This window comes from Streptomyces sp. RLA123 (assembly GCF_056270165.1).
Map to the genome: position 1 here is coordinate 4,376,879 of NZ_JBWDOR010000003.1, position 57,056 is coordinate 4,433,934.

Consider the following 57,056-nt stretch of genomic DNA (forward strand, 5'->3'; position numbering starts at 1 on the left):
GGGCCGTCCGGGAGCTGCAGTACGCGAGTTGAGGGACCGTCGGAAGTCCTTTGGCCGGGGGACCTTGGTCCCGAGCACGGTCGACCGGTACCTTTGGCCTAAGGGTGACGTAAAGCACCTTTGGGGGGCTTGCCCTCATCCCTACCCCCCATGACAATATGGGACATCGGGTCCGTAAGGACCTCATTCCATCTGCTTAGGACGGAATGTCCGATATTGCATCCCTTGAGGTGGGGCTGTTGCTCGTGGGTTGGCTGTGACTGATCGTCACTCAGGTGTGACTGTCCGCTATGGCCCGGTCCATCGGCTTCCGTCGAGCTTAGACACCTCAGAGGGCAAATCCATCGGTTTGGCCGACACGGCTGGACGGATGGTGTAGTTGTAGTGCCGAGGACAAGCCGTTCGTCCTATTACCGACTCGGCCCGCGTCCGCCATTTCGGGCAACGCGGGTCAAGGTGCAGAATTTTGAGGAAAGAACCGTGTTGGTTCGGTTCTCTCGAGGAGGCCGCTCATGACCGCTCGCACCCCTGATGCCGAGCCGCTGCTGACCCCCGCTGAGGTCGCCACGATGTTCCGCGTGGACCCGAAGACGGTCACGCGCTGGGCCAAGGCTGGCAAGCTCACGTCCATCCGCACGCTCGGCGGGCATCGCCGCTACCGCGAGGCGGAGGTCCGTGCACTGCTGGCGGGCATTCCGCAGCAGCGCAGCGAGGCCTGACCTGATCCAACGGGCGTTCGTGCAGGACCCCCAACCTGCCGAAACGTCCGCTCCAACGGGTCCCTGCCCCCATCAGGGATGCCCAAGGGAACCTAGGTCGCACCGGAGTCCGCCGGCTCCGGTGCGATCTTTTTTGTGCGCCTCATGTGTCCGCCTTGTGCAGACGTGAGGCTCATGAGCACGGTGCAATTGCACATATTAAATTGACGGTCCCCCAGGACACCTCAAGTTCCCCCAGAGTCGAAACTCTTGGCGTGACTCCCGTCACATGCGCAGGTCTTGCCCTGGCTGTTCCCGGTGCGGTAGTGACGTTCGGCACTTCGCCCCACCCGCCGCCCGCCCGAAGACCGCTCCCTCGGTCGGTCCTTCGGTCGGTCCCAACGGCTGGTCCTTCGGTCGGTCCCTCGGTCGGTCCCAACGGCCGGTGGAGGCTCGGCCGGTGGCGTGTCGGTCACCGCCGGCTGCCCGTCGCCGGTGAGGCCATGAGGCAGGCGTACCACGCAAGAAGGCCCGGATCCAGGGGATCCGGGCCTTCTTTTACTGCGGTCCTGACGGGATTTGAACCCGCGGCCTCCACCTTGACAGGGTGGCGAGCACTCCAAACTGCTCCACAGGACCAGGCTTCGCCGCCCTCTTTCCTGGCGACGAGGAAGACTCTACAGCAGGTCAGAGGGTGAAAGCGAACCGGTTACCGGGCGGCCTCCGAGCGGACCGCGGGGGTCGCCGGGGGGTCAGCCCCAAGCCTCGTCCAGCGCCTTGAAGATGCGCTTGTCGGAGACGGGGAACGCGGTGCCGAGGGCGTGCGCGAAGTAGCTCACCCGCAGCTCCTCGATCATCCAGCGGATGTCGCTCACCCGCTCGGGGACTGGGCGCCCGGCCGGCCGCGCGGCGAGCAGCTCGGCGTACTCGGCCTGGATCTCCCGGACCTTCTCCATGCGCGTGGTGTCGCGCTGGGCGCCGCCGGGCATCTGCTGCAGCCGCCGGTCCACGGCGATCAGATAGCGCATCAGGTCCGGCAGCCGGCGCACACCCGTGCGAGCCACGAAGCCGGGGTGCACAAGGGCCGCCAGCTGGTCCTTGACGTCCGCGAGGTTGGCGACCAGCGCCAGGCTCTGGGTGGCCTTCAGACGGCGCTCACAGGCCTGCCAGGCGGCCAGCACCTGGCGGACCTGCCCCACCACCTTGATGGTCAGTTCGACCAGCTCCGCGCGCACGGAGTCGTAGAGCTTGCGGAAGGACTCCTCGTCCCAGACGGGTCCGCCGTTGTCGGCGATGAGCCGGTCGGCGGCGGCGGTCACGCAGTCGTCGAAGAGGACGGCCACCGAGCCGTGCGGGCTGCGCGACAGGGCGAGCTTGTCCTGGTTGGACAACCGGTCCGCGACGAACTTCGCCGGGTTGGCGGGCACGTTCAGCAGGATCAGCCGGCGGGTGCCGCGCCACATCGCCTCGGCCTGCTCGGCCTCGGTGTCGAAGAGCTGCACGCCCACGCTCTCGCCCTCGTCCACCAGCGCCGGGTACGCCTTGACCGGCTGGCCGGCCCGCCGGGTCTCGAAGGTGCGCGGCAGGGCGCCCACGGTCCACTGCTTCAGGCCCGTGCGCCGCTCGATGCCGATGGAGCCCGCCGCGTCGAAGGCCTTGGTGATGGCGGCCTTGGTCTTCGGCCGGAGGCTGACTTTCAGCGCCTCCAGATCCTTGTCCTCGGCCAGCTTGCGGCGTCGCTCGTCGATGACCCGGAAGGTGATCTTCAGATGGCCGGGCACCTTGGCGAGGTCGAAGTCCTCGGCCGTGACCGGCACGCCGACCATCCGCTGCAACTCGCGTGCCAGCGTCTCCGGGAGAGGGTCCTGCACGGGCACGACGCGGTCCAGGAACGCCTTCGCGTAGTTCGGCGCCGGTACGTAGTGGCGGCGGATCGCCTTGGGCAGCGAACGGATGAGCTCGGTGACGACCTGCTCGCGCAGGCCCGGGATCTGCCAGTCGAAGCCGTCCGGGGTGATCTGGTTGAGCACCTGGAGCGGGACGTGGACGGTGACGCCGTCCGCGTCGGCGCCGGGCTCGAACTGGTACGTCACCCGCAGCTTGAGCTTCCCCTGGCGCCAGGAGTCGGGGTAGTCGTCCTTGGTGACGGCCTCGGCGTTCTCGTTGATGAGCATGGAGTGCTCGAAGGTGAGCAGCTCCGGCCTCTCGCGGTGTTCGTCCTTCCACCACGAGTCGAAGTGCGCGCCGGAGACGACGTGTTCGGGCACCACACGGTCGTAGAAGTCGAAGAGCGTGTCGTCGTCCACCAGGATGTCGCGGCGCCGCGCCCGGTGCTCCAGCTCCTCGACCTCCGCGAGCAGTTTGCGGTTGTCGTGGAAGAACTGGTGGTGGGTCCGCCAGTCGCCCTCGACCAGCGCGTTGCGGATGAACAGCTCGCGGCTGGTCTCCGGGTCGATCTTCCCGTAGTTGACCTTGCGGTCGGCGACGATCGGCACGCCGTACAGCGTCACCTTCTCGAGGGCCACGACCGCGGCCTGGTCCTTCTCCCAGTGCGGCTCGCTGTAGGACCGTTTCACCAGGTGCTGGGCGAGCGGCTCGATCCACTCCGGCTCGATGCGGGAGTTGACCCGCGCCCACAGCCGCGAGGTCTCCACCAGCTCGGCGGACATGATCCAGCGCGGAGGCTTCTTGAAGAGCGACGAGCCGGGGAAGACCGCGAACTTGGCGCTGCGGGCGCCCAGGTACTCGTTCTTGCTGTCGGTGTCCTTCAGGCCGACGTGCGACAGCAGGCCGGCCAGCAGGGACTGGTGCACATGCTGGGCGTTGACCTCGTGGTCGCCCTCGGCGAGGTGGATGCCCATCGTCTTGGCGACCGTGCGCAGCTGGCTGTAGATGTCCTGCCACTCGCGGATGCGCAGGTAGTTGAGGAACTCCGTGCGGCACATCCGGCGGAAGGCGGAGGAGGACAGCGCCTTCTGCTGCTCGCGGACATACCGCCACAGGTTGAGCAGCGCCATGAAGTCGCTGGTCTCGTCGGCGAAGCGGCGGTGCTTCTCGTCCGCCTGCTGCTGCTTGTCCTGCGGGCGTTCGCGCGGGTCCTGGATGGACAGCGCGGCCGCGATGACCATGACCTCCCGGACCACGCCGTTGCGCTCGGCCTCCAGCACCATGCGGGCCAGTCGCGGGTCCACCGGCAGCTGGGAGAGCTTGCGGCCGGTCTGGGTGAGCTTCTGGCCGTCCAGCGCGCCCAGTTCCTGGAGCAGCTGGACGCCGTCCTTGATGTTCCGGGCGTCCGGCGGGTCGATGAAGGGGAAGCGGGCGATGTCGCCGAGTCCCGCGGCGGTCATCTGGAGGATGACGGAGGCCAGGTTGGTGCGGAGGACCTCGGCGTCGGTGAACTCCGGGCGGGACAGGAAGTCGTCCTCGGAGTACAGCCGGACGCAGATGCCGTCCGCGAGCCGACCGCAGCGGCCCTTGCGCTGGTTGGCGCTGGCCTGGCTGATCGGCTCGATGGGCAGCCGCTGCACCTTGGTGCGGTGGCTGTAGCGGGAGATGCGGGCCATGCCCGTGTCGATCACGTAGCGGATGCCGGGGACGGTGAGCGAGGTCTCCGCGACGTTGGTGGCCAGCACGATGCGGCGGCCCGTGCCGCGCTGGAAGACCCGGTGCTGCTCGGCGGAGGACAGCCGCGCGTACAGCGGCAGCACCTCGGTGAAGCGCAGCTGCCTCTTGTTGAGGGCGTCGGCGGTGTCGCGGATCTCCCGCTCGCCGGAGAGGAAGACCAGGATGTCGCCGGGGCCCTCGGCCTGGAGCTCGTCGACCGCGTCGCAGATCGCGGTGATCTGGTCGCGGTCGTCCTCCTCAGCCTCCTCGGCGAGCAACGGGCGGTACCGCACCTCGACGGGATAGGTACGCCCGCTGACCTCCACGACCGGCGCGTCGCCGAAGTGCCGGGAGAAGCGCTGCGGGTCGATCGTCGCGGAGGTGATCACGACCTTGAGGTCGGGGCGACGGGGGAGCAGCTGGGCGAGGTAGCCCAGGATGAAGTCGATGTTGAGGCTGCGCTCGTGCGCCTCGTCGATGATGATCGTGTCGTACTGGAGCAGCTCCCGGTCCGTCTGGATCTCGGCGAGCATGATGCCGTCCGTCATCAGCTTGACCAGCGTGCTGTCGCCGACCTGGTCGGTGAAGCGGACCTTCCAGCCGACCGCCTCGCCCAGGGGGGTGTGCAGCTCCTCGGCCACGCGTTCGGCGACCGTGCGGGCCGCGATCCGGCGGGGCTGGGTGTGGCCGATCAGGCCGCGGACGCCGCGGCCCAGCTCCAGGCAGATCTTCGGGATCTGGGTCGTCTTGCCGGAGCCGGTCTCGCCCGCGACGATCACGACCTGGTGGTCCCGGATCGCCGCGAGGATCTCGTCCTTCTTCTGGCTGACCGGCAGCTGCTCCGGATACGAGATCGCGGGTATGGCCGTGCGCCGTGCGTCGACCTTGAGCGAGGCCTTGTCGATCTCGGCCCCGATCTCCGCGAGCACCGCTGTACGGGCCTCCGGCTTGCGAATACGGCGTGCGCCGTCCAGGCGGCGGCCGAGGCGCTGCGCGTCGCGCAGGGTCAGCTCGGTCAGCCGGGTGCCGAGCTCGGCGAATGCGGGGGTGGGGGGCTGCGTAGACATACGCGTTCCAGCATCGCATTCGGTACGGCCCGCGGGCGAACCCATTTCGGTCACACGCCCCCTCCGCGCGATGCCTGTGCGATTTCGGAGGGGCTCACGTTGGCCGGGTGCGACGTGCGGCATGCCCGTACCGGGGAGACGATCGTCGTGCGGAGTCCTCCTGGGAAGCGGGCCGTACCCCTCGCTCCCCGCGGGCCGGGGCTCCGCACGCGTGATCCTCGATCCCGGCACGTCCGCAGGAAGGACCCCCACCATGGCCGCTCCCACCGTTGTGATCACCGGCGCGCTCACCGGCATCGGCCGTGCCACCGCGGAGGCGTACGCGCGCCAGGGCGCGAACGTCGTGGTCTCGGGCCGCCATGAGGAGGCCGGCGAGCAGCTCGCCGGGGAGCTGGCAGGGCTCGGCGGCCGGGCGGAGTTCGTCCGGACCGATGTGCGTCTCGAGGCCGAGGTGCAGCGGCTGATGGAGTACGCCGTGCAGACGTACGGGAAGATCGACGTCGCCTTCAACAACGCCGGCACCGAGGGCACCCCCGGCGGCGTCGAGGACATCACCGACAAGGAGTACGAGGAGGTCTTCGACACGAACGTGCGCGGGACGCTGCTGAGCATGAAGCACGAGTTCCGCGCCATGAAGACGAGCGGCGGCGGCAGCATCGTCAACATCAGCTCCACCTACGGCCAGATGGGTTTCCCCGGCGCCTCCCTGTACGTGGCCAGCAAGCACGCCGTCATCGGTGTGACCAAGGTCGCCGCCATCGAGGGCGCGCTCCACGGCATCCGGGTGAACGCGGTGGCTCCCGGCTTCACCCGGACCGCCATGTACGAGCGGGTCACCGCCTCCGACGCGTTCCGCCAGGCGGTGGACTCCATCCTGCCGTTGCACCGCCCGGGCACCCCGGAGGAGATCGCGGAGGCCGTGGTCTTCCTCGGCTCCGACAAGGCCTCGTACATCACCGGGCAGACCCTCACCCTGGACGGCGGGCTGATGGCCGGCTGGCCGCTCTTCCCGGTCGGCTGACCTCGCGCGCCACGGCGCCGGACACAACGCAGAACCCCCGCCGATGATCTCGGCGGGGGTTCCTGCCCTTGCGGGCCGCTGTGGCTGGGGCCGGGGTCGAACCGGCGACCTATCGCTTTTCAGGCGATCGCTCGTACCAACTGAGCTACCCAGCCAGCGCGGTCCTGACGGGATTTGAACCCGCGGCCTCCACCTTGACAGGGTGGCGAGCACTCCAAACTGCTCCACAGGACCCAGCTTTGCGCTTCTCTGTGCGAGACACAGTCTCGCACAGGTCAATGCGTACCCCCAACGGGATTCGAACCCGTGCTACCGCCTTGAAAGGGCGGCGTCCTGGGCCACTAGACGATGAGGGCTGATGGCCCGCCGCGCGGTGTTTCTACCGTCGGGGACGTGAGAAGCATATGGGATGCGGCGGGGGATCGCCAAAACGCTTTAGCCCGCGCCCGTCGGACGGACCGCGGGGGGCGGTTTCCGCCCAGGGGCCACCTCCGCCGGCAGATGGCGGGAGACCTCGGCCGTCGACTGGCCCAGACCGCCCAGCGTGATCTCGTCCCAGGCCTGCAGGGCGTGGCTGTCACGGTCCAGATAGAGCACCGAGGCCTCCACCTTCTGCGGCGTGTCGCCCTCCACGGCGCGCAGCCCGCCGCCACCCGTCGTGCCCTCCACCATCAGGCGGCTGCCGTGTTCCAGGACGCTGACGTCCCGCTGATGGGTGTGCCCGGCCAGGATCAACGGGACGGTGCCGTCCGCCTGGGCGGCCGCGATGGGGTTGTGGGCGATGGCGATGTCGACCGCCCGGCCGGCCGCGTCCTGCCGCCGGATGGAGTCGGCCAGCCGCCGGCCGGCCCGGCGTTCCGCGGCGTCGCCGGAGGCCTCGACCGAGCGGTCCGGAGTGAACTGCGGGTCGCCGATGCCCGCGATCCGCAGCCCCTTCACGACCGCCGACTCCCCGTTGTCCACCACGATGGCCCCCTTGCGCGCCGCCACCGCGCGCTGGCTGTCCATGGAGTCGTGGTTGCCGCGCACGAACACATAGGGCGCGCCCAGGTCCGGGATGGCGGAGGTGAATCGGTTCTCGGCGGCGGTGCCGTGGTCCATCAGGTCGCCGGTGTCCACGATGACGTCGATCCGGTACTCGGCGACGACGGACTGGATGATCTGCCAGGCCGCCGGGTTGAGGTGGATGTCCGAGACGTGCAGTACCCGCAGGGTCGACGGGTCGGGGCTGTACGCGGGCAGCGTGGAGGTCGCGTCGTACAGCCGGGTCATGTTGGTGACCAGGCGCGCCAGCTCCTGCTGGTAGACGTCGAAGTCGCTGACGATGCTGCGGGCGTTGCCGACCACGGACGGCGCGCTGCTCAGCAGTCCGGAGAACTTGGGCTCCAGGACGCTGCGCGGGTTCCATGTCCCGTACGCCGTGCCCGCGCAGGCCGCCAGCACCGCCAGCGACAGACCGCCGGCGGCCAGCGCCCTGCGGGGCCTGCGGTAGACGGCCAGGCCCAGGGCGGTGGCGCCGGTCAGCGCGGCCAGCGACGAGCGCAGCGCGAGCTGCGCGGTGCTGTTCCGTACGTCGGTGGCGATCTCCTCCTGGAGCCCGCTCAGCCGCTCCGGGTGCCGGACCAGGGCCTGGGCGCGCTCGGGGTCGAGGGTGTCGACGTCCACCACCAGCCGCAGCGGCCCGTCGTGGCTGTCCAGCTGGAGGGCTCCCAGCGGCGCCACGTTCACCTTGGTGTCCCCGGTCCACGACGGATGCAGGGACATCCGGGTGTTCATCGGTCCCACCGGCTCCTCGATGCTCCCCAGCACCACCAGCCCGAGCCAGCCGCCGATCAGCGTGACCGCGACCAGCGCGAGCGCCGTGAGCCAGGGGCGGCTCGGTGCGTCGATCGCGGGAACGGCACGAGAGGAGCGGGGCGAGGGGGAGGGGCGCCGAAGGGTACGGCGCAGCGCGGACCGGACGCGGTGCGGCAGATCTCGGAGCATTGCCGACCTATGCCCTTCTCCTCCCTCGCGTATGCCCCGTCAGCCCCAGCCCAGCTCGTGGAGGCGCTCCTCCTCGATGCCGAAGTGGTGCGCGACCTCGTGGACGACGGTCGTGGCGACCTCCTCCACGATCTCCTCCGTGGTGGAGCACAACCGCTGAGTCGGGCCCCGGTAGATGGTGATGCGGTCGGGCAGCACCCCGGCGTACCACTCGCCGCGCTCGGTCAGGGGAGTTCCCTCGTACAGGCCGAGCAGTTCGGGGTCGCCGGGGTCGGGTTCGTCCTCGACGAACACCGCCACGTTGTCCATGACCCGGGCCAGCTCGGGGGGGATCCGGTCCAGCGCGTCGCTGACCAGTTCCTCGAACGCTTCGCGCGACATCTCCAGCACACCGGCCATTGTCCGGGACAGCGGGCCGATCGGGCAGCGTCCGACGCGGATCGGGTCACACGAGTGCGGCGCCCGCGAAGGCGGCGGCCACCCCCGCGGCGACGCTCCCCGCCACGTTGAGGGCCGCGTAGAGCCGCGCGCCGCCCTCGGCCAGCCGCAGGGACTCGTAGGAGAAGGTCGAGTACGTGGTCAGCGCGCCGCACAGTCCGGTGCCCAGCAGGAGTTGGAGCCCGGTGGACGCGCCGGCGGCGACCGCGCCGGTGACCGCGCCCAGGATCAGCGAGCCGGCGATGTTCACGGTGAAGGTGCCCCAGGGGAAGACGCCGTCGTGCCGCGCCTGGACCGCACGGTCCGTCAGATACCGCAGGGGCGCGCCGATCGCGGCGCCGACCGCGACGAGCAGCCAGTTCATCGGCCGTCAGCCCCACCGGTGCCGTGCACGACCTTCACCTCTTCGACCGTGGCCAGGCCCGTGGTCATCAGCTCCCGCAGCTGCGGCAGGAAGGCCCTCACCCGTTCGGCGCTGTCCACGATGACGATCGCGAGCGGCAGATCCTCGCCCAGCGACAGCAGGCGGGAGGTGTGGACGACCGCGCCGGCGCCGAAGCCCTCCACGCCGCGCAAGACCGAGGCCCCGGCGAGTCCGGCGGGCGGACGCCGCGTATCCGCCGTTCGTCGGCTACCGGGCCCAGCACCTCGTCCGGGGACAGGAACATCCCGTGCCCGGCCCGGCGCAGCTGCGTGGGCGCGGAGCGCGATCCCGCTGTGCAGCGGCCCGTGGTGCCAGGTGTCGTTCTCCCCCACACGGACGGCGAGCCGGAACGCGGGGCCGGTGAGGGTCATCACGTCCTCCACAGGCGGCGGGTCAGGGTCGCCGCGGACCATACGCAGAGCAGGGCCGCCACGGGCGTGACCGCCAGATAGACCAGGGCGACGGCGATGTGCCCGGCGGCCAGCAGCCGCTGCACGTCGACCGTGTACGTCGAGAAGGTCGTGAAGCCGCCGAGCACCCCGGTACCCAGGAACGGCCGGACGAGGCGGTGCGCGGAGGGCAGGCATTCGGTGACCGTCACCATCAGCACGCCGATCGCCGTACAGCCGGCCGCGTTCACCAGGAAGGTCGTCCACGGGAACGCTCCGGCCGCGGTGGGCCACAACAGCCCCGCGCCGTAGCGGGCGAACGCCCCGGTCACCCCGCCGAGCGCGACGACGGCGACCACCGGGCCCTGGTCGCGCAGCGGCGCCGGCCACCGGGAGCGCGGCGGGCCGGCCGCTGCCCGTGCCTGCCGACGTCCCATGCCCGGACGGTATCCGAGCGGCGCGGCGGGAGGGCCGGCCGGGCGGCGTGCGGCCGCGGGCGTGTCCCCAGGGGCCGCGGCTCCGTTGGGCAGCGCGGAACCCGCTCCGTCGGGCGACTGTCTTCAGAGCCTCTCCAGACCCTCCTCAGACCCTCCCCAGACCTTCCGAGGTGCTCCTGTGACTCCTGCCACAGCCCGCGCGCGCACGGCGGCCGCACTGCTTCTCCCCGTACTCGCCCTGGGTTCTCTTACCGGCTGCATGACCGTCGGCGGCACGGGCAGCGACGCCAAGCCCGACGGGATCTCCTCGCGGATCTCCGGCGAGGACGGCGGGGCCGGCGGCACCGGCTCGGACGGCGGGCTGGGCATGCCCGGCGCCGGGCCGGGCGTCTCCGCGGGCCGGCCCGTCCGTCCGGGACACGCCCCGTCGGCCTCGGGGTCGCCGTCGGCGAGCGCACAGGAGTCGGTGCCGGGGCCGACCCAGGGTCCGGGCGGCTCGCACAGCGGCAAGCCCTCGGGGCGGCCGTCGTCCTCGCCCCGGCCCTCGACGCCGGCGTCCCCGACCGACCGGCCCTCGACCTCGTCGTCCCCCGGCGGTGGCGGCGAGTCGTCACCGCCGCCCTCCGGCGGGCCCTCGCCCGAGCCGTCGCCCTCCAGCGCCCCGTCGGCGAACGGGGCCGCCTGAGCCGCCCAGGGCCGAATTGGCCAAAGCGGCCATCCATGCGTATGCTGGCAGATCGTTTGATCCCATTGCCCGGCGCCGAACCGAGACGCGCCGCGTTGGCGCGTTCCTTTTCTCCTGTGGCTGACCGCATCGAGGCGGTTGTAAGCAACCTCCGGAGCTGGCGCGTGCCGAAATCTCCGAGAGGTTTTAGCTTCAGCATGTCTATTGACACTGCCGACCGTTCCGCCATGCCCTCCAACACCAACGACACCGACAGCAGCGACAGCGTCGAGAGCACCGACAGCACTGTCGACGCCATCGACGAGGCCGGCACCGAGGAGCGCACCGCTCCCGAGGCCTCCGAGGCCTCCGAGGTCCCCGAGGTCCCCGAGGTCCCCGAGACCACCTTCGGCGACCTGGGCCTGCCCGAGGGCATCGTCCGCAAGCTGGCGCAGAACGGTGTCACCACCCCCTTCCCGATCCAGACCGCGACCATCCCGGACGCCCTGGCCGGCAAGGACATCCTCGGCCGCGGCCGCACCGGCTCCGGCAAGACGCTCTCCTTCGGCCTGCCGCTGCTCACGCAGCTCTCCGGCGGCCACACCGAGCGCAAGCGCCCGCGCGGTGTGATCCTCACCCCGACCCGCGAGCTGGCGATGCAGGTCGCCGACGCCCTCCAGCCGTACGGCGACGTGCTCGGCCTGAAGATGAAGGTCGTCTGCGGCGGTACGTCGATGCAGAACCAGATCTACGCCCTGGAGCGCGGCGTCGACATCCTCGTCGCCACCCCGGGCCGGCTGCGTGACCTGATCGACCGCGGCGCCTGCTCGCTGGACCAGGTGCAGATCGCCGTCCTCGACGAGGCCGACCAGATGGCCGACATGGGCTTCCTGCCCGAGGTCACCGAGATCCTCGACCTGGTTCCCAAGGGCGGCCAGCGGCTGCTGTTCTCCGCCACGCTGGAGAACGAGATCGACTCGCTGGTCAAGCGCTACCTGAAGGACCCGGTCACCCACGAGGTCGACCCCTCCGCGGGCGCGGTCACCACCATGACCCACCACGTGCTGATCGTGAAGCCCAAGGACAAGGCGCCGGTCACCGCGGCCATCGCCGCCCGCAAGGGCCGCACCATCATCTTCGTCCGCACCCAGATGGGCGCCGACCGCGTCGCCGAGCAGCTGCGCGAGTCGGGCGTCAAGGCCGACGCCCTGCACGGCGGCATGACCCAGGGCGCGCGCACCCGCACCCTGGCCGACTTCAAGGACGGTTACGTCAACGTCCTGGTCGCCACGGACGTCGCGGCGCGCGGCATCCACGTCGACGGCATCGGCCTGGTGCTGAACGTGGACCCGGCCGCCGACCACAAGGACTACCTGCACCGCTCGGGCCGCACCGCCCGCGCGGGCGAGTCCGGCACGGTCGTCTCCCTGGCCCTGCCGCACCAGCGCAAGCAGATCTTCCGGCTGATGGAGGACGCGGGCGTCGACGCCTCGCGCCACATCGTCGGCGGCGCCGGCGCGTTCGACGAGGACGTCGCCAAGATCACCGGCGCCCGTTCGCTGACCGAGGTCCAGGCCGACGCGGCCGGCAACGCCGCGCAGCAGGCCGAGCGTGAGGTCGCCGACCTCACCAAGTCCCTGGAGCGCGCGCAGCGTCGGGCCGCAGAACTGCGTGACGAGGCCGACCGCCTCACCGCCCGCGCCGCCCGCGAGCGCGGTGACGACCCCGAGGCCGCCGTCGCCGCCGCCCAGGCCGAGGCCGCCGAGGCGGTCGCCGCCGCTGCAGCCGTCCCGGCGCAGGCCGAGGCCCCCGCCGAGCCGGCCGAGCAGCGCACCTTCCAGCGCCGCGACGACCGGGGCAACTTCGAGCGCCGTCGTGACGACCGCCCGTCGTACGGCAACCGCGAGCGTCGTGACGACCGCCCCGCGTACAACAGCCGTGACCGTCGTGACGACCGTCCGGCCCGTCCGTCGCACGAGCGTCGTGACGACCGCCCGTCGTACGGCAACCGCGAGCGTCGTGACGACCGCCCCGCGTTCAACAGCCGCGAGCGTCGTGACGACCGTCCGGCCCGTCCGTCCTACGAGCGTCGTGACGACCGTCCGGCCCGTCCGTCCTACGAGCGTCGTGACGACCGTCCGGCCCGTCCGTCCTACGAGCGTCGTGACGACCGTCCGGCCCGTCCGTCCTACGAGCGTCGTGACGACCGCCCCGCGTACAACCGCGACGACCGCCCGGCGGCCCGCTCCTACGACCGTCCGTTCAACCGGGACCGCCGTGACGACCGCCCGTCGTCCGTCGGCCGCGACCGCGACAACAACGACCGCCGCCCGTACGGCCGTCGTGACGACCACCGCCCCGGCACCACGGGTACCGGCACGGGCACCGGCTCGTTCGGCCGTCGTGACGACAAGCCGCGCTGGAAGCGCAACGGCTGACGCCGTCTGAACGACATGTGATCGTGAAGGGGCCCGGCAGGTGAACACCACCTGCCGGGCCCCTTCACGTTCCCCCGCGGCTTCCGGGGCCTGAGGGGCGGCTGTTAGGGTTCCTGACAATTGCGTGGGGGGTACAAGCCGGGGGGCTTGGGGGATTCCGCGGCGCCGGACGCCGCGACACCAGTGACCGCTGCCGATGGCCGTCGAGCGGCTCGCGGTGTCCAACGGCCGGCTCGTCACGCTGGAGAACGGCGACGGTTGCACCGCCTTCTACGGCCGTGATCTGAGCGGCACCGCACAGGTGCAGTACGGCGCGCGGCAGCCAGTGGCTCCCGTGGCGCGCATGCAGGGCAACTGCACCACGGATTGCCCGATGTTCGAGGCCACCGGTGACGGGCGGGTCGTGTACACGGGCCTCGCGTCCGCCGCCAACGCAGACGACGCGCAGAGTCTCTATGTCACGAACGACGCTCCGGCGAGCGCGGTGACCGAGCACGCCACGGGCTTTTCCGGTTCCGAGGACGTGGCGCTCAGCGCTGCTTCGGGCCGAACGGCTGTCGTCTGGTTCCGGTCCGGCAACGACAACTACAACTTCACGGACCTCGACACCGGCAGCGTTCTGCGCAGCCTCGACCTGGGGTCGCGGTGGGCCCTGTGGGGGCGCACCCTGTGGACGTCGACAGGGACGACGGGCGCGGCAGCCCAGGACCTCCGTACCGGCGCACGGATCAGCACTTTCGCGCTGAAGGGGTGCTCCGGCCCCGCGAGCCTGGACGCGGTGGGCCACTGGGTCAACTGGTCCTGCCTGAGCGGGGACGTGGTCAAGGCAGGTGTCTACGACACCCTGACGAAGAAGCAGTTCGCGTTCCCCCAGATCGACGGGGCGCTCCGGCTCGGTGACGGGTGCATCGTGAACCGCGTCGCGGACGGTGGCCTGGCGCTGTACGACTTCCACAGTGGCACCGTGGTGAAGCGGCAGCTGGCCGAGCACACCGGTACCGCGTGGTCGCTGGACCCGTACACCGGTTACGTCGCGTATTCCGACGCCGACCAGAACGTCCGCATCCTCAACGTTGGCGTCTCCGCCTCCGCGTTGAGCGTGGCGGACGTGCAGGTCGGGACGACCGTCGACACCGATTCCACCCCCGTGGGATGGCGCGGCAAGTGGTGGCTGTCGAAGCCTGCCGCTTCGTGGAAGCTGGTGGTCAAGCACAAGGCGACCGGCGCGGTCGTGCGCACGGTGAGCGGGGGTGCGGCCCGGGCCACGGTCGGTGCGGCCTGGGACGGTCGGGACGCCAACGGCGCCCTCCTGCCCAACGGTGCGTACACCTGGACGCTCAGCGCCACCCCGGCCGACGGCACCGGCGCGGCGCTGAAGACGTCCGGAACCGTGAAGCTGAGCGGCGGAACAGCCGTACGACGGGACTTCGCGAGCGGTGACGGCTTCGGCGACCTGCTGACGCTCACCTCCTCCGGCACCCTCGCCATCCAGAAGGGCGACGGCGCCGGGAAGTTCTCCGGCACTCTCTCAGGCACCGGATGGCCCGCCACCGTCACCGCCGTCCCCTTCGGGGACCTGAACGGCGATCGGTGCAATGACGTGCTGGTGTGTTTCAGCAGCGGGACTTTGCGGGCGTACAAGCCGGGTTGCGGGAAGGTGCTGACGCCGTCGACGCCGTACACCTCGCTGGGTACCGGTTTCCAGCAGTACAACGTGCTGACCGTGCCCGGTGATGTCAGTGGCGACGGGCGTCCCGACCTGATCGCGCGTCAGTCCTCGACCGGTGACGTCTACCTGTACAAGGCGACCAGCGCGGGCAAGTTCGCCGCCCGGGTGAAGATCGCCAAATGGAACGTCTACAAGAAGATCGTGGGCGCGGGTGATCTGAACGGCGACGGGCGGGGCGACCTGCTGGCGCAGGACAAGTCCAACGAGCTGTGGCGTTACGACGGCAACGGCAAGGGCGGTTTCAAGGCCCGGGTGCTGGTGGCCAAGAACTGGGGTGCCACGTACAACGCGGTCGTCGGCGTGGGGGACATCACCGGTGGCGGCAAGGCCGACCTGGTCGCGCGGGACACCTCGGGCGTCCTCTTCCGCCAGACCGGCCACGGCAACGGCACCTTCGCCGCGCGCGTGAAGATCGCGACCGGCCGGCAGGCCTGCAAGGGCGTTTTCTGATGCCGCGGACAAGGGCGGGGAACATGGGGAGCACGAACAGGTCCTGCTCGGCTGCGATCCCCGGCGCGCCGCTCGGCGACTGACGGAAACACGGCGGTGACACCCCCGTCGTCCACGGGGCGAATACGGTCAATTTCAGCCAGCCCATGACGCATGCCGTGCCCCCGGCGAGGGAATCGCTGGGGGCATGACAATTCCAAAAGGAACGGACGCGCCCGAAGGGGCCGCCGCCCCGGTCACCGACGAGGAACGCCTCGCACAGCTGGGCTACACGCAGGTGCTGGCCCGCCGCATGTCCGCGTTCTCCAACTTCGCGGTCTCCTTCACGATCATCTCGGTGCTGTCCGGCTGCCTGACGCTCTACGCGTTCGGCATGAACACCGGCGGTCCCGCGGTCATCACCTGGGGCTGGGTCGGCGTCGGGCTGATGACGCTGGTCGTCGGTCTGGCCATGGCCGAGATCTGCTCCACGTACCCGACCTCCGCCGGCCTCTACTACTGGGCCTACAAGCTCGCCCCGGCGCGCAGCGCCGCCGCCTGGGCGTGGTTCGCCGGCTGGTTCAACGTGCTGGGCCAGGTCGCCGTGACCGCGGGCATCGACTTCGGGGCGGCGAGCTTCCTCAACGCGTACCTGGACCTGCAGTTCGGGTTCACCACCACCCCCGGCCACACCATCCTGCTGTTCGCGGCGATCCTGCTGCTGCACGGGCTGCTCAACACCTTCGGCGTGCGGATCGTCGCGCTGCTCAACGACATCAGCGTCTGGTGGCACGTCGTCGGCGTCGCGCTGATCGTCGGCGTGCTCGCCCTCGTGCCCGACCGGCACCAGTCGACCTCGTTCGTCTTCACGCACTTCGTCAACAACACCGGCTGGGGCAGCGGTGTCTACGTCGTGCTGCTGGGCCTGCTCATGGCGCAGTACACCTTCACCGGCTACGACGCCTCCGCCCACATGACGGAGGAGACCCACGACGCGGCCACCGCCGGCCCGCGCGGCATCGTCCGTTCGATCTGGATCTCGTGGATAGCCGGTTTCGTGCTGCTGCTCGGCTTCACGTACGCCATCCAGTCCTACGACAAGACCCTCGGGACGTCCACCGGCGTGCCGCCCGCCCAGATCCTCATCGACGGCGCCGGCGCCGTCGGGGGCAAGCTGCTGCTGCTCGTCGTCATCGGCGCCCAGCTCTTCTGCGGCATGGCCTCCGTCACCGCCAACAGCCGCATGATCTACGCCTTCTCGCGCGACGGCGCCCTGCCCTTCTCCGCCACCTGGCGGCACATCAACCCCCGCACCAAGACCCCCACCAACGCGGTCTGGCTCGCCGCCCTGGGCGCCCTCGTCCTCGGGCTGCCCTACCTGATCAACCTCACCGCGTACGCCGCCGTGACGTCCATCGCCGTCATCGGGCTCTACATCGCTTACGTCATCCCCACCCTGCTGCGGCTGCACAAGGGCGACGCCTTCGACCGTGGGCCCTGGCACCTGGGCCGCTGGTCCCGCCCCATCGGCATCGTCGCCGTCGCCTGGGTCGGCTTCATCACGGTCCTGTTCATGCTTCCCCAGGTGAGTCCCGTCACGGTGGACACGTTCAACTACGCGCCCATCGCCGTCCTGGTCGTCCTCGGATTCGCCGCCACCTGGTGGCTCGCCTCCGCCCGCCACTGGTTCCTCCGCGACCACGCGCCGGCCCCCACGGACACCGCGGGCTGACGCCGCCGTCGCCCCTCCGTGACGGCGACCGCGTCCAACAGGCCCAATGCGCTCGGAGCGACGGCCACCGTCCGGCTATGCTGCGGTGTGCGGGCCGTTAGCTCAACTGGCAGAGCAGTGGACTTTTAATCCATTGGTTGTGGGTTCGAGTCCCACACGGCCTACCCGCAGGCGGTCGGTCTCGCCGCCGCTGTCCTGCGTGAATGCGGCCCCACTGGTTTTCGCCGGTGGGGCCGCAGCCCGTTCGCGGGGGCCTTGCGTGAGCGATGCGTGAGCGGATGTGCCAACGATCACGAGCGCATCGCTGGCACATGCGCCCGCTGCCAGACGTACACCGAGAACGGCATCTCCTACCTGGTGGAGACCGGGTCCGGCCCCGGCGGCATCCTCGTCGTCTGTGCCGACGCGCAGGCCTGTATTGGCCGCGCACCGGCACCACTCCACACCGGCCCCCGCTGACCTGCCGTCTGCCTCCGACGGCAAGCTTCACGGGAGGCAGACGGCAACGGGCCCCCACCGCAGACCTCAGGCGGTGGGGGCCTCGTCGTGCTCACAACGAAATACGTGACAGATTCAGCAGTGCTCGTTCGTCATCACCGCGCCAAAGACGGCGACTTGGCCGGGATCCATGACCGCGGTGCAGATCTTCCAGGTGGACGGGTCATCGATCTTGCGGTGCCGCCCACTGGCGTCGTTGATCCTCACCTGAGCATCGGGCCCGAGTTGATCGAGCGCCCCCTTGACGTTGCCACCGATGAACATGGGCATCGGCACACTCACCGCATCAGCCGCCGAGGGGCTGCGCGTGGCCAAGGTCGCGGGCGGGGACGGGGGGACGCTGTCTGTGGCCGTCGCCGACTGCGACGGGCCACTGCATGCGGTGAGGCCCGCGAGCAGTGCGGGGGCGAGGACGGACGTGAAGGCGTGCGTGCGCATGTCTCCCTCAAAGGCGTATGAGCGACGGCCGTCATCCTCGGCAAGCCACAGAGGGGGTAGCGGGCATGCGGCCCACGCCCGGTGGGGCCCTGGGCCGTGATGACGCTTGAGGATACGACGAAGGCCGACCCCGCCACAGGACCGGCCCTCTGCTCTCCACACCCGAGCTGCCAAGCGTTGGATGGGACCACCAGCATAGGGCTGGGGGCTGACAATGGGGGAGTAGTGCGGGACAATAGAAGCGCAGGTCAGCCCCCGTGCGGATCCCCCCAGTTGCGTGAACGATGCGTGAACTGAGGTCCCGGCGGGACTCAGAATTACCGGAGTCCCCCGGAGAGCGAGACTCGCCGACCTGCGGTTCCTGGAGCCTCCCGGAGTAGCCGGAGTGCGCTGGAGTGAAACCCCAGGACTTTTAATCCATTGGTTGTGGGTTCGAGTCCCACACGGCCTACCCGCAGGCGGTCGGTCTCGCCGCCGCTGTCCTGCGTGAATGCGGCCCCACTGGTTTTCGCCGGTGGGGCCGCAGCCCGTTTTCCGGGCGCGGGGGCAGGCGGCCCGTTCAGGAGGCGTAGCGCGTCACCTCGGTCACCCGGCACGTCACCTTCCCCGTGACCTCCGCCGCGCCCTGCGCCTGCTCCTCGGCGATCTGGCCCGGGCGCAGGTTGTTCGTCGCGGCGAAACCCTCGCCGATCCGCGTGCCCTTCGCGTCGACGAACTCGACCTGCACCATGTAGTTCGACGTCTTCGAGCTGCGGTTGGTGATGGTGAGCTTCGCGCTCGGCCACGTGGTGAAGGCCTCGATCTCGCACGCGGTGAGCTTCACGTCGCCCGTCGGGCCCGTCGCTTCCCGCGTGCTGTCGTCGTCGTTCCCCGCGGGTGCGTCGGTCGATGCCCTGCCGGCCCCAGGCTTGGGGTCGTCACCACCACCACCACCACCGCCGCTCGCCGCGACCGCGACGATCCCGATGAGGACGAACAGAAGCACGATGCCGAGGCATCCGAATCCGATGATCTTCCCCGCGGCGGACTTCCGGGGCGCCGGGGGCGGTGCGGCCCATCCCGGCTGCGGGGGTCCGGACGGCGGCGGGTACTGAGGCTGCGACATTGTGTCCCCCTGAGTCTTGGTGCGTGTGGGGGCAAACGTCTCAGAGCGGCGCATGCACGGGCATGTCGCCATGAACCCGGTGACAGGGCCGTGACCCAATGGGGACGGATCGCTCACCGTCGGGCGTACGGGACGGATTGCCCGTCCTGCGGCGGCAGTTCGCACGGGCGTACCGACTGGGCCCGGGTCCGGGGCGCAGGCCGGGTTCCGTAACGGACGGGGCGTGTGCGCCGGGGTGGAGCGCGCCCGTATCGTGGGGCAACCGCGAGCGCCGCCGCGCGGCTCGTCCCGCCACGCTTGCGCCGACGCCCATCGCACTTGCCAGGAACCGGACCTCATATGACCGCACCCTCCTTGCACAGCTCCGCCGACCTCGCCACCCTCAGCCCCGAACTCCGGGACGACCTGCGTGGGTACGCGGACCTCGGCGGCTTCACGCTGACCGCCGCCACCCACGCCTGGTACGCCGCCGCGGAGACCATCGGCGGCCCCGAGGAGGCGCGCGCCGCCTCCACCGTTCTCACGGAACTGCGCGTCCGTGACCTGCCCGCGGTCGTCAGGGCCGCGAGCCGCATCGGCGAGGGCACGGACTTCGACGCCCCCGCCACCGTGGAGGAGACCGAACGGATCGTCGCGCTGCTGCTGCGCGTGCGGTCCACGCTGCGGACGCTGAGCGCCGAGGCGTACGGGCTGTCCGACGACGACCTCGACGACCTGATCGCCGCCACCGCGAACGGCGCGTGGCGCCGCGAGCGCGGCCTCAAGCTGTCCTGGCTGCGCCGCCGCGCCCCCGGCAAGCGGGCGCGCGCCCTCGCCTCCGGACGGGCCCGGCGCGACGCCCTCCACGCCGCGCTGACCGCGACCTCCGCCGACCGCGCCGAGTGGGCCGCCCTCGAGGTCCCCGGCCGCCCGGCCCTCCCCGCCGACGCGGACTTCCTCGACGAGGGCGCCCGCGCGTCGCAGGCGGCCGTCGAGGGCTTGCGCGAACTCGGCCGCCTGCTGGGATCGGAGGGCGGCCTCGAGGCCCTCCCCTTCGCCGAACTGACCGGCCTCCTCGAGCGTCTTGCTGCGGACGAGGGCACCCTGTTCCGCCTCCCCACCCTCCGTGCCACCCGTGACCGCCTCACGGAGGGCGGCCTCACCGGCCTTCTTGCGGAGCTCACGGAGCACCGCACCGACCCCGCCGCCCTCACGGGCCTCCTGGGCGAGCCCGCGGCTGCCGGCACAGCGTCCGTCCCCGCGCCCCGTCCGTCGGCGGATGCGGATGCGGATGCCGGGGCTGAGGTTGAGCCGGAGGGCGTGGTCGAGCCTGAGGCCCTTGCCCCGGTGGAGCCCGAGCCGACGGCGGAAGCCCCCGAGCCGGAGGCGGCACCCGCGGACGACGTTGAGGCGGCCGAGCCGGAGACTGCTCCTGAGACGCCGCACGACGCGCCCGAGGCCGTCGCCGAGCCGGAGACTGTGGTCGCGGCGGAGGTTGAGCCGGAGGGCGTGGTCGAGCCTGAGGCCCTTGCCCCGGTGGAGCCCGAGCCGACGGCGGAAGCCCCCGAGCCGGAGGCGGCACCCGCGGACGACGTTGAGGCGGCCGAGCCGGAGACTGCTCCTGAGACGCCGCACGACGCGCCCGAGGCCGTCGCCGAGCCGGAGATTGTGGTCCCGGCGAAGGTTGAGCCGGAGGCTGCGGTTCCGGCAGAGGCTGAGGTCGAGTCTGCGGCGGAGGCTTCCGAGCCGGAGGCTGTGGCCCAGGAGGTCGAGCCCGAGGCTGTGGCCCCGGAAGCCGAGCCCGAGGCCGTGGTCCCGGCGGAGCCCGAGGTTGAGGAGGCATCCCCCTCCGAGCCGGAGACTGAGGCCGTGACCTCTGCGGAGCCCGAGCCCGAGCCCGAGCCGGAGACGGCGGCGGAGGGTGCAGAAGCGGAGGCCGAGCCCGAGGCCACGGCCCCGGTGGAGCCGGAGCCCGAGCCTGCGGCGGCGGAGGTTGCTGAGTCGGAGGCTGAGGTGGAGTCCGCGGCTGAGGTGGAGTCCGCGGCGGAGGTGGAGTCCGCGGCGGAGGCTTCCGAGCCGGAGCCCCGGATTGCTGAGTCGGAGGCTGTGGCCCCGGAAGCCGAGCCCGAGCCCGAGCCCGAGCCCGAGGCCACGGCCCCGGTGGAGCGGGAGCCTGAGCCGGAGGCAGAAGCCCCCGCCCCGGCACCCGTTGCCGAGCCCGAGGCCCCGCAGCCCGTGGCTTCGGCGGAGCCCGAGGCGGCGGCCTCGGGAGCGTCCGAGGCCGGGGTGGGCGGCCAGGTGCGGCCGGCGAAGCCGGCGATCGTCGCGGGGAAGGCCGTGACGGCCTACGCGCCGGAGGAGTTGGCCGCGCTCGTACGGTGGCTCGACACGGACGGCGTCGAGCGCACGGACGACGAGTTGCTCCGTGCGGCGATGAAGGAACTCGGGTTCGCCCGGCTCGGGCCGCGTATCAAGGAGGCGCTGGGCGCGGCGGTCGCCGCGGCGCGGGCCTGACCGCGGCGCGAGGGCGAGTCGCGGCGGCGTATGCCGCAACACCGTGGGGGCACTTTCCGGCCAGGGAAAGTGCCCCCACGGGCGTTTTCCGGACGGGACGTGCGCGAAGAGCGTGCCTTCGTCGTACACGCGTTTGTGCGATGTACGTTCGTTCCCAGGGGGCAGAGCCGAAGACCGCGGGAAGCAGCGCGCCCCGATGCGCGCGGGGGGACCCATGAACAGATACCGCGTGAAGCTGCCGAGGCGCCGGAAGGCGGCGACGGAACGGCCGTTGATCCTGGCGGACGCGAGGGGCTCGCTGCCGCAGGTGAAGGCCGCGCGCCGTGTCGCGTTCCGGGTGCGCCCGGCGTATCCGCGTCCCGGGCGGACGGGGATGCGCCGTTGGGTGCCCTCATGGCGGCAGGTCCTGGGGCTGGTGCTGTTCGGCCTGTCCGGGATCTCCACCGTGGTGGGCGTGGCCTACGCGGCCACGGACATACCGAAGCGCCTCAACGACTTCGCCACTCAGCAGGACAACATCTACTACTGGGCCGACGGATCCGAGATGGCGAGGACCGGGCCGGTCAACCGTCAGGACATGCCGCTGGACACCATCCCGGAGAAAGTCCAGTGGGCGGTGCTGTCCGCGGAGAACGCCACCTTCTACAACGACTCGGGCGTCTCGATGAGCGGCATCGGCCGCGCCGCGCTGAACATGGCGGGCGGTGGTGACACGCAGGGCGGTTCCACGATCACCCAGCAGTACGTGAAGAACGCCTATCTCAACCAGAACCAGACCTTCACCCGTAAGTTCTCCGAGGTCTTCATCGCGATCAAGCTCGACAAGAAGATGAGCAAGCGCGAGATCCTGCAGCGATATCTGAACACCAGCTGGTTCGGCCGCGGTGCCTACGGCATCGAGCGGGCCTCCTGGGCGTACTACGGCAAGGACGCCTCGGAACTGACGCCGAGCGAGGGCGCGTTCATCGCCTCCCTGCTCAAGGGGGCCGGCCTCTACGATCCGGCGGTGAGCAAGGCCAACCACAAGCGGGCCGTGGCGCGGTGGAGCTGGACACTGGACCGGATGGTGGAGACCGGCCACCTGTCGCGGAGGGAGCGCGCCTCCTACCGCACCTTCCCCGAGCCGCACGAGCCGCCCAGGTCGGTCGGTCTGGACGGGCAGACGGGCTATCTCGTGGACACGGCGCGGGCCTACGTCAGCGCCCACTCGCCCATCTCGGACCAGGAGTTCGACCTCGGCGGCTACCAGGTGCACACCACCTTCGAGAAGCCGAGGGTGACCGCGTTGGCGGCGGCGGTGAAGAAGGAGCTGAAGGCGGTCCCGGGCACGGTCCACGTGCGGGCCGGGGCGGCCTCGGTGACCACCGGCGGGCGCATCGTGGCGCTGTACGGGGGGCCGGGCTATCTGGAGCAGGGCTTCAACGACGCCAACATCGCCATCGTTCCGTCGGGCACGACCTTCATGCCCTTCGTGCTGGCCTCGGGTATGGAGAACGGTGTCCTGAAGCAGCGCGGCGAGGACCGCACACCGGTCGACGGTTCGACTCTCTACGACGGCGACGACAAGGTGACGATCCGCACCCCGGAAGGGCCGTACTGGGACCGGGGCGGACGGGTGGTGAAGGGCGCCAACGACGCGGGACGTTCCTGGGGGCAGATCTCCCTGCGGGACGCACTGGCCAATTCCGTCAACACCCCCTTCGTGCAGCTCGGCATGGACGTGGGGCTGGACCGGGTGACGGCGACCGCGATCCGCGCGGGCATGCTGGGCACCAGCATGGGTGCGCGGGTACCGGCGTTCTCGCTCGGCAACTCCACACCGAGTCCGATCCGCGTGGCGAGTGCGTACGGGACCTTCGCCGACGGGGGCGTCCACATCGAGCCGTTCTCCGTGGACCGGATCAACCGGCACGGCGCGGTGGTCTTCCGGCAGGCGGCCGAGGGCACGCGCGTGCTGGCGGAGAGGACCGCGGCGACGGTGACCGAGGGGCTGCGCGACTCGGTCGACCACGGTGCGGGGCATGCCGCCGCGGCGGCCGGCCCGGGCGCCGCCGGGAAACCGGGCGTCGCGGAGGACGAGTGGATCGGTGGCCCCGTCGCCTCCTGGTTCGCGGGCTATCGCGGCGAGGTGTCGACGGCGGTGGCGTTCTTCCGGGTGGACCCGAAGAAGCAGGAGCTGGTCGAGCTGAAGGGCCCCGGGGTCTCCCTGATCAGCCCGACGCGGGTGTGGACGCGGGTCATGTCCGGCGAGGGGTGAGCCCGCACGGGCCCGGGGCGGGCCGGCCCGGCGGCGGCCCCGCGTGTCACTTCAGGTACGTCGTCCAGTCCGGTGCCTGGGCGGGGTCGAGGAGCCGCAGTTTGTTCAGCACCTCGGGGTCCTGGGCGTCCATCCAGTCCGCGAGCTCCTTGAAGGAGACACAGCGCACGTCCCTGCGGACGCAGACGTTGCGCATGACGTCCTCCACGGCCTTCATGTACACCCCGCCGTTCCACGTCTCGAAGTGGTTGCCTATGAACAGCGGGGCGCGGCTTCCGTTGTAGACGCGCTGGAAGCCGTTGAGGTAGCCCTGGCGGGTCTTGCGCTCCCACTTCGGGTACAGGGCGGGGTCGCCCTCGGTGCTGTCGCCCGACTGGTTGGCGAGGAAGTTGAAGTCCATGGACAGCACCTGGAAGTCGCTGTCGGCGTAGGGCACGAGCTGCAGAGGGAAGTCCCAGATGCCGTTCTTCTTCGCGGGCCAGATCTGGAAGTCGCCGGGGGAACTGGCGTCGTACCGCCAGCCGAAGTCCTTCGCGGCCTTCAGCAGGTTCTTCTGGCCCTCCAGGCAGGGGGCGCGGCCGCCGACGACGTCCTTGGCGTAGTCGAAGGGGAGCGGGTCGATGTCGGTGTAACCCGTGTGGGTCTTCCAGCGCTCCACGAAGGAGTAGGCCTGCCTGATCTCGCTCTTCCACTCCGCGACACTCCAGTCGCCGCCGCCCTTGGCGCCGCAGAAGTGCCCGTTGAAGTGGGTGCCGATCTCGTCGCCGTCCTCCCAGGCGCCGCGCAGCTGCTCCAGGGTCTGCCTGATGTGCTCGTCGGTGGGGAAGGAGATGGCGGCGCTGCCGACGCCGTGCTGCGGAGGGTGGTACAGCGCCCGCTTCGACTCCGGCACCAGGTAGATACCGGTGAGGAAGAAGCTCATGTGGGCGTGCGTGTCCTGGGCCACCCTCCGGAAGTGGGAGAAGAGGTGGTCCTCGTTCTGCAGGGCGCCGTCCCAGGAGAAGACGACGAACTGCGGCGGCTTCTCTCCGGGTTCGAGCTTCTTGGGTTCGAGCTGGCCGGGCTGCGGGCCGGTGTAGGCGGTGGAGCCGTCGCCGATGACCCGGGTCTTGCCGTCCCAGGGCTTCGCGGTCTTCTCGGCGCGGTCTCTGGTCCTGTCGATCGTGGGGTGCTCCGCCGCGTCAGCGGGCGTCGTGCCCTCGGTGGTCTCCGGCGCCCGGCCCACCCCGGAGAGCCCGAGCACCAGGGCGGTGACGGCCCCCACAGCGGTGAGCACGGCTATTCCGCGTCCGGTTTTCACCATGTCAGCACGACCGCCTCACACCCCGAACCGCACGCCCGTAAGAGCCTTACGACTTACTGACTACGCATAAGGGCGGTGAGGTTGCGTCACACACGTCACATGCGTCACAGGCGTCACCTTCTTCGCGTCGAGCTCGGGGATCGCGGGCCTGGGGTCTGCTCCTCCACCGGACGCCGCGGCGCGGCTGCCGGTCCGGCTCCGTCCGAGCGGCGCTGCCGCCCACGCGTTCCGCAGGGATAGTGGCCGATCGGGGCCCCCGCGCCTGAACACCTCGCGCCGGCCGTCGGACGGCCGGGTCATGTCCGTAGGTCTGTCCGCGCGTTCGGTGTCGTGATCGAATTGGGGGGCGACTTCCAGATTTCACCGGACCTACCTTGTCTTGCCCGTTTCTACGCGCGTAACTTAAGGCGATCCGCTGCGCGTTGGCCCGAATCCGTCGGGCCGGCGGCCGTTGAAGGAGAACCCTCGTGCCGATCGCAAGACCGAGCCGGTCCCGCAGCCGCACCGCGGCCTTCGCTCTCATATCGACGGGAATCGCCACTTCCGTCGCCCTGACCGGACTCCCCGCCGCCCACGCGGCTCCGTCCTCGTCCGCGGTCGTCGCCGAGGTCTACGGCGGTGGCGGCAACTCGGGCGCGACGCTGACCAACGACTTCGTCGAGCTCGCGAACGCCGGGACCACCGCGTACAGCCTCTCCGGCTACAGCGTGCAGTACCTGCCCGGTTCGCCCTCCGCCTCCTCCAAGTGGGGCGTGACGCCGCTGACCGGGTCCATCGCCCCCGGCGGCCACTTCCTGGTCTCCGAGGCCGCGGGCACCGGCGGTACGACCGCCCTCCCGGCCGCCGACGCCGGCGGCAACATCGCGATGAGCGGGACCACCGGCACCATCGCCCTGGTCTCCGGCACCACCCCGCTGACCTGCCTCACCGCCGCGGACTGCACCGCCGACACGCGCATCGTGGACGTGGTCGGCTACGGCACCGCCACCGTCCGCGAGGGCAGCCCGGTCACCGGCGCGAGCAACACCGCTTCCGTGTCGCGCGCTTCCTCCCTGGCCGACACCGACAACAACGCGGCCGACCTGACCGCCGGCAACCCGAGCCCGGTCAACTCCGCAGGCCAGACCCCCGGCGGCCCCGGCGGCGACCCGGGCGACCCCGGTGACGGCGGTCCGGCGGAGCCCGGCGCCACTCGTGTCCACGACATCCAGGGCACCACCCGGGTCTCCCCGCTCAAGGGCCAGACCGTCACCAACGTGCCCGGCATCGTCACCGGCGTGCGCACCACCGGCTCCAAGGGCTACTGGATCCAGGATGCCGACGCCGACGCCGATCCGCGTACCAGCGAGGCCGTCTTCGTCTACACCGGCTCCGCCAACCCGACCGTCGCGGTCGGCGACAAGGTGCTGGTGACCGGCAAGGTCTCCGAGTACTACCCGGGCACCGGCACGCAGTCGCTCACCGAGATCACCGGGCCGACCGCCGCCGTGCTCTCCAGCGGCAACACCCTGCCCGCCGCGGTCCGCCTCGACCAGACCACCGTCCCGAACGCCTACGGGCCGGACGCCGCCGGTGGCAGCATCGAGAACCTGCCGCTCCAGCCGGACGTCTTCGCCCTGGACTTCTACGAGGCCCACGAGGGTGAGCTCGCCCGCTTCACCGGCGGCCGGGTCGTCGGCGGTACCAACGAGTACGGCGAGGTGTGGCTGACGCTGAAGCCGAACGAGAACCCCTCCGAGCGCGGAGGCACCGTCTACGGCTCGTACGCGCAGCCCAACACCGGCCGTATCAAGGTGATGTCGCTGAACAGCGGCGCCCCGGTCCCGGCCGCGAACGTCGGCGACACCTTCACCGGCGACACGGCAGGCCTCATCGACTACGACAGCTTCGGCGGCTACAACCTCCAGGCCACCACCGTGGGCACCCGGGTCGACTCGGGCCTGAAGCGCGAGGTCACCCGCAAGCAGAAGGACGCCGAGCTCGCGGTCGCCACGTACAACGTGGAGAACCTCGACCCGTCCGACCCGGCCGACAAGTTCGCGCGGCTCGCCGAGGGCGTCGTCACCAACCTGTCCTCGCCCGACATCGTGGCGCTGGAGGAGATCCAGGACAACAACGGCGCCGTCGACAACGGCACCGTCGCGGCCGACCAGACCGTGCGCAAGTTCATCGACGCGATCGTCGCCGCCGGCGGCCCGCGCTACGACTGGCGCTCGATCGACCCGACGAACGACACCGACGGCGGTGAGCCCGGCGGCAACATCCGCCAGGTCTTCCTGTTCAACCCCGACCGCGTGGAGTTCAAGGACCGTCCGGGTGGCGACGCTTCCACCTCGGTCGCGCCCGTGGAGACCAAGAAGGGCGTCCGGCTCTCGGTCTCGCCCGGCCGGATCGACCCCACGAGCACGGCGTGGAGCAGCAGCCGCAAGCCGCTGGTCGGCGAGTTCGAGTTCAACGACAAGCAGGTCATCGTCGTCGCGAACCACTTCAACTCCAAGGGCGGCGACGAGCCCCTGCACGGCAAGAACCAGCAGCCCAACCGCTCCTCCGAGGCTCAGCGCAAGCAGCAGGCCACCGAGGTCAACTCGTTCGTGAAGTCGCTGCTGGACGTCGACAAGAACGCGCGCGTCGTGGTCCTCGGCGACCTCAACGACTACGAGTTCTCCGACGCCCTGTCCACGCTGACCTCGGGCGGTGTGCTGAACGACCTGCTCACCACCCTCCCGGCCGAGCAGCGCTACACCTACGTGTACGAGGGCAACTCCCAGTCCCTCGACCACATCCTGCTCAGCCCCGACCTGCGGCGCTTCGACTACGACGTCGTGCACATCAACGCCGAGTTCGCCGACCAGGCCAGCGACCACGACCCGCAGATCGTCCGGATGCGCCTGAGCGGCGCCCAGGCCGACGACTGACGGTCGCGTCATCACGCGGAAGGGGGCGGTGCCGGCGGGCACCGCCCCCTTCCGCGTGTCAGCGGTGGTCGCGCTCGTGGTGCGGGACGCCGTTGCGGAGTGCCTCGTCGCCGGTCCAGGTGGCCAGCAGCTGAAGCGCGGCCTCGGAGGACGAGCCGGGCTCCGCGGTGTGGATGCACATGGCCTGGTCGGCGTCGGCGGGGAAGACGACGTTCTCGTAGGCGAGCGTCAGGTCGCCCACGACCGGGTGGTGGTAGTGCTGCACGCCATGGGTCCGCTCCCGGACCCCCTGGTCGGCCCACCAGTCGCGGAACTCGGTGCTCTTTATGGTCAGTTCGCCGACCAGCTCGGTCAGTCCCGGGTCGTCGGGGTACCGCGCGGCCTGCGCCCGCAGGGCGCCGACGAGTTCCGCGGCGTAGGCCGCCCACTGCCGGTACAGGTCCCGCGCGGCCCCGTCGAGGAACAGGAAGCGCGCCAGGTTGCGGTCCCGGTGCGGGAGCGCGTCGAAGTCGGTGATCAGCGCGCGGGCGAGCCGGTTGGAGGCCAGTACGTCACCGTGCCGTCCCAGCACCAGGGCCGGCGAGCGGCCCTCCAGCAGGTCGAGCACGCGGTGCACCTCGGGACGGACCCGCTGCGGCCGGTGCGGCGGGCGGCGGGCGGCGCGGCGCGGCCGCGCCAGCTCGAAGAGGTTCGCCCGTTCGCCCGCGTCCAGGCGCAGGGCCCGGGCCACGGCGTCCAGCACCGCGTCGGAGACATTCTGGTGCCGGCCCTGCTCCAAACGGGTGTAGTAGTCGGTGCTCACGCCGGCGAGCCGCGCCAGCTCCTCGCGCCGCAGCCCCGGCACCCTGCGCGCCGTGCCGCTGACCGCCACCCCCGCGTCCTGAGGGCTCAGCCGCGCCCTGCGGGTCCGCAGGAACTCCCTGAGCTCGGCGTTGTGCTCCATGTCCTCCAGTATGGGCGGCCGGTCATACCCGCGCCCGGCCCCGCGTCCCCGCCCAGGTCGCGGGCTCGCGGGGGCGGCGGGCAGGACGGCGCGACACCCCCGGGAGGGGTCTAGGCGCCTTCCTCCAGGTGGCGGAGGCGTTCCTGGAAGTGGTCGAGGCGGGCGCGCAGGGCCGCGGCCTCGGCGGCGAGCTCCTGGCGCAGCGGAGGAGTGCCGGCGGGCTGCGGGGCCTCGCCGGTGACGTTGACGCCGGGGCCGGCGAGGCGGCCGAAGTCCGCCGGGTGCAGTACCCGCAGGCCCGCCGTGCAGACGTGGCAGCCGGCCTGGAGCGCCCGCCAGCCCGGCAGGCCCGTACCATCGCGCACGAAGACCCGCGCCGGGCGGCCGCAGCGGCAGGCCGCCATGCGGACGGTGCGCACCCGCTGCCGGGCATAGCGCATGCCGCGTTCGTAGCGGGTGTACGCGCCCAGCACGCTGACCTGGAGGATCACCGCGTCGCCGCAGTCCGTGGCGCAGGTGAGCGCCTGCGCCTCGGCGGCCGTGTGCAGGCAGTAGAAGCCGCAGTCGCAGCCCCGGGCCGGGCTGGGGTGCCGCCTCCCGTAGCCGCACCGGGCATCGTCCAGGACGTCGTACACGATGCGCCCGCCGAGGGAGACGCCCCGGAAGCCGACGCGCGTACCGTCCGCGGAGAGCATCGGGAACGCCAGCTTCCAGCCTGTCGGCGGCACTGCCGGCCGCTCCTCCGGCAAGCGGCGTCCGTACCTCACCGGACCGCGGCCTCGGCGCTCTCGGGCTCCTGCGTCGCCGTGACGTCCGTCGCCGGGGCCGTCCGGGCCGTCACGGCCGTCGCGACGTCGATCTCCTTCGCGACACCGGGCTGCTCGTCGCCGGTCTCCTCCGCGTAGCCCTTGGCCAGTGCCTTGCCCAGCTTCATGCGAGCCTCCAAGATCGGGCGAATCCGCCGTACTCGGGCATGATGACGCACCCGCGCGGCCGTCGCACAGGGGGCGTGGAGGCCCCGGGCGCCCGGGACCCGGCTCCGGCCGAGCCTCCCGAGCCGTCCCGTGAGGGCGGGCGGCGGCTGGGGCAACGATGCGGCCGTGCCGCTGTGGATGACGGCACATCAGCGTCCGTTGAGTCCTCAGGGTCCGCCGCGGCGACCGGAATTGCCCTGCTTTCAGAGGGGTTTCCATGTCATCGTGCGGCAAGCACGCGGCGTCGGGTGGTGTCAATGGTGACGAGCGTCACGGCCCCCGTCGTGGGGCACGTGGGGCCCCGGGGGGTCGCGGTGCCGAAACCTTCACCGCCGTCGCCGGCCGCCCGGCCCCTCCATGGCGTGCGCCGCGCTCCGCCGGGAGCCCGTACGGCGGCCCCCGCCGAGCCTCTTCTGCTCGCCGCCAGTGGCGTGAAGTGCACCGCAGTCCCTCGCCGGGCGGTGGTGCGGACCTTGCCGCGCGTTGTCTCGGCGCCCGCCGGGAACGGGTGTTGGGCGGCCGGGGTCCGGGGTGACCTTCACTCCTCGTGAGCAGAGCGCTCCCTTCCGCATAACGACTGATGCACACTCACATCTCTCGTTGGTCACGGCAGTCACAGCGGAATGCGACGATCTGCCCGGTAAATCCCCATAGATTCCCGGTGTGAACTCGCCGAAGCGGCTTGGAATTGGGTGCCGCCTCTATTAACGTTCGATAACGCAGCGCGGTCACCCGTCGCCCGCCAGGGCGGCGCCGTGCGCTTGCCGAATCCCGTCCGCGGGAACCGGGGAACCACTTCCTGGGGTGAATCGGGGGCCGTCACGGCCCTCGTAGGAGACCTTCCTGCTCCGAACCCGTCAGCTAACCCGGTAGGCGAGAAGGAAGGAAAGGAGCGCGCCCGCGTGGCGTCGAACGAGCCTGCCCTGATACCCGGACAACTACGACAAGAGGCCGGGTACACCAACCCCGAGTGGGACACCGCAGAGTGGAACATGGCCGCCGGGTGGAATCCCCCGGCCGCCGAGCAGGCTCCGCCGAAGAAGAACGCGATAGACGGCTGGGACACCGCGGAGTGGAACTTCGCCGCGGGCTGGGTCGAGGAAGCACTCGCCGCGGCTCCCGCGCCGGTCACCGGACCCGTAGCGCCGTTCACGCCCGTCGCTCCCGTGCCCGAGCCGCGCAGCGCGGTCGAGTCCGCGGCCTTCGTCGACGAGGCGTTCGGCACCCATGAAGCCGACGCGGCCCACGACGCGGCCACCCCGGACGCGTACGCCGCGCAGCCCCTGTCCCCGTTCGGCGAGCCGGAGCCGGCCACCGAACCGTGGAACCCCACCGAGGAGTCCACCGCGCCCGTCCGCGGCCGGCACCGGGTGGCCAAGCAGCGCACGCTGGGCCGCGGTTCGGCGGTCTTCGGCGTCGCGGCAGTGGCCGTACTCGGCGTCGGCGGTGTCGCGACCGCCGAGGGCAAGAGCCCGCTCCCCGTCTCCCTCCCCAACCTGCCCGAGGTGTCCAAGGTCCCCGGGATCGGCACCCTGCTGGACGACGAGCCCGTTGCCAAGCCCGTTGCCGAGGCCCTGACCCCGAAGGCCGGCGAGGCGCTGCGCGCCCGGATCCTCGACCAGGCCCAGCAGCAGCGGAACGCCGCCGACACGGCCGCGCGAACCGCCGCGCAGCGGGAGGCCGCCGACAAGGCGGCCAAGGCCGCCGCCGCGCAGCAGGTACGCGTGGAGGCCGCGGCCAAGAAGCAGGCAGCCGAGGCCGCCGCGAAGAAGGCCGAGGCCGCCCGGCTGGCCGAGCTCGCCAAGAGCTACACCCTGCCGCTGACCTCGTACACGCTCACCGCGAGCTTCGGGCAGTCCAGCTCCCTGTGGGCCAACACCCACACCGGCCAGGACTTCGCCGCCCCGACCGGCACCCCGGCCAAGGCCATCCACGGCGGCACCGTCACCGAGGCCGGCTGGGCGGGTTCGTACGGCTACCGCATCATCCTGACCCTCGACGACGGCACCGAGCTCTGGTACTGCCACCTCTCCTCGATGCTGGTCACCTCGGGCAAGGTCTCCACCGGCGACACCATCGGCCGCGTCGGCGCGACCGGCAATGTCACCGGCCCGCACCTGCACATCGAGGTCCGCCCCGGCGGCGGCGACCCGATCGACCCGATGCCGTGGCTGCGCAGCATGGGCATGAAGCCCTGATCCGACGCGACGCTAGCGTCGTACGCACGGACCCCGGCGGCCTGGTGACACCCCCGACACCAGGCCGCCGGCCCGTTTGTGAGCCCGTGACCTACGGGACGAGGAAGTTGTAGAGCTCCGAGACCCGGGGCGGGCCGCTCGGTTCCGGGAACCCGGACTCCTTGGCCGCCGGCATCATGATCACGAGATAGGCCTCCAGCGCCTCGGCCGAATGCCACACGTTCACGATCCGCAGACCGTCGTTGGTGATCACTGCGGCGTGGGCCAGCAGCCCGGCGGGGGGATGTTCGGGGCCGAATCCGGCGCGGTGATTGGCCTCCTCGTACTGCAGGGCCGTCACGCCCGGGAACTCGACCTCCGCCAGGACCGTCATGGGAACCTCCCGTTTCCCTCTACGCCCAATTTCCCCCGGCTGCGGAGCGCCCGCAACGGGAGATGGCCGCGCGCCCGGGGGACGCGCGGCGCCACGGCCGGGGCCGGGAGAGGCGCTACAGCGCCTCCATCCGTACGTCCGCCGAGTCGCAGGCCACCGTCTCGTCCGCGTAGACCTCGCACACCGGCCGCCCGTCGGGCGTCATGGTGTGCTCGACCTCCCACAGGCTGAGCTCCTCGCCGCCGGCGAGGAGGAACGCGTGCTCGTACAGCGTCCAGCCCACCACGCGGCCGGTCCCGATACGGGTGTGCCGGCCGGTGACGTACGCGATGTCGTGACCGACCGCGGAGCCGAGCCGCGCCCGCAGCTCATCGCAGGGAGCGTCGCTGTTCTCGGCGCGCCGCAGCACCCGCCAGGCGTGCTCCGCGGAGTCCTCCCGCTCGTACTGCCTCGGGCCGGGCACCGGCTCCGCCCCGAACCGCGGCAGCCGGGCCAGCCACTCCGCGGCCTCCGCTTCCAGCTCCTGCGGCGCGGGCTCGCCGAAACGCAGGTCGATCACGTGCTGCGCGGCGATCAGCACCTCGGGGTCGGCGTACACCTCGTACAGCGGGTCGTCGCCGGGGCCGGTGTTGTGCTCGATCTCCCACAGCACCTGGGTGCCGCCGTCGGCGAGCAGGAACGTGTGGCGCAGCGTGCGCCGGCTCAGCCGCCGCGGCGGCCCTTTGCGCTGGCGGAAGGACGCCAGCTCCGTGCAGCCCATCAGCGCGGTCTCCAGCCGCTCGAGCACGACGTCGTCGATCTCGAACGCGTTCTGTGCCCGCGTCAGCACCACCTCGACGTCCGCCGGACCTGCCCCACCTGGTCGCGCGTTCCCCATGCGGTCCTCCTGCTTACGGCATTCCCCGCGCACCATTGCTGCGCACACAGCGTAGTGGTCCGTGAGCACTCCGCGTCGGGGGTACGGGAAAAATGGTGCACCCCCACCCGTAGGAGGCGCGTAAACGGGATGGCTCCCCTCCCGTACCCCTCGATGCCACTATGCGCCCATGCGCGCGCTCTTCGTAGGCCTCTGCACACTTGACGTCATCACGCGGGTCGACCACGTCCCCGCACCCAACGAGAAGCTGACCGCCTCGGCCCAGCTCATCGCGGCCGGCGGGCCCGCCACCAACGCCGCGGCGACCTTCGCGCACCTCGGGGGCGAGGCCGTCCTGCTCACCGCCTTCGGCGGGCATCCGCTGTCCGCGGCGATCGACGAGGACCTCGCGGCGCTCGGCGTCGCCGTCCTCAATCTGACCGCGGACTCCCCGGTGCCGCCGGCCGTCTCCACGATCCTGGTCACCGCGTCCACGGGCGACCGGGCCGTCGCCTCCATGAACGCCACCGCGCCGCCTGGAACGTCCCCGCCGTCACCCCCGGGCGATCTCCAGGCGCTCGTCGCCTCCGCCGACCTCGCCCTGGTCGACGCCCACCATCCGGCCCTGGCCCTCCCGGCGGTCCGGTACGGCCGCGCCGAGGGCATCCCCACCCTGCTCGACGCCGGCAGCTGGCGCCCGGGCACGGCGTCCCTGCTCCCCTACATCGACATCGCCGTCTGCTCCGCGGACTTCCGCCCGCCGGGCACGTCGTCCCCCGCCGACGTCCTGGCCTTCCTCCGCGGCGCCGGCGTCCGCTGGCCGATCATCACCCGCGGCCCTCTCCCCGTCCTGTGGCAGGACGGCGAAGTCCCCGTCCCCGCCCTCACCACCGTCGCCGACACCCTGGGCGCCGGCGACATCTTCCACGGCGCCCTCGCCCACGCCCTCCTCGCCCACGTCCCCACCCGCCTCACCCCCGCCCTCCTCACCACGATCCTCCGCTCCGCGGCAGAAACCGCGTCCCGCTCCTGCGCCTCTTTCGGCACACGAGCCTGGATGCAGGCATAAGACCGGGCGGCCGGGCCGTCCTGCCTACGACCTGCCGCTGCGCCGCCCCGCGAATCCCACGAAGATCGCCGCCGCCACCCCCAGGACCGCCCATCCCACGGCGGTCTCCGACAGCGACGTCTGCGTGTGCTTCGGCAGCAGCGACAGCCCGCCCAGCACGACGAACATCGCGCACACGTAGCTGCCTCCCGCCGCCAGCAGCCACCGCATCAACCGTCCCTGCCGCGTGTTCGACGACTTGTCGCTCATGGGGATTCCGCCTTGCTCCGTGACCTTGCCAGGCACCGGGACTTTCCCGTCAGTGCTTCAACGCCCGCCCACAGTCCCCGACACGGGCTCCGGGCGTCCCCAAATCACGGGTGTTGCGCATGGGGTGGAGGTGAATGCGGTATTTCCTGGACTTAGTTGCGTTCCTGAGCGCGGTCGCGGGACGAGGTCCACCACAGGACGACCGTGCTGAGCGTCACGCCGGCGATGAGGACGATCCATCCGACGGCGGCATCGGAGAGCGAATCCTGCACACCGCTCGGGAGCAATGCCAGGCACAGCGGTACGAAGATCGCTGCTACGACGAAACTTAGGGTCACGGCCAGGAGCCAGCGCACCAACCTGCTGCGTAGGGCGCTCTGAAATGCATTACTCATTGTGCTGCTCCTGGCCTGCTAGTCGATGATGTTGTGGCACTGCGTCCCGCGCCTGGTCCCTCCCGCGACGAAGTCGGCGCAGGCCTTTCCGTAGTGCTTCAACGTCCGTCGCGTCGTGTCGATGCGGCCTAGCGAGCTCACGTACGCGCACTTGGGGTGCTCAGGGCCCCGACTCGTGAGATAGGTGCGGCCATCCGTGTCGGAGTAGCGCCAGTCGATGCGCCAGTTACACCACCGGCCGCCCGCTGTGTCTCCGCCGAGGGTGTCCTGAATGGACGCCTCCTGACGTGTGATGGTGCGGCCCGAACCTTGGATGAAGTGCCCGATGGTGGTGGCCGGAACGCAAATCTGGGTTCCCTTCATGTCGAAGCAGTAGCCTGCGACCTTCCCGTAGCCAATTGCCGAGGCTGACGCAGGTGAGGCCGACGTCACGAACAGGGCGGTCGCGCTGGTGATGGTCACCGCAATCTGCCGCGCTACGGCGTTCGCTCGCTCCATGGGGACTCCTCCGATGTTCTTGAACTGCAGATGCACCGGAAACGGGAGGAGTGGATCACGGGGTACGTGATGTTGCAGGGCGGTGACACAAGGTCGCCCCGAGGAGTGGTGCAGGAACCTTCAAGCGGCAGTTCTGCAACAAGATCTCGGGCGAGGATTAGCCGCCTGGCGCTTCATCGGCCCGGCGCATATGCAGGGTTGGCGGCGCAGCCATACTGGAACCATGCCCCCGATAGCAGCATCGTCACCGGGCGTCGCGGCGCGCATGAGCCGGCAGACCTCTCGCGACACGGCTCAGGAACTGGCCGTTCGCCGGATACTGCACGGCAGTGGTCTGCGCTATCGGGTGCATGTCCCCGTTCCGGGTATGCCGCGCAGGAGCATCGACATCGCGTTCGGCAAGCTGAAGGTCGCGGTTTTTCTCGACGGGTGCTTCTGGCACGGTTGTCCGCTGCACGCTACGAGTCCGCGCTCGAACGCCGAATGGTGGCGAGCGAAGCTCGACAGGAACATGGCACGTGACCGTGAGACCACGGCCCATTTGGGCGCGGCCGGGTGGACGGTCCTGAGGTTCTGGGAGCACGAACTGCCCGAAGATGTGGCACATCGGGTCGCCGGCGCAGTGGCGGCCGGGCGGATGTCCCGAGGCGCGTCCTGATGTGACCTGTCGGGTCTCGTCGCTGAATCGTGGTCCGCAGGGCAGGGTGAATACCCTTTTCGCAGCGGGCGCGTCGCGCCACGCGGGCGCAGCATGGGCGCATGAGTGCGAGCGAGACCCCGGTCACCGATGGGTTCGAGAAGGCGCTGGACGCGTTGCGGCGGGCGCCGTACGGGGTGGGGGACGAGGCGTTGTGGGAGGTGGAGGGGAGCGCGCTGAGGGAGGCGCGCACGCATTTGGAGGCGTGGGAGCGGCTGGTCCGGGGGCTGGAGGCGGGGCGGCAGACGGAGCGGGGGGAACTGGGGTGCAGGGACGGGGTGGCCGGGCTGGTGCGGAAGCTGCCGGGGCCGGTGGCGGAGGTGTACGGGGAGGCGCTGGGGGAGGTCGACGGCCGGTACATGGAGCTGACGGCGGAGGACGACGACGCGCCGGGCGGCGGGGGCGGCTGGTGGTGGGGCCGGCGGCCGCGAGCGGGGTGGGTGTGACAGTGGGGCCGGGCACACTGGTCGTATGTGCCGAAGCATCAAGACGCTGCGTCCGCCGATGACGACCGACGTCAGTGAAGAGGACATCAGGGCGGCCGCCCTGCAGTACGTGCGGAAGATCTCCGGGTTCCGGGCGCCGGCGGCGCACAACCGGGAGGTCTTCGAGGAGGCCGTGGACGCGGTGACCGCGGCCACGCGGGAGTTGCTGGCCGGGATCGAGGTGCGGGGGCAGCAGGCCTCTGCCTAGCGGCTGCGCGGTGGCGAGGGCGTGTCATCCGGAGCGTGTGGGCGATTTCGATAGGTTGTCGCCTGCTTGCATCCGTCTGTCCGTCCAACGCTCCACTGGGGTATGCCATGTCCGTTGTCCGCAAGGCCCTCGTCGTCACCGCGCTCACCGCCCTCCTGCTGGCGAGCGCGGTCGTCTGCCAGTCAGTGGCCGGGGAGTGACACGTACTGGTGCAGCCCCGGGATCGTGAGCCGGTTCGCCTGCAGCATTTGGTTGTAGGTCACGACCTGCGTGAAGAACAGCGGGATCGGGATCGTCAGCCCCGGCGGCAGCGGGGGCGGCATGTCCGGGGTGAAGGTGACGGGCAGCAGGCCGAGGAGGTTGCCGCTCAGCACCCGGGTCAGCAGGACGACCGGACGGCCGGTGGCCGTCGTGGTGTTCCAGGGGCGGCCGTCGGTCTCCAGTTCGCCCTGGCAGGGCGCCCAGGGCGCGGGTTCGGGTGCGACGTGGCCGATGCCCGGCAGGCCGATGTCCAGCAGCGGCAGCGCGAGGCCGGGCAGCCCGTGGAAGGGCGGCGTCCAGTTCTCGCCGCGGCCGCGGGCGCAGGCCGGTGAGAGCAGGCCGGCGGTCTGGCGCAGGTTCGCGATGTCGACCCGCCAGGCGGTGAAGACCAGCACGCGTTCGGGGCCGTGCCGCGTGGGGACGCCCGTGATGCCGCGGTACGTCAGCCCGGTCAGCACCAGCAGCGGGGTCTGCACCCGGAACGGCCGCTCGGCGGCGAGACCCGTCCCGCGGTAGCGCCCGGCGCCGATGGACAGTTCCAGCGAGACCTGCGGCAGGCACCAGGGGGAGCCCGGCGCGCTGCCTCCGATGCGGATGCGTGGTGGGAGCAGCGACATCGGCGCGTCCATGCCGCGATCGGAGGGCAGCCGGGGCACGATCAGGTCCAGCAGGCTGTCCGGGGCGATCGTGTTGCCGGACAGAATGCCGGCCGGGACGTGCGGCGGCTGCGGCCTCCTCTTCCCCGGGCCGCTGCCGCGGGCCTCCCGTCCGCGCTGCGGCGCCGCGCGCCGGGGGATCTCCTCCGCGCGCGGCGCGGGCGGCGTGGAGGGCGCCGCATGGCGCAGCCCCAGCAGGTCCGACACCGCCCCGAGCAGTCCGCCGCCACCCGACGACGGGGACGACGACGGGGACGCCGGCGGCGCTGACGACGCGGACGGCGGGTACGCGGAGGGCGCGGGCCCTGTAGCCGCCCGGCGCTGCGACGGCACCGGGGCGACGGGAGCCACCGGCGCGGCCCTCGGTGACGGGCCGATGTCCGGCTTCCCGTGCACCGGCACGGGTGCCTCGATCCCGACGCCGAGGTGCAGGCCCGCCCGGACCTCCTTGGCCGTGCCGGTGCCGTGCACGGTGGGACGGCGTGCGTGGTAGAGCCCGTCCAGGACGCCGCAGATCGCCTCGTGCGCGCGCCGGGCGGCCTCCGCCCCGGACGGCGGCCCGTCGGCGGTGCGGTGGTCGTGCGCGGAGGTCGGCGCCACCGGCTGAAGCCCGCCGGCGAGCAGTGCGCCGCCCACCGGGATGACTCCCAGGGCCCGCAACCGTGTGACGGTGTGTGTGCGCGGCCGCGGCGTGCAGGCCACGGTGCCGGCCCGCAGGCTGCGGCTGGTCCCCGGCTGCGGCTCGGCGGGGGGCGCGGCGGGCGGTACGGCAGGAGGTGCGGGCGGCGGCTCCGGCACATCGCCCCCCGGTGCGCCCGATCCCCCCGGTGCGTCCGGTCCTTCCGATTCCCCCGGGGTCTCCGGATCGCCCGCCGGACCCGCTCCGCCCCCGCCGCCCCAGTCCGGCGCCGGCCGTCCCCGTCCCCAGCGGCCGTTCCCGTCGCCGTACGGCACCCAGCTGACGGCCATCGCGCCGCCCATCACCCCGAGCAGGAAGCCGATCATGAAGCCGCCGAAGTTCGACAGCACCAGGGAGGCGACGGAGAAGACCAGGGTGGCGATGCCCGCGAACGTCCGGTAGTGCGGCGCGAACCACATCGTCAGGCCGAGGACGATCAGGAAGACGCCCATGAGGAGGCCGGAGACGCCCGCGATGCCCTCGTGGATCATGAGGGAGAGCGGCGCGAGCGGGATGGAGAGGATCTCCAGGCCCGCGAGCAGGGTCCAGAAGCCGGCCCAGAAGGGCCGGGAACGGCGCCAGAAGCGGAAGCGGGACCGGACTTTCCTCGGCCGGATCAAGGCGGCGGGCCCCCTCAGAAGCAGGAGTGGTCGCCGCGCCGCACGATGAGGTGCAGGTCCGGCAGTCTGAACGTGGCCGCGCTGATGGAGCGCGTGGTCTGGCGCAGGTCGTCGATGGTGACGGACGAGGCCTGCTCGGCGAAGGTGCCGGGCGTGCCCTGCACACCGGGGACGCCGCGGACGGTGCCCGCGTCCTGGCCGATGTTGATGTCGCGGAAGACGACGTCGCCCCGCAGGTCGTGGGCGTTGGCGATGAGGCGGTCGGCGTGGGCGGGCGTCGAGGTGAGCCGGAGGGTGACGGGCCCCAGCAGCGGGACGTTCTGGACGACGGACTGGCACAGGTGATGGAGGGTGGCGGAACGGATGCCGGACAGCGCTTCGGGGTAGACCCCGTCGCGGCCGCGGTCGACGACGCCGAACTGGACGAAGCCGTCCCCTTCGAGGCGGGTGGCGGCGATCTGGAAGCTCTCGCCGGCGACCGGGAAGGAGGTGGCGGAGACCCCGAAGGACGTGGCCAGCGCGCCGGAGGCCATCGTCGCGACGAGAGCGCCCGCGGTGGCGAGCGTCGGCACCATGACGAGGGCGAGCCGCTTCCAGCTGGTGCGGCCCGAGGAGCGGGCGTCAGAGGTCTGCACGCCTGGTCAACCGTCGGACAGTCTGATCGGTGGCTCGGTGCGCGGGGGCAATCACTCCGACGGCGGTACGCGCTCGCCCATTCGGGTCAGAGCGCGTCTCAGAAGCAGGGTTGCGCGCCCTTCTTCACGGTCAGGTCCAGGTCGTTGAGCTGGAAGGTGGCGGCGCTGATCGAGTGAGTGGCCTGCCGCAGGTGGTCGATGCGGACGCTGTCGGACTGCTGCCCGAAGGCGCCGGGCGGGCCCTTGGCGCGGCCGTCGCCCGGCAGTTGGCCGGCGTCGGTGCCGATCTGGAGGGTGTGGAACGTCGCGTCACCGGCGAGGTCGTCCGTGTCGACGATCAGCTGGTCGGCATGGACGGGCCTGCTGCCGCCGCCGGCCTTGATCAGCACGGTGACCTTGCCGAGGCCGGGGACGGAGCTCACCACCGACTGGCACAGGTTGTGCAGTTCGGCGGAGCCGATCGCGGAGACGGCCACGGGGACGTCGCCGCCGGCGGAGGAGTCGGCGGAGGAGTCGGCGGCGAGGTACTGGGTGAACCCCGTGCCCTCCAGGGAGTCCGCGGCCACCTGGAAACTCCTGGCCGGACAGCGTGGCGGTCGTCGGCGATATCGCGAGTGAGACCGGTACCGCTCCGGCGCCTGTCCCGGCCGCGAGCACGGCCGATACGGCCAGGGTCGGGAGGAGGGCGATCGCCATCCGCTTCCAGCTGGTCCGGCCGGAAGGGCGGTGGCGGGGGCTGGGCGAGCTGCTGGAGCTGCTCGTGTCGGGGCTCACCTCGTCATCGCAACACCGGCCGCGGCCCCCGCAACAGCAGCCGGACGATGGCCACAGGGGCCCGGAGCCACGGGATCAGCGGTGGCGGCCGCCCTGTGAGTACGGATAGGGGCGCGGCTGCTGCCAGTACGGTGCCGGGGCCTGGGGCGGGGCCTGACCCTCCGGTGCGGCCTGCGGCGACTGCTGCGGCACCTGCTGTCCCCAGCCACCCGTCGCCCCGTAGGCGGCCGACCCCCACTGCGGAGCGCCCCACTGCTGCTGCGCCACCCACCCAGGGGCCGCCCACTGCGGGGCTCCCCACTGCGGAGCCCCGTAGGGCGCCGCTGCGTACGGGGCCGGAGGGCGCTGCCCCCAGGCGTACACGACCGGGAACGGGGGGCGGATGGTGTGGGCCGCATGGGTGAGTGCCGGCTGGGCGACGGCCTTGCGCTCCCACAGGTGGTGCAGCAGTTCCTGTTCCCGCGCGTGGAAGTCGGGACCGGTGGCGCCCCGGTTGGCGCGGGCCCGCAGGAAGGCCAGCGAGGTGGCGAAGGACACGTACTCGCGAACGGTTCGGGCGGCGGCCGCACCTTGTGCGCGGCGGGCGGCGGCACGGGCCACCGAGCGGCCCTTCATGGAGCCGATGGCAAGCGGCTCGGGCAGGGTCAGCCAGCCGGCCGTCGCGTAGAGCGGCAGTTGGGTGCGGATGGTCCTGAGCTCGTTGGAACGGGACCAGATCGCGAGCCAGATCAGCAGGCCGAACAGCGGGATCATCAGCGTCGCGTACACGGCGAGGAAGCCCAGCGGGCCGAACGAGGCGGAGCCGTTCCAGGTGCCGTGCAGCGTCATCGCGAGCAGCCAGCCGCCGATCGGGGCGAGCCGGCGGCGGGCCCGGCCCGGGCGGGCGGTCGCGGCGATGCCGAAGCCTATGCCGGTCAGCGAGGTGAAGAGCGGGTGGGCGAACGGGGTCATCACGATCCGGACCACGAACATCGCGGCGGTGGTGGGGCCGACGCCCCCGCCGCCCAGCGCCTGGTCCTCGGCGAAGCCCGAGCCGAGGTAGAGGATGTTCTCGGTGAAGGCGAAGCCGGTGGCGGTGAGCCCGGCTATGACGACTCCGTCGACGACGCCGGTGAAGTCACGGCGGCGGAAGAGGAAGAGCAGCAGGATCGCGGCGCCCTTGGCGCTCTCCTCCACGAAGGGGGCGACGAAGGTGGCGCCCCAGCTGTCGCTCTGCGCGGGGCTGGCGGTGAAGGTCGAGGCCAGCAGTTCGGTCGCGTACTCGTTGGCGAGGATGGCGACCAGCGTGGCGGCGCACGCGCCCCAGGCGAAGGCGAAGACGGCGTTCCGCAGCGGGGTGGGCTCGACCCGGTCGAGCCACAGGAAGGCGCCGCCGAGCAGCGGCACGGGCAGGATCGCGAGGACGAGACCGACAAGGAAGCCCTCGGTGCCGGTCTGCCGACGCACCAGGGCCAGGATGATCACTCCGCACAGCGCGAGCACCGAGAAGAGCACCACCAGGCGCAGTGTCCGGTTCTCCCAGAAGTGGCGGCGGGCCTTGTAGCGCCACTGGCCGGGCGCGGGCAGCGTGAAACTCGGTTCTTGCCGGCGTTCCTGGTACTCGGGGACGTCCGGGTGGGCCGCCGGGCCCTGCAGGGGCGAGTCGGGCGAATGCGAGTACGAGGACACCCATCGACCTTACGGGGGAGTGGTTGCGGCGTGCGACGGTGTTATGCACAACGTCACTGGTGAGCCACAACGATCGCCCCGTGCCCGCCGCACGTCAACAGGTGCTGTCAGCTGCTACCGGCGGGTGAAGAGCAGGTCGTTGACGACATGGCCCTTGGCGATGCCCTGCCGCTCGAACTTGGTCATCGGCCGGAATTCCGGGCGCGGCCGGGCGTAGCCCTCCCCATGGGCGTTGACGAGGTGCGGGTCGGCGGCGAGCACCTCGAGCATCTGCTCGGCGTACGGCTCCCAGTCGGTCGCGCAGTGCACGGTCGCGCCGGACCGCAGCCGTGAGACGGCCAGGGCCACGAACTCCGGCTGGATCATGCGGCGCTTGTGGTGCCGCGCCTTGGGCCAGGGATCGGGGAAGAAGACGCGCAGCCCGGCCAGTGAGCCGGGGGTGAGCATGTCGCGCAGCAGGATGACGGCGTCGCCGTTGGCGACCCGGATGTTGGACAGGCCGTTCCGCTCGGCGAGGCGGATGAGATTGCCCTGCCCGGGGGTGTGCACGTCCGCCGCGAGGATTCCGGTCCCCGGGTCGGCGGCGGCCATGGCCGCGGTGGCGTCGCCCATGCCGAAGCCGATCTCCAGGACCACCGGGCGGTCCGGGGCGAGGCGGGCCCCGGCGAAGAGTTCGCCGAGGTCCAGCGGGCTGCCGTCGATGTCGACGCCCCAGTCCGTCCAGTGCCGTTCCAGCGCCTCCTGCTGACCGTGGGTGACCCGGCCGCGACGGGGGTGGAAGGTGCGGATGCGCTGTTCGGTGTGCGCGTCCGGATGCGGGTGGGAGGCGGGGCCGCCCGGGAAGTGGGGGGTATGGGGCTTCGACATGATGCGTCGATTTTACGTATGTCCCGCGGCCTCCAGTGCCCGCCGGGCGATCTCCCGGCCGATCGGCAGGGACGCGGTCGCGGCGGGCGACGGGGCGTTGAGCACATGGACGAAAGGGCCGCTGCCGGCGAAGAGGAAGTCGTCCACGAGCTCCCCGTCGCGCAGCACCGCCTGCGCGCGCACGCCCGCGCTGGACGGCACGAGGTCGGCGGCGGTCACCTCGGGCAGCAGCCGGCGTACCTCGTCGGTGAACGCCCGCTTCGACAGAGACCGCCGCAGCTCGCCCGCCTCGTACCGCCAGTGCCGGCGGGCGATCCGCCAGGTGCCGGGGAAGAGGGCCGTCTCCAGCAGGTCGCGCGCGCTGACCGTGCGCCGCCGGTAGCCCTCGCGGGCCGAGGCGGGCACCGCGTTGGGGCCGATGTGCACGGTGCCGTCGATGCCGCGGGTCAGATGGACGCCGAGGAAGGGGAACGCGGGGTCGGGCACCGGGTAGACCAGGCCGCGCACGAGCCCGGTGCGCGCCGGGGCCAGCTCGTAGTACTCGCCGCGGAACGGCACGATGCGCACCCCGGTGGTGTCGTCGCCGGCCATTCGCGCGATCCGGTCGGACTGCAGGCCCGCGCAGTTGACCAGCGCCTTCGCGCGGATCGGGGGCCCGTCGCCGGGTTCGACGATCACGGTGCCGCCGTCGCGGTGGACCGCACGGACCTCGGTGCCGTACGCCGTGCGCACCTCGCCGGAGTCGGTGGCCAGGTGGGCCATCGCCTCCGCGACCGCGGTGAAGTCGCACACGCCGGTGGTGCCGACGTGGATCGCGGCCAGGCCCGCGACGTGCGGCTCGCGCTCGGCGATCTGGGCGGGGCCCAGTTCGCGCACCGGGATGTTGTTCGTGCGGCCGCGCTGCACCAGGGCGTGCAGCCGGGGCAGCTCCTCGCGCGCGGTGGCGACGATCAGCTTGCCGGTGACCTCGTGCGGGATGTCGTGCCGTGCGCAGAACTTCACCATCTCGGCGGCGCCCTGCGTCGCGTAGCGCGCCTTGAGCGAGCCGGGGCGGTAGTAGATGCCGCTGTGGATCACGCCGCTGTTGTGGCCGGTCTGGTGCCGCGCCGGGCCTGGTTCCTTGTCCATGACGACCACGGTCGTCCGGGGCGACGCGCGGGTGATCGCGTACGCGGTGGCCAGGCCGACGATGCCGGCGCCGATCACGACGACGTCCGCGGTGTCCATGCGCGCGGTCACCTCCCGCTTGAGGCTTGGCCCGCCGGAGCCGCCGTCAAACCTGCGAGCGGGCCGGTGTGGCGCAGTCGTCTCGCGTACGCCGTGCGGTCACCTCGCGGACGACGGCGGCCGCCGCACCCGGACGGGTACGGCGGCCGTCGTGACCTGCTGCGAAGCGTCAGGCAGCCGACTTGCGGCGTACGAGGACGGCGATCGCGGTGCCCAGGCCGAGGGTGAGGAGCGCGGCACCCCCGATGGTCAGCGCGCCGGCGGCGCCGGTGAACGCGAGGCCGCCACCGGAGTCGCCCCCGGAGGAGGGTCATCCGTCGTTGCGCCGGCTCCCGCGATGGCGCGGCGGCCCGGTTACGCCGGCGCCGCCAGCAGCGGCCTCGCCCGCTCCCGCAACTCCGCCACCCGCGGCTCGTTCCCGTACGGCTCCAGCCGGTGCAGCAGATCCCGCACGTACTCGGTGGTGCGGGCGGAGGAGATCCGCCCGGCGACCTCGACCGCCTTGACGCCGGCCGCGCAGGCCGCGTCCAGGTTGCCGGACTCCAGTTCCGCGACCGCCGAGACGACCAGCCGCAGCCCGTGCGAGCGCACGAACTCCTCCGTGGGCCGTGCGAGCGCCGTCTCGGTGAACCGCCGCACCTGGCCCGGCACCTTGAGGTCGCGGTAGCACTCGGCGGCGTCCGCGGCGAGCCGGTCGTAGGAGTAGAAGCCGAGCCAGGCCGGGTCCGCGTCGCCGTCGCGGGCGCGGTCGAGCCAGGACTCGGCGGCGGCCAGCGCGGCCTCGCAGGCGTGGATCGCCCCCGCCTTGGCGTGGGCGCGGGCCTCGACGAGGTGGAAGAACGACATCGTGCGGGCCGTGGCCAGCCCGCGGTTGCGCTCCAGGGCCGCCTGCGCGAGGTCGACGCCCTCGTCGGCGAAACCGCGGTAGGTGGCCTGGAGCGACATGGACGCCAGGATGTAGCCGCCGAGGGGGACGTCGGCCGCGGCGCGGGCGAGCCGCAACGCCTGGATGTAGTACCGCTGGGCGGCCTCCTGCTGGCCGGTGTCGAAGGCCATCCACCCGGCCAGCCGGGTGAGTTCCGCTGTCGCGCCGAATAACGACCGGCCGACGTCGTCGGAGTAGGAGCCGAGCAGCAGCGGCGCCGCCTCGATCCGCAGGCACTCCGAGACCATGCCCGAACGCCAGTCGCCGCCGCCGTACTTGGAGTCCCAGCGGCGCGCGTCCTCCGCGGCCTCACGGAGCTTGCCGACGTCTGAGTGGCCGACGTGGTGCATGCCGGGGGCGGGGTCCTCACGGGCGACGCGGGCGTCCGCCGGGGTTATCAGCCAGCGGGAGGCGGGCGTGACGTACGCGCTGACCGCGAACGAGCCGGCCAGGCTCTGCCAGATGCCGCCGCCGCCCGGGCCGCGCCGGCCGGGGTCGAGCTTCCACAGGTCGGTCGCGGACTTCACCGCCTCCCCGATGTCGCGGTGGAAGGCGAGGCCCACCTCGGGCGCGGGGTCGGCGTCGGCCAGGCCGATCTCGTGCAGCGGCACGGGACGGCCGAGCTTGCTGCCGATGGCGGCCGCGATGAGGTGCGGGGCGGCGCCCTGCGGCACCATGCCCTTGGTCACCCAGCGGGCCACCGAGGTCTTGTCGTACCGCAGGGTCAGACCGCGTTGGGAGCCCAGGTCGTTGACCCGGCGGGCGAGTCCCGCGTTGCTGATGCCGGCCAGGGCGAGAAGGGTGCCGAGTTTCTCGTTGGGCCCTCGGGGTTCTTTGGTCATGACCATTACCACCTCTCGCCGTAAGCGCGAGGGCCGTGTACGCCTGCCACGCCTGTCACACCCTCTCGACGCACCACAACGGCCGCCCCGGCGTCTCTTGTGGAGACGAGTGGCGCCCACCGCCGCCCGAGGGCATGCGCCGGACCCCGAGCCGCCGGGACCTTCGCTTCTCAGGTGAACCCAGGGTAGTTCTCCGCATCCCGACCGTTAAGAGCTGTTGTCCCGGATGGCGAGATTCCTGCCCTGAATGCGGCCTCGCGACTCCTGCTGGTGGCGCGTGCTACCGGCGTATGCGGCCGTGCGCCCATCCGCGCGCTCTGTACCGATTCGTGCGGTGGCGGTTGCATGGTGCCGTGGGTCGGCCCGCGGCTCTCATTTGCGGCTATGGGGGGTAGCAGCGGGCCAGGGGGCTCCGCCACCACAATCCCCGCGGGTGGCGGACCGGTCCGGGAGGCGTGCCACGCCCCCCGGACCGCGCCGCCCACACGGCGCACAACGGACGAATGCGGGCCGGTGGGACATTGGCCTGAAAATGACGTTTCAAGTCCATTGGCATGCGCGAAGTGCCTCTGATCAGCGGGGAGTTGGGTCGAAACGGCCCCGCTCCGGACCGTGCGCAGCATGCGGCCCGGTACTCGACCATGCCCTCATGCGCCTCCTTTCGCGCCGCACCGTGGCAGCATGTTCCCCGGACGGAGCGGCAGTTCGGCCTGCCGCGGGGGCCAGTTGTCCACGAAGAGGCCCCCCTGGTCCACAACCTGTGGAGGCGGGCGATGCGGTGGCTGGTGGGCTGGAGCAACGCCGCGGTGGGACGGGTCCCCGGGGCGCACGGCCGCACGCTGCTGCCGGTGGGCGCCCAGCTCCTGTGGAGTGACCCCGATCCGCTGTGGGCCGTGGGCGACTGGCGCGCCGACGAGGTGCGCCTGCTGCACGCCGAGAACGGCTCCGTCGCCCGGCTGGCCGTGCTGGGCCGCTGCGCCGCCTCCGACGCCGACCTGCGGGTCGGGCTCTTCGCGGCGCGCGGCGGGGCGCTGCGGCATCTGACCACCTGGGCCGGCAGCTACACCTGCGTCCTCCAGATAGGGCGCCGGATCACCGTGCTCGGTGATCTCGCCGGCGCCCGGCCGGTGTTCCACACCCGGTGGGCGCGGGGCACCGCGTACGCGACGGCGGCGCTGCCGCTGGCGGACCTGACCGAGGCCGCGCTCGACGTCACGTACCTGGCGGCGCTGCTCGCCTGCCCGGACTCCCCCGAGGCGCTGGGCGACGGCACGCCGTACGCGGGCGTGCGCCGGGTGCCGCCGGGGCACGCCCTGATCCTGCGGGAGGCGGTGCCCGAGGTGAGTGGTTACGAGCCGACCGCCTCGCTGGCGGTGGCCGGCACTCCCGCCGCCCATGTGCCGCCCGAGCGCGCGATCGCCGGCGTACGGGACGCCCTGGTGGACGCGGTGCGTGCCCGGCTGGCGCAGCCCCGCTTCGTACCGGAGGCCGGCGAGGAACCGGCGCCCGGTGTGGGTTCCGACCTGTCCGGCGGCAGCGCCTCCTCCACACTCGCCCTGCTGGCGGCGGGTCTGCCCGGCATGCCCGGCACCCCGCTCGGGCACGGTGCGGCGGCCGGCCAGCGGCTGCTGGCGGTGACCTTCAACGACCTCACCGCGGGCGGGGGTCCGGCCCGCGAGGCCGAACTGGAGCGGGCCCGCGCCATGGCGGCCGACCCGCGCCTGCACCATGTGGTCGTGCCCGGTGGCGCGCGGGCCCTGCCCTATGCCGATCTCGACGCCGTCCCTCTCACCGACGAGCCAGGGCCCTCCCTGGTGGCCGCCGGACGGCACCGGCTGCGCCTCGCGGCGGGTGGCGCCGACCACCTCGTCGGGCACGGCGCCCGCCAGGTGCTGGACGCGCACCCGGCGCGCCTGGCCGACCTGCTGCTGGACCGGCGCCGCCGCAGCCTCCTGAGACCCGTCACGGCCCTCGCCCGCGCCGACGGGCCCGCGGGCCGCTCGGTGTTCGTGCCGTTCACGGTCTACCGCGCGGCGCGGCGGCTGGCCCGTACGAGTTATCAACAGGGTGTGCAGAACGCGGCCGCACAGCTGATGGCGGGCCGCTTCGACGAACACGCCGGCCCCCTGGAGGCCTCGCTGGCGGCGCTCACCTGGTGCCGTCCGGGGCCGGCGGCGCGCTGGCTCACCGGTGAGGCGCTGGCTGAAGTATCGGTTCGCCTCCAGGAGGCCGCGGCCCGCCCCCGTACCGCCGTGGAACGCCCCGGCGAGCGCCGCGCGCAGGCCGCGCTCGCCCGGCACGCCGCCGACCACCGTGTCTTCGAGCAGGCCGCCGAGGTGCGCAGCCAGCGGATCCACGCCCCCTTCCTCGACAACCAGGTCGTCCGCGCCTGCCGTGCCCTCCCCGAGACCCTGCGCGTCCAGCCCGGCGCCCGGTCCACGGTGCTGCGTTCCGTCCTGGAGGGCGCGGGCATCCGCGACCTCCCCCCGGGCTGGGGCGCCAACTCCCAGGTCTCCGCGGCCGTCGCCGCCCGGACCGGCCTGCGCGCCTCCGTCGACGGACTCCTCGACCTCTTCGACGCCCCCCTCCTCGCCGACGCAGGCCTGATCGAGGCACGCGTCGTCCGCGCCGCGCTGCACGCGGCCGCCGGCGGGGAGCCCGTCCCCACCGACGGCCTCGCCGAACTCATCGCCACCGAGGTGTGGTTGCGGCGCCTCCTCGCCCGCCGCGGCTCCTGCTGGACCGGCACCGACGCCCCCGCGCAACGCGCCGTCGCGGGCGGCGTGCACCGCCTGTCGATCTGAGCAGCCCCGCCGGAAACGGAATATGACGAGCCGTCATGAGTCCGAGGAGCCCCCTCCGCCCGTCGGGACCACCCCGCTTTGGCGTCGCCGCGGGAATCCGGGAAACTCTCCTCATGCGCATCCCTTCCGTCACGGCGGTCGTCCTCGCCGGGCTGGCGGCCCTGGTGGCCCTCGGCCCGGTCGCGTACGCCACCAAGGAGAGCGACGACGGCAAGGGCACGGTCGCCGTCTACGACGAGGCGCTGGGCACTTCCCGGGGCGACAAGGCCACGGTGTGCACCTTCCACATACGCGGCGAGGGCTTCGGGCCGGGGCAGGCCGTCAACTGGGCCGTGAACCGCGCCAAGGGCGGCCCGGCGATGAACGGCACCTTTGTGACGGGGGACGAGGGGACGGGCAGTTCGGCCCGCATAGTGCTCGCCAACGGCGGCTACACACTGACGTGGGTGGGGGAGGGCGCGAAGCCGCGGCCCTTCACGGTGGAGTGCGCGGCGGTGACGCAGACGCCCGCACCGGCGGCGCCGGCCCCCGCGCCCTCGTACACCCCGGTGCCCGCCGCGTCGACGGCCGCGGTGTTGCCGGGCCAGGGGCCGCTGTCGGCGGCCTCGGGCACCTTGGGGGCGTCGTCGGGGACGGCGGGCACGGTCGGGGCGGCGCTGACGGTGGCCGCACTGTGCGGGGCCGGGGCCGCGGCGGTGCTGCTGCGCAGACGACGCCCGGCGCGGCGGGTCAGCCGGCACCGCAGGGCGGCGGGCTGAGGCCGCCGGAGACGGGGCTGTCGGTGCCGTGCCCGACAATGGTGGAGCCGTAGGACACCGAGGAGCACCACAGGACGGACGGGCACGATGGCGGTATGGGACGACGTGGTCGGCCAGGACCGGGTGACGGAGCAGCTTGCCGCCGCCGCGCGCGACGCGGACGCCTTCGTGACGGCCGCCGCCGCGGGCACCGCCCTGCCGTCCGCGTCGAAGATGACCCACGCCTGGCTGTTCACCGGCCCGCCCGGCGCGGGCCGTGACACGGCGGCACGCGCCTTCGCCGCCGCCCTGCAGTGCGTGAGCCCGGACCGCGCCCTGGGCGGCGCGCCGGGGTGCGGCTTCTGCGACGGGTGCCACACCGCGCTGGTCGGCACTCATGCCGACGTCGAGGTGGTGCGCACCGATCTGCTCTCCATCGGCGTCAAGGACACCCGTGACCTCGTCCGCCGCTCCATCCTGTCCCCGTCGTCCGGCCGCTGGCAGGTCATCGTCCTGGAGGACGCCGACCGCCTGACAGAGGGCGCCGGCAATGTGCTGCTCAAGGCCGTCGAGGAGCCCGCGCCACGCACGGTGTGGCTGTTGTGCGCCCCCTCCATCGAGGACGTGCTGCCGACGATCCGCTCCCGCTGCCGTCACCTGGTGCTGCGCACCCCGCCCGTGCAAGCGGTCGCCGATGCGCTCGTGCGCCGTGACGGGATCGATCCTCTGGTCGCCGAGGCCGTCGCCCGCGCCACCCAGGGCCACATGGACCGGGCGCGCCGGCTGGCCACCGACGAGCAGGCCCGGGCGCGGCGGGCCGCCGTGCTGAAGCTCCCGCTGCGCGTGGACGACGTCGGCGGCTGCCTGAAAGCCGCCCAGGAACTCGTGGACGCGGCGACGGAGGACGCCAAGGAGCTGTCGGAGGAGCTCGACGGCAAGGAGACAGAGGAGCTGCGCGTCGCGCTCGGCGCCTCCGCGGGGGCCGGCAGCCGTATGCCCCGCGGCACCGCGGGGGTGATGAAGGACCTCGCCGACCGCCAGAAACGCCGCTCCACCCGTACCCAGCGCGACACCCTCGACCTCGCCCTCACCGACCTGGCGGGTTTCTACCGGGACGTGCTCGCCGTGCAGATCGGCACGTCCGTTGCCATCGCCAACGTCGAGGCGCGGGACGCCGTGGAGCGCATCGCGTCCGGCTCCCGCCCGGAGAACTCGCTGCGCCGCATCGAGGCCGTCCTCGCCTGCCGCGACGCGCTCGACAGAAATGTGGCGCCGCTGCTGGCGGTCGAGGCGATGACACTGGCGCTGCGGGCCGGCTGAGCACGCCGCTCGCTCTCGAAGGGCCGCCTACCTGCTCATTTGTGCGGCGGACGGGTGATCGTTCGCGCTCTCCCGCGTCGTCGCCCGGTGCCGCGAGGGACCTTGGCCCAGGCTGGCGTCCGGTGCCCCCGCTCCCTGTCCCCGCGGGGGTGAGCGAAGCGAGCGGGGGCGCGCCCCCGCCTCCGGCGCGGGTGCCCGCCCGTGCCCGGAGGGCTGTGGGGGACCTGCGCGAGGTGGTGTGCCGTACGTGCCCATGGTGGCCGAGGTCGTCCTTCTGTACGCATTGCCGGCGCTGGCCGCCGCGGCCGCGGTGCTGCTCGCCCGTTCGGCGCTGCGGCACTGGTGGGAGCAGCGTGCGGGCCGCGTCTACGAGCTGCCGGTGGCCTACGGCGGCGCGGCGCTGCGGGCGGGCGGGGCGTTCCTGGCGGTCGGTGCCGCGTTCCTGGCGGCGGCCTTCCCGCCGCTCGCGGGCCTGGCGGGGCCCCGCGGGGCCCGGGACGTGGTGGTCGCGGCGGCCCCCGCGCCGCCCGCCCCCGCGGACGTCCGTCCAGGACAGCCCCCGGAGCCGGAGGACGACGACGCCCCGCCGCGCACCCTGGGGCACCCCTCCGGCGGCACCTTGGAGGAACTGGAGGACGGCACACGCGTCTGGCTGCCGCCGCAGTACGACTTCCCGAACTCCGCCGGGCTGTACTTCCCCCTGGTCGTCGCGCATCTCGACCCCGCCGACCCGGACCTGTTCGCCGGCTTCGCCGCGCAGTCGCTGCGCGGCCTGGCCGACCCGGTCGTGGTCGTGCTGCCCGCCCGCTGCGGAGGCGGGGCGGTGGAACTGCCCGCAGCGGTGGGCCGGCTCTACCGCGTCCTGCCGGGCCGGACCGCCCGCGCGGTGCTGGGCGTGGGCCAGGACGCGTCGTGCGTGGTGCGCGGGCAGTTGGAGCGCCCCTCCCGGTACGCGGCAGCGATCGGGGTCTCCGGTGCCTACGAACCGGACGGCCCGGAGGACCTGGACGGCGGCCCCGGGCGCCCCGGCCCACGGACGTCCGTCGGCGACGCGTACCCGGACCGCGTCGCCCCGCGCCCGCAGTTGCTGCTCGCCGTGCCCTCCGGCGAGGAGAGCGCCCGCAGTTCCGCCCTCGCCCTGCGGGGCCGGATGCGAGGGGCGCCCGCCGAGGTGCGCGTGCTGGACAACATCACCCCTCGGCGCAGGCTCTTCGCGCTGGTGGCGGGCTACGTGACCGAGAAGCTGGACGGGCCCGGACGGCTGTGACCGTCTCCGTCCTGTCGCGGAATCACCCGTATGAGGGCTGTGGATAACGGTTCGCCCGCGACCGTGCGGATACGCTCGCAAATACCACCACGAGGAACCGAGGCTCTGATGGACACCCCGCGCCTGCTCCGTACGTCCGGCACCGTCCTCGCGGTCGCCGGGCTCCTGTTGTCCGCCTGTACGACCGGCGGGACGAGCCATTCCGCCGCTGCCACGTCGGCCGCGGAATCGCTCAGCGCCCTGCCCAAGGACATCCCGCAGGAGCTACGGCCGTACTACGAGCAGAAGATCAGCTGGCAGGCCTGCAAGGACATGCCGGGCATGCAGTGCGGCACGGTGAAGGCGCCGCTCGACTACGCGCACCCGTCGGCGGGCACGGACCTCGATCTGGCCGTCGCCCGCAAGAAGGCCTCGGGCCCCGGCAAGCGCATCGGCTCCCTCCTGGTCAACCCGGGCGGCCCCGGCGGCTCGGCCATCGACTACCTCCAGTACGCCGCCTTCGGCTACCCCGCGGCCGTCACCGCCCGGTACGACATGGCCGCGATGGACCCGCGGGGTGTCGCCCGCAGCGAGCCGATCCAGTGCCTCCCCGACAAGCAGATGGACACGTTCGCGGCCACCGACGTCACCCCGGACAACAAGGCCGAGGTCGACAAGCTCGTCGCCGAGGACAAGACCTTCGCCAACGGGTGCCGGCAGCACTCCGGCAAGCTGCTGGAGCATGTCACCACCGTCGATGCCGCCCGTGACATGGACATCTTCCGGTCGCTGCTCGGCGACGCGAAGCTGAACTACGTCGGCAAGTCCTACGGCACCTTCATCGGCGCCACCTACGCCGGCCTGTTCCCCCAGCGCGTCGGACGGCTCGTCCTGGACGGTGCCATGGACCCGGCTGCCACCGCCCTCGAGAGCAGCCGCGCCCAGGCCGGCGGGTTCGAGGTCGCCTTCGACGCCTTCGCCAAGGACTGCATCGGCCGGCGCGACTGCCCCCTCGGCACCAAGAGCACCGCCGACGCCGGCCGCCGCCTCGACGCCCTCCTCCGCTCCCTCGACGCCAAGCCGCTGCCCACCGGCGGCAGCCGCAAGCTGACCGAGGCGCTGGGCGCCTCCGGCGTGATCTCCGCGATGTACGACCAGAGCATGTGGCCCACCCTGCGCACGGGGCTCGCCAAGGCCGCCAAGGGCGACGGCAGCGTCCTGCTGCGCCTGTCCGACTCGTACTACGAGCGCGACAACAAGGGTCACTACTCCAACCTCATGTACGCCAACGCCGCGGTGAACTGCACCGACCTCCCGCCGGCTCTCAACGGCCCGGATGCCGCCGAGCGCGCGGTCTCCACCTTCCGGGAGGCCTCCCCGCACTTCGGCGACAACCTCGCGTGGTCCAGCCTCATCTGTGCCTACTGGCCCGTCCGCCCCATCGGCCACCCCCAGCGCATCGAGGCCCGCGGGGCCGCCCCCATCCTCGTGGTCGGCACCACCCGCGACCCCGCCACGCCCTACGGCTGGGCCAAGGCCCTCGCCGAGCAGCTCGACTCGGGCGTCCTCCTGACCTACAAGGGCGACGGCCACACCGCCTACGCCCGCGGCAACGACTGCATCGACACCGCGGTCAACACCTACCTCCTCAAGGGCACCCCGCCCGCCGCCGGCAAGACCTGCTGACCTGCGCAGTCGGGAGGCCCCGACCCTGGTCAGGGCCTCCCCCAGAACTGTGTAGACTTGTGCCCGCTGCCGATGCGAAGCTGTCGGCAGCTCGCCGCCTTAGCTCAGTTGGCCAGAGCAACGCACTCGTAATGCGTAGGTCTCGGGTTCGAATCCCGAAGGCGGCTCACCTGAAACCCCAGGTCGGATCCAATCCGGCCTGGGGTTTTGTCGTTCAGCGGACGTGACGGCGACGGCGATGGCGGGATCGGGCCGCGCGGGTGTCGGCGGTCTCAGTTCTGGTCTCAGTGGGGCCCGGACCGGGGGCTGGGGGAGCGGGCGCGAAGCGCTCGCCATGCGTCGCGTGGCGTCCTTCGACAGGTGGGACCGGCCCTTCGCGCAGCGGCGGGTCTGGCTGATCTGGGTCTGCCGCAGGATCTCCATGATCGTGGTCATGTCGACCCCGAGTTCGTTCAGGATCGTGCCTGCTGTGTGGCGACTCCCGTCGTACAGACGGCGGTCGTCAATTTCGGCCTCGGCCAGCAGCTCCTTGAACTCGTCATAGTCGGCGCACAGCGGCCAACTGCGGCCAGACGGTTGCTCGGTCGTGGAGCGTGCGGTCCTGAAAACCAGCCCGCCGTGTCGGAGCCGGGTTGCGGTTCGCTGGTGTACAGGGCGGGTGACGAACCATGCCGGTGTCAGTGGTCGGGGTTAGGGTCCGCGGCATGACCGTCATCTCAGTTCCCGATCCCGAGGATCCCAAGTCGGGCCGGACGATCCCCGTGCCTGAATCTCTTGCTGACCTGCGACGTTCGTACGACGAGGCGCACGATGCGATCGGCGTGCATCAGCGGGGGACGCAGCGTCCAGTGCTGGAGTGGGACGAGGAGACGCGGGCGGAGAGCGACCGCTTGATGGGGGTCTGGCGTGCGGTCGCGGTGGAGTTGCGGAAGGGCATGGAGGAGTCGGGGCTCGAGGCGGAGTTCGGCGCCTACAAGGTGGGACGCGCTTTGCGGAAGGCGGTGTACGGGTTGGACTACAACGGGAAGTAGCCCGCCCCGCACGTAGAGCGGCGGCCCGGGCTCCCTTCGGTGGGGTTCTGGACCGCCGTTCTGGGCCGGCCGCACGCGCACCGTGCAGAGCGAGGCCAAGCTCCGGCGGGCCTTGAGGCGGGGGGTCTGCAGCCGGTTGACGGTGGACTACCCCGGTCCGGCACAGGGGATCTGCCGCAGGGTCTCAGTTGCAGTCTCAGCTGACGGCAGTTGCGGGGTGTTGACTGTCATCGCCTGCTGCATCGCAGCCGCTCGGACAACGGCTTCTTCAATTTGGCCTCGGCCAGTCTGGTTCGGCCCCAGATGACTGCGCGCCAACGACGTGGTGTTTCGCCGCCACCGGATGGTGGGGCCTGAGGCTTCGGGGACGTCGGTGAGGCCGGCGAGCTGCTCAGCGAGTGCGGAACTGACTCGTCCGCAGTGGTTCGACCGCGGGAACGTGGGCGTTCCGGGCACCCCGACGGAGTGCTCGGCGTTCGGCCAGACGCGCGATTCCCGCAGTAGCGGGTGACGGCAGGGCCCCTCGGCGGGCGGGCGGACCGGGGGCCGGTCGCCGCGGAGCCGAGGGGCCCTGTGCGTGCGGTGGTTCAGCGATCGCGCGCGGTCGGCGCGCGGATCAGCGGTACGTGCCTCAGGCCGTGGTCGCGGTGACGTCGGCGGCGTTCACGTACACGTAGCGGTGGTTGAACTGCACCGTGTAGTACAGCTTCGCGCCGGTGACGACGCCCTGCCGGCTCGGGAAGAAGTCCTGGCCGTTGAGCGGGGGCTGGTCCGCCACGTAGGCCTGGCCCGCGGGGATGCCGTAGTTGGGTGCCGTGAGCGGGTTCTGCGGGTCGGCGCCCCACCCGGCCGGGACCTCGGAGGGGTCGGGGAAGGCCGTGCCGTAGACCGGCGCGGGCGTACTGCCGGCCGCGGTGAGGATCTTCACACCCGTGGTCGGGATGGTGTTGCCGCCCTTGGGGTTGCTGATCCAGCCCTTCTGGCCGTCGAACCAGATGGCCGTCCAGTCGCCCTGCTGGTCGGCGACGACGAACTGCTGGCCGGCCTGGACCGTGGTGCTCCAGTCGCTGACGCCGTTGCTGCCGCTGGTGGCGGTGGGGTGCACGTTCGCGTCCAGGATGAGCGGGGAGTCCTCGCTCGGGCCCTGGTGGACGAAGAGCGAGCCGGCCGGGACCGTCTTCGGGGTGCACGCGGTGGTGCCACCCGTGGGGTCGTCGGACGGGCAGACGGTGAAGGTCTGCAGGTTCTTGTTGAAGGTGGGGGCGATGGTCACCACGCTGCCGACCGGTCCGACCCCGCTCGTCCTGTCGTCGAACGGAGCGCCGATCTTCTTCATGAAGCGGGTCCAGTCCCACTCGTTGCCCTGGTCCCAGTGCATGCCGGCCAGGTCGGCCGTCTTGCCGCCGGGCACGTTGTCGTGGGCCAGGATGTGCTGGCGGTCCAGGGGGATGTCGTACCGCTCGGCGAGGTACTTCACCAGCTTGGCCGTCTGCTGGTAGACGGTGTCGGTGTACCACTGCGCGCCGAAGGCCGAGAAGCCCTCGTGCTCGATCTGGATCGAGCGCAGGTTGCTGTCGTAGTTGCCGTCACCGAAGGCGACGTCCTTGTCCGACACCATCTGGGTGACCGCGCCGTCCGAGGAGCGCATCACGTAGTGCGCGGCGGTGGCGTTCGGCCCCTGGAAGGTCTGGATGGCCGCGTCGTAGGAGCCCTCGGTGGTGTGCAGGACGATCTGCGTGATCTTGATGCCGTTGGCGGGCCGGTTGGACACCTGGACACCCGTGGACGAGGCCTGGACGAACTGGCAGTCCATCGACTTGGGGCACTCGGCCGGCGTGGCCGGACCGGCCTTGGCCAGCTTGAGCTTCGCCAGCTGACTGGTGTCCGGGGTGGCGGACGGGTCGGCCTGCAGGGTGACCTGCTGACCGTCCGGGGTCGTCTGCCGGACGCCGGACCGGATCGAGGCGAAGACGTCGGAGACGAAGGACTGCGCGGCCTTCTCGTCCGTCATCCCGCTGTACTGGGCGACCGCCCCGGCCCAGTCGGACGGGGTGTCCGACGTCCGGCCG

46 protein-coding genes, 6 tRNA genes, 1 pseudogene and 1 riboswitch (2 of these 54 running past the window's edge) are annotated in these 57,056 nt (G+C 71.9%); of the genes and pseudogenes, 23 read left to right on the forward strand and 30 right to left on the reverse strand.

The features are described 5' to 3' along the window. Both RV983_RS19945 and bldC read left to right on the forward strand, forming a co-directional pair. Positions 1-32 carry the final stretch of a DUF8083 family protein gene (locus RV983_RS19945; protein WP_475987118.1) on the forward strand. The gene continues 856 nt to the left of window position 1, outside the view, so 32 of the gene's 888 nt are visible here — the last part of the coding sequence; the start codon falls outside the window, past its left edge; it ends in the stop codon at positions 30-32. A 480-nt stretch (positions 33-512) separates the two neighbouring features. After that, complete coding sequence (gene bldC / locus RV983_RS19950) at positions 513-719, forward strand: developmental transcriptional regulator BldC (protein ID WP_003949541.1); 207 nt, start codon at positions 513-515, stop codon at positions 717-719. Positions 720-1,262: 543 nt separating this feature from the next. On the opposite strand, the gene RV983_RS19955 is transcribed toward bldC, so the two are convergent. Further along, positions 1,263-1,337: transfer RNA gene (locus RV983_RS19955), tRNA-Asp, on the reverse strand. Between the two features lie 113 nt (positions 1,338-1,450). Continuing rightward, positions 1,451-5,368: an ATP-dependent RNA helicase HrpA gene (hrpA, locus tag RV983_RS19960; RefSeq protein WP_475987119.1), complete on the reverse strand. Its 3,918-nt coding sequence runs from the start codon at positions 5,366-5,368 to the stop codon at positions 1,451-1,453. A gap of 253 nt (positions 5,369-5,621) precedes the next feature. On the opposite strand from hrpA, the gene RV983_RS19965 reads away from it, so the two are divergent. Further along, positions 5,622-6,389, forward strand: a complete 768-nt coding sequence (locus RV983_RS19965; protein ID WP_475987120.1) for an SDR family NAD(P)-dependent oxidoreductase — start codon at positions 5,622-5,624, stop codon at positions 6,387-6,389. A gap of 81 nt (positions 6,390-6,470) precedes the next feature. Here RV983_RS19965 and RV983_RS19970 read toward each other — a convergent pair. The 8 genes from RV983_RS19970 to RV983_RS20005 form a co-directional block, all read right to left on the reverse strand. After that, positions 6,471-6,544, reverse strand: a tRNA-Phe gene (locus RV983_RS19970). Positions 6,545-6,548: 4 nt separating this feature from the next. Continuing rightward, positions 6,549-6,623, reverse strand: a tRNA-Asp gene (locus tag RV983_RS19975). A gap of 49 nt (positions 6,624-6,672) precedes the next feature. After that, a tRNA-Glu gene (locus RV983_RS19980) sits at positions 6,673-6,745 on the reverse strand. Between the two features lie 79 nt (positions 6,746-6,824). Continuing rightward, complete coding sequence (locus RV983_RS19985) at positions 6,825-8,375, reverse strand: metallophosphoesterase (protein ID WP_475987121.1); 1,551 nt, start codon at positions 8,373-8,375, stop codon at positions 6,825-6,827. Positions 8,376-8,414: 39 nt separating this feature from the next. Further along, positions 8,415-8,765: a metallopeptidase family protein gene (locus tag RV983_RS19990; RefSeq protein WP_475987122.1), complete on the reverse strand. Its 351-nt coding sequence runs from the start codon at positions 8,763-8,765 to the stop codon at positions 8,415-8,417. A gap of 55 nt (positions 8,766-8,820) precedes the next feature. After that, positions 8,821-9,177 (reverse strand): fluoride efflux transporter CrcB, encoded by a 357-nt coding sequence (gene crcB, locus RV983_RS19995; protein ID WP_475987123.1) that lies wholly within the window; start codon positions 9,175-9,177, stop codon positions 8,821-8,823. After that, entirely contained in the window at positions 9,174-9,608 is a 435-nt protein-coding gene (locus RV983_RS20000) for a DUF190 domain-containing protein (RefSeq protein WP_475987124.1), read from the reverse strand. The genes crcB and RV983_RS20000 overlap by 4 nt, the downstream gene beginning before the upstream one ends. Then, on the reverse strand, positions 9,608-10,063 hold the full coding sequence (locus RV983_RS20005) for a fluoride efflux transporter FluC (protein WP_475987125.1): 456 nt from the start codon (positions 10,061-10,063) through the stop codon (positions 9,608-9,610). Before RV983_RS20005 ends, RV983_RS20000 begins: the two co-directional genes overlap by 1 nt. A 178-nt stretch (positions 10,064-10,241) precedes the next feature. Here RV983_RS20005 and RV983_RS20010 point away from each other — a divergent pair, with 178 nt between their 5' ends. The 5 genes from RV983_RS20010 (at position 10,242) to RV983_RS20030 (ending at position 17,219) form a co-directional block, all read left to right on the forward strand. Next, positions 10,242-10,748 (forward strand): hypothetical protein, encoded by a 507-nt coding sequence (locus RV983_RS20010; RefSeq protein ID WP_475987126.1) that lies wholly within the window; start codon positions 10,242-10,244, stop codon positions 10,746-10,748. 197 nt (positions 10,749-10,945) lie between these two features. Next, positions 10,946-13,165: a DEAD/DEAH box helicase gene (locus RV983_RS20015; RefSeq protein WP_475987127.1), complete on the forward strand. Its 2,220-nt coding sequence runs from the start codon at positions 10,946-10,948 to the stop codon at positions 13,163-13,165. A 196-nt stretch (positions 13,166-13,361) separates the two neighbouring features. Then, on the forward strand, positions 13,362-15,344 hold the full coding sequence (locus RV983_RS20020; protein WP_475987128.1) for an FG-GAP-like repeat-containing protein: 1,983 nt from the start codon (positions 13,362-13,364) through the stop codon (positions 15,342-15,344). A gap of 187 nt (positions 15,345-15,531) precedes the next feature. Beyond that, entirely contained in the window at positions 15,532-17,055 is a 1,524-nt protein-coding gene (locus RV983_RS20025) for an amino acid permease (RefSeq protein WP_475987129.1), read from the forward strand. A 91-nt stretch (positions 17,056-17,146) separates the two neighbouring features. Further along, a tRNA-Lys gene (locus RV983_RS20030) sits at positions 17,147-17,219 on the forward strand. Between the two features lie 409 nt (positions 17,220-17,628). Here RV983_RS20030 and RV983_RS20035 read toward each other — a convergent pair. Together RV983_RS20035 and RV983_RS20040 are read right to left on the reverse strand one after the other, a co-directional pair. Next, entirely contained in the window at positions 17,629-17,991 is a 363-nt protein-coding gene (locus RV983_RS20035; RefSeq protein ID WP_475987130.1) for a hypothetical protein, read from the reverse strand. Between the two features lie 559 nt (positions 17,992-18,550). Next, a complete protein-coding gene (locus tag RV983_RS20040) occupies positions 18,551-19,096 on the reverse strand; it encodes an FxLYD domain-containing protein (protein ID WP_475987131.1) in 546 nt (181 codons plus the stop codon). 339 nt (positions 19,097-19,435) lie between these two features. On the opposite strand from RV983_RS20040, the gene RV983_RS20045 reads away from it, so the two are divergent. Beyond that, positions 19,436-21,589: a hypothetical protein gene (locus RV983_RS20045; protein ID WP_475987132.1), complete on the forward strand. Its 2,154-nt coding sequence runs from the start codon at positions 19,436-19,438 to the stop codon at positions 21,587-21,589. 214 nt (positions 21,590-21,803) lie between these two features. Next, entirely contained in the window at positions 21,804-23,846 is a 2,043-nt protein-coding gene (locus tag RV983_RS20050) for a transglycosylase domain-containing protein (RefSeq protein WP_475987133.1), read from the forward strand. A 46-nt stretch (positions 23,847-23,892) separates the two neighbouring features. Here RV983_RS20050 and RV983_RS20055 read toward each other — a convergent pair whose 3' ends face one another. Further along, positions 23,893-25,149 (reverse strand): polysaccharide deacetylase family protein, encoded by a 1,257-nt coding sequence (locus RV983_RS20055; protein ID WP_475987134.1) that lies wholly within the window; start codon positions 25,147-25,149, stop codon positions 23,893-23,895. A gap of 467 nt (positions 25,150-25,616) precedes the next feature. Here RV983_RS20055 and RV983_RS20060 point away from each other — a divergent pair, with 467 nt between their 5' ends. Further along, positions 25,617-28,064: an endonuclease/exonuclease/phosphatase family protein gene (locus RV983_RS20060; protein WP_475987135.1), complete on the forward strand. Its 2,448-nt coding sequence runs from the start codon at positions 25,617-25,619 to the stop codon at positions 28,062-28,064. Between the two features lie 58 nt (positions 28,065-28,122). Here RV983_RS20060 and RV983_RS20065 read toward each other — a convergent pair whose 3' ends face one another. From RV983_RS20065 to RV983_RS20075, 3 genes are all read right to left on the reverse strand, one after another. Then, positions 28,123-29,007, reverse strand: coding sequence for a helix-turn-helix domain-containing protein (locus RV983_RS20065; protein WP_475987136.1), 885 nt, complete (start codon positions 29,005-29,007; stop codon positions 28,123-28,125). A 110-nt stretch (positions 29,008-29,117) separates the two neighbouring features. Next, positions 29,118-29,735 carry a hypothetical protein gene (locus RV983_RS20070; protein ID WP_475987137.1) on the reverse strand — a complete coding sequence of 206 codons (618 nt, stop codon included), beginning with the start codon at positions 29,733-29,735 and terminating at the stop codon, positions 29,118-29,120. Positions 29,736-29,770: 35 nt separating this feature from the next. Then, complete coding sequence (locus RV983_RS20075) at positions 29,771-29,941, reverse strand: hypothetical protein (RefSeq protein ID WP_475987138.1); 171 nt, start codon at positions 29,939-29,941, stop codon at positions 29,771-29,773. 792 nt (positions 29,942-30,733) lie between these two features. Further along, positions 30,734-30,872, forward strand: a riboswitch (cyclic di-AMP (ydaO/yuaA leader). Positions 30,873-30,883: 11 nt separating this feature from the next. Between RV983_RS20075 and RV983_RS20080 the strand changes: the two genes are divergently transcribed. Further along, positions 30,884-32,179 carry a M23 family metallopeptidase gene (locus RV983_RS20080; protein ID WP_475987139.1) on the forward strand — a complete coding sequence of 432 codons (1,296 nt, stop codon included), beginning with the start codon at positions 30,884-30,886 and terminating at the stop codon, positions 32,177-32,179. A 91-nt stretch (positions 32,180-32,270) separates the two neighbouring features. Here RV983_RS20080 and RV983_RS20085 read toward each other — a convergent pair whose 3' ends face one another. Both RV983_RS20085 and RV983_RS20090 read right to left on the reverse strand, forming a co-directional pair. Continuing rightward, positions 32,271-32,552, reverse strand: coding sequence for a hypothetical protein (locus tag RV983_RS20085; protein WP_475987140.1), 282 nt, complete (start codon positions 32,550-32,552; stop codon positions 32,271-32,273). 115 nt (positions 32,553-32,667) lie between these two features. Further along, positions 32,668-33,429, reverse strand: coding sequence for a DUF6227 family protein (locus RV983_RS20090; RefSeq protein WP_475987141.1), 762 nt, complete (start codon positions 33,427-33,429; stop codon positions 32,668-32,670). Positions 33,430-33,598: 169 nt separating this feature from the next. Here RV983_RS20090 and RV983_RS20095 point away from each other — a divergent pair, with 169 nt between their 5' ends. Further along, a complete protein-coding gene (locus tag RV983_RS20095) occupies positions 33,599-34,477 on the forward strand; it encodes a PfkB family carbohydrate kinase (RefSeq protein WP_475987142.1) in 879 nt (292 codons plus the stop codon). 24 nt (positions 34,478-34,501) lie between these two features. Here RV983_RS20095 and RV983_RS20100 read toward each other — a convergent pair whose 3' ends face one another. The 3 genes from RV983_RS20100 to RV983_RS20110 form a co-directional block, all read right to left on the reverse strand. Then, positions 34,502-34,726 (reverse strand): hypothetical protein, encoded by a 225-nt coding sequence (locus tag RV983_RS20100; RefSeq protein ID WP_475987143.1) that lies wholly within the window; start codon positions 34,724-34,726, stop codon positions 34,502-34,504. Positions 34,727-34,878: 152 nt separating this feature from the next. Then, positions 34,879-35,064, reverse strand: a complete 186-nt coding sequence (locus RV983_RS20105; RefSeq protein WP_475987144.1) for a hypothetical protein — start codon at positions 35,062-35,064, stop codon at positions 34,879-34,881. Positions 35,065-35,139: 75 nt separating this feature from the next. Continuing rightward, positions 35,140-35,619: a hypothetical protein gene (locus RV983_RS20110; protein ID WP_475987145.1), complete on the reverse strand. Its 480-nt coding sequence runs from the start codon at positions 35,617-35,619 to the stop codon at positions 35,140-35,142. A gap of 265 nt (positions 35,620-35,884) precedes the next feature. Between RV983_RS20110 and RV983_RS20115 the strand changes: the two genes are divergently transcribed. The 3 genes from RV983_RS20115 (at position 35,885) to RV983_RS20125 (ending at position 37,009) form a co-directional block, all read left to right on the forward strand. After that, entirely contained in the window at positions 35,885-36,277 is a 393-nt protein-coding gene (locus tag RV983_RS20115) for a very short patch repair endonuclease (RefSeq protein ID WP_475987146.1), read from the forward strand. Between the two features lie 101 nt (positions 36,278-36,378). Further along, positions 36,379-36,762 carry a hypothetical protein gene (locus tag RV983_RS20120; protein ID WP_475987147.1) on the forward strand — a complete coding sequence of 128 codons (384 nt, stop codon included), beginning with the start codon at positions 36,379-36,381 and terminating at the stop codon, positions 36,760-36,762. Positions 36,763-36,787: 25 nt separating this feature from the next. Next, positions 36,788-37,009, forward strand: a complete 222-nt coding sequence (locus tag RV983_RS20125; RefSeq protein WP_360900586.1) for a DUF2277 domain-containing protein — start codon at positions 36,788-36,790, stop codon at positions 37,007-37,009. A 182-nt stretch (positions 37,010-37,191) separates the two neighbouring features. On the opposite strand, the gene RV983_RS20130 is transcribed toward RV983_RS20125, so the two are convergent. The 7 genes from RV983_RS20130 to RV983_RS20160 all read right to left on the reverse strand — a co-directional run bounded on the left by RV983_RS20130 (position 37,192) and on the right by RV983_RS20160 (position 46,163). Beyond that, the gene (locus RV983_RS20130; RefSeq protein WP_475987148.1) at positions 37,192-39,225 is read right to left on the reverse strand and encodes a DUF6114 domain-containing protein; all 2,034 of its coding nucleotides are present in this window, start codon (positions 39,223-39,225) and stop codon (positions 37,192-37,194) included. A 14-nt stretch (positions 39,226-39,239) separates the two neighbouring features. After that, entirely contained in the window at positions 39,240-39,860 is a 621-nt protein-coding gene (locus RV983_RS20135; protein WP_475987149.1) for a DUF6230 family protein, read from the reverse strand. 98 nt (positions 39,861-39,958) lie between these two features. Next, positions 39,959-40,426 (reverse strand): DUF6230 family protein, encoded by a 468-nt coding sequence (locus RV983_RS20140; RefSeq protein WP_475987150.1) that lies wholly within the window; start codon positions 40,424-40,426, stop codon positions 39,959-39,961. A gap of 283 nt (positions 40,427-40,709) precedes the next feature. After that, positions 40,710-42,302, reverse strand: a complete 1,593-nt coding sequence (locus tag RV983_RS20145) for a PrsW family intramembrane metalloprotease (protein WP_475987151.1) — start codon at positions 42,300-42,302, stop codon at positions 40,710-40,712. 114 nt (positions 42,303-42,416) lie between these two features. After that, positions 42,417-43,169: a tRNA (guanosine(46)-N7)-methyltransferase TrmB gene (gene trmB, locus RV983_RS20150; protein ID WP_475987152.1), complete on the reverse strand. Its 753-nt coding sequence runs from the start codon at positions 43,167-43,169 to the stop codon at positions 42,417-42,419. A 12-nt stretch (positions 43,170-43,181) separates the two neighbouring features. Continuing rightward, positions 43,182-44,396 (reverse strand): L-2-hydroxyglutarate oxidase, encoded by a 1,215-nt coding sequence (lhgO, locus tag RV983_RS20155; RefSeq protein ID WP_475987153.1) that lies wholly within the window; start codon positions 44,394-44,396, stop codon positions 43,182-43,184. Positions 44,397-44,750: 354 nt separating this feature from the next. Continuing rightward, positions 44,751-46,163 (reverse strand): MFS transporter, encoded by a 1,413-nt coding sequence (locus RV983_RS20160; RefSeq protein WP_475987154.1) that lies wholly within the window; start codon positions 46,161-46,163, stop codon positions 44,751-44,753. Positions 46,164-46,936: 773 nt separating this feature from the next. Here RV983_RS20160 and RV983_RS20165 point away from each other — a divergent pair. From RV983_RS20165 to RV983_RS20190, 6 genes are all read left to right on the forward strand, one after another. After that, a complete protein-coding gene (locus RV983_RS20165) occupies positions 46,937-48,967 on the forward strand; it encodes an asparagine synthase-related protein (RefSeq protein WP_475987155.1) in 2,031 nt (676 codons plus the stop codon). 113 nt (positions 48,968-49,080) lie between these two features. Continuing rightward, the gene (locus tag RV983_RS20170; protein WP_475987156.1) at positions 49,081-49,725 is read left to right on the forward strand and encodes a hypothetical protein; all 645 of its coding nucleotides are present in this window, start codon (positions 49,081-49,083) and stop codon (positions 49,723-49,725) included. 87 nt (positions 49,726-49,812) lie between these two features. Continuing rightward, the gene (locus tag RV983_RS20175; RefSeq protein ID WP_475987157.1) at positions 49,813-51,024 is read left to right on the forward strand and encodes a DNA polymerase III subunit delta'; all 1,212 of its coding nucleotides are present in this window, start codon (positions 49,813-49,815) and stop codon (positions 51,022-51,024) included. 238 nt (positions 51,025-51,262) lie between these two features. Next, entirely contained in the window at positions 51,263-52,291 is a 1,029-nt protein-coding gene (locus RV983_RS20180; RefSeq protein ID WP_475987158.1) for an alpha/beta hydrolase, read from the forward strand. Positions 52,292-52,399: 108 nt separating this feature from the next. Then, entirely contained in the window at positions 52,400-53,956 is a 1,557-nt protein-coding gene (locus RV983_RS20185; RefSeq protein WP_475987159.1) for an alpha/beta hydrolase, read from the forward strand. A 93-nt stretch (positions 53,957-54,049) separates the two neighbouring features. Continuing rightward, a tRNA-Thr gene (locus RV983_RS20190) sits at positions 54,050-54,123 on the forward strand. A 47-nt stretch (positions 54,124-54,170) separates the two neighbouring features. Here the strand turns inward: RV983_RS20190 and RV983_RS20195 are convergent. Further along, a pseudogene (locus tag RV983_RS20195) lies at positions 54,171-54,508 on the reverse strand (site-specific integrase); the annotation flags it as partial. 152 nt (positions 54,509-54,660) lie between these two features. On the opposite strand from RV983_RS20195, the gene RV983_RS20200 reads away from it, so the two are divergent. Beyond that, positions 54,661-54,987 (forward strand): hypothetical protein, encoded by a 327-nt coding sequence (locus RV983_RS20200; protein WP_475987160.1) that lies wholly within the window; start codon positions 54,661-54,663, stop codon positions 54,985-54,987. 631 nt (positions 54,988-55,618) lie between these two features. Here RV983_RS20200 and RV983_RS20205 read toward each other — a convergent pair. Beyond that, a protein-coding gene (locus RV983_RS20205) for an N-acetylmuramoyl-L-alanine amidase (RefSeq protein ID WP_475987161.1) crosses the window boundary here: on the reverse strand, positions 55,619-57,056 show its 3' portion. Its footprint extends 455 nt past the window's final position; the window shows 1,438 of its 1,893 coding nt (coding positions 456-1,893); its start codon lies off the right edge, out of view — the gene reads right to left on this strand; its stop codon occupies positions 55,619-55,621.

What these genes read in the sequence shown, in the direction of transcription:
- bldC (WP_003949541.1), top strand. Translation starts at nt 513, where the DNA reads ATGACCGCTCGCACCCCTGATGCCGAGCCGCTGCTGACCCCCGCTGAG.
- hrpA (WP_475987119.1), bottom strand. Translation starts at nt 5,368, where the DNA reads ATGTCTACGCAGCCCCCCACCCCCGCATTCGCCGAGCTCGGCACCCGG.
- RV983_RS19965 (WP_475987120.1), top strand. Translation starts at nt 5,622, where the DNA reads ATGGCCGCTCCCACCGTTGTGATCACCGGCGCGCTCACCGGCATCGGC.
- RV983_RS19985 (WP_475987121.1), bottom strand. Translation starts at nt 8,375, where the DNA reads ATGCTCCGAGATCTGCCGCACCGCGTCCGGTCCGCGCTGCGCCGTACC.
- crcB (WP_475987123.1), bottom strand. Translation starts at nt 9,177, where the DNA reads ATGAACTGGCTGCTCGTCGCGGTCGGCGCCGCGATCGGCGCGCCCCTG.
- RV983_RS20000 (WP_475987124.1), bottom strand. Translation starts at nt 9,608, where the DNA reads ATGACCCTCACCGGCCCCGCGTTCCGGCTCGCCGTCCGTGTGGGGGAG.
- RV983_RS20005 (WP_475987125.1), bottom strand. Translation starts at nt 10,063, where the DNA reads ATGGGACGTCGGCAGGCACGGGCAGCGGCCGGCCCGCCGCGCTCCCGG.
- RV983_RS20015 (WP_475987127.1), top strand. Translation starts at nt 10,946, where the DNA reads ATGTCTATTGACACTGCCGACCGTTCCGCCATGCCCTCCAACACCAAC.
- RV983_RS20020 (WP_475987128.1), top strand. Translation starts at nt 13,362, where the DNA reads ATGGCCGTCGAGCGGCTCGCGGTGTCCAACGGCCGGCTCGTCACGCTG.
- RV983_RS20025 (WP_475987129.1), top strand. Translation starts at nt 15,532, where the DNA reads ATGACAATTCCAAAAGGAACGGACGCGCCCGAAGGGGCCGCCGCCCCG.
- RV983_RS20035 (WP_475987130.1), bottom strand. Translation starts at nt 17,991, where the DNA reads ATGCGCACGCACGCCTTCACGTCCGTCCTCGCCCCCGCACTGCTCGCG.
- RV983_RS20040 (WP_475987131.1), bottom strand. Translation starts at nt 19,096, where the DNA reads ATGTCGCAGCCTCAGTACCCGCCGCCGTCCGGACCCCCGCAGCCGGGA.
- RV983_RS20045 (WP_475987132.1), top strand. Translation starts at nt 19,436, where the DNA reads ATGACCGCACCCTCCTTGCACAGCTCCGCCGACCTCGCCACCCTCAGC.
- RV983_RS20050 (WP_475987133.1), top strand. Translation starts at nt 21,804, where the DNA reads ATGAACAGATACCGCGTGAAGCTGCCGAGGCGCCGGAAGGCGGCGACG.
- RV983_RS20055 (WP_475987134.1), bottom strand. Translation starts at nt 25,149, where the DNA reads ATGGTGAAAACCGGACGCGGAATAGCCGTGCTCACCGCTGTGGGGGCC.
- RV983_RS20065 (WP_475987136.1), bottom strand. Translation starts at nt 29,007, where the DNA reads ATGGAGCACAACGCCGAGCTCAGGGAGTTCCTGCGGACCCGCAGGGCG.
- RV983_RS20075 (WP_475987138.1), bottom strand. Translation starts at nt 29,941, where the DNA reads ATGAAGCTGGGCAAGGCACTGGCCAAGGGCTACGCGGAGGAGACCGGC.
- RV983_RS20085 (WP_475987140.1), bottom strand. Translation starts at nt 32,552, where the DNA reads ATGACGGTCCTGGCGGAGGTCGAGTTCCCGGGCGTGACGGCCCTGCAG.
- RV983_RS20090 (WP_475987141.1), bottom strand. Translation starts at nt 33,429, where the DNA reads ATGGGGAACGCGCGACCAGGTGGGGCAGGTCCGGCGGACGTCGAGGTG.
- RV983_RS20095 (WP_475987142.1), top strand. Translation starts at nt 33,599, where the DNA reads ATGCGCGCGCTCTTCGTAGGCCTCTGCACACTTGACGTCATCACGCGG.
- RV983_RS20100 (WP_475987143.1), bottom strand. Translation starts at nt 34,726, where the DNA reads ATGAGCGACAAGTCGTCGAACACGCGGCAGGGACGGTTGATGCGGTGG.
- RV983_RS20110 (WP_475987145.1), bottom strand. Translation starts at nt 35,619, where the DNA reads ATGGAGCGAGCGAACGCCGTAGCGCGGCAGATTGCGGTGACCATCACC.
- RV983_RS20115 (WP_475987146.1), top strand. Translation starts at nt 35,885, where the DNA reads ATGAGCCGGCAGACCTCTCGCGACACGGCTCAGGAACTGGCCGTTCGC.
- RV983_RS20120 (WP_475987147.1), top strand. Translation starts at nt 36,379, where the DNA reads ATGAGTGCGAGCGAGACCCCGGTCACCGATGGGTTCGAGAAGGCGCTG.
- RV983_RS20125 (WP_360900586.1), top strand. Translation starts at nt 36,788, where the DNA reads ATGTGCCGAAGCATCAAGACGCTGCGTCCGCCGATGACGACCGACGTC.
- trmB (WP_475987152.1), bottom strand. Translation starts at nt 43,169, where the DNA reads ATGTCGAAGCCCCATACCCCCCACTTCCCGGGCGGCCCCGCCTCCCAC.
- lhgO (WP_475987153.1), bottom strand. Translation starts at nt 44,396, where the DNA reads ATGGACACCGCGGACGTCGTCGTGATCGGCGCCGGCATCGTCGGCCTG.
- RV983_RS20160 (WP_475987154.1), bottom strand. Translation starts at nt 46,163, where the DNA reads ATGACCAAAGAACCCCGAGGGCCCAACGAGAAACTCGGCACCCTTCTC.
- RV983_RS20165 (WP_475987155.1), top strand. Translation starts at nt 46,937, where the DNA reads ATGCGGTGGCTGGTGGGCTGGAGCAACGCCGCGGTGGGACGGGTCCCC.
- RV983_RS20170 (WP_475987156.1), top strand. Translation starts at nt 49,081, where the DNA reads ATGCGCATCCCTTCCGTCACGGCGGTCGTCCTCGCCGGGCTGGCGGCC.
- RV983_RS20175 (WP_475987157.1), top strand. Translation starts at nt 49,813, where the DNA reads ATGGCGGTATGGGACGACGTGGTCGGCCAGGACCGGGTGACGGAGCAG.
- RV983_RS20185 (WP_475987159.1), top strand. Translation starts at nt 52,400, where the DNA reads ATGGACACCCCGCGCCTGCTCCGTACGTCCGGCACCGTCCTCGCGGTC.
- RV983_RS20200 (WP_475987160.1), top strand. Translation starts at nt 54,661, where the DNA reads ATGACCGTCATCTCAGTTCCCGATCCCGAGGATCCCAAGTCGGGCCGG.